Consider the following 52,955-nt stretch of genomic DNA (forward strand, 5'->3'; position numbering starts at 1 on the left):
CGAGCTGTTCGGGCGAGAGCACCGTGCCCGCGCCGACGAGGAACCCGTCGAGCTCCGCCACCGCCGCGACGGCCTCGACCGCGGCCGGCGTGCGCAGCGTGATCTCCGCGCACGGCACGCCGCCGTCGGCGAGGGCGCGGGCGAGCGGCACCGCGTGGCGCGGATCGTCGATCACGACGACCGGCAGGACCCGGATCCGCGCGAGCTCGGTGGTGATCATCGGCCCAGCCACCCACCGTCCACCGGCAGGACCGTGCCCGAGACGTAGTCCGACGCCGCCGAGGCGAGGAATACGGTGGCGCCGGCCAGGTCGTCGCCGCGGCCCCAGCGTCCGGCCGGGATCCGCTCGAGGATCGACCGGGACCGGTCGGGGTCGTCGCGCAGCGCCGCGGTGTTGTCGGTGGCGATGTAGCCGGGCGCGATCGCGTTGACGTTCACGCCCCGGGCGGCCCACTCGTTGGCCAGCGCCCGGGTGAGCCCGGCGACGCCGGACTTGGCCGCGGCGTAACCGGGGACGTTGATGCCGCCCTGGAAGCTCAGCAGGCTCGCGGTGAACACGATCTTGCCCCGGCCGCGGGCCAGCATCGGCGCGGCGACGAGCTGGGTGAGGACGAACTGGCTGGACAGGTCCACCTCGAGCACCCGGTCCCACCAGTCGAGGGGGTGCTCGATCGCGGGCGCCCGCTCGATCGTGCCGGCGTTGTTGATCAGGATGTCCGGTGCGCGCCCGGCGAGTTCGGTGCCGAGCGCGACGACGGCGTCCCGGTCGGCGAAGTCCACCGCACGCGCCTCGAACGACCGGCCCAGCCCTCGGATCGACGTGGCCACCTCGTCGTCGGGCCCCAGCTGCGCGCTGACCCCGATGACGTCGGCGCCGGCTCCGGCCAGGGCCTCGGCCATCGCACGCCCGATGCCGCGGCGCGCGCCGGTGACGACCGCGAGCTGCCCGGTGAGGTCGAAGAGACCACTCATGCGCCCACCTCGACCAGGATCTTCATGGCCCGGCCGGCGGCCAGGTCCTCCATCGCGGCCGCCGTCCCGTCGAGCGGGACGACGTTCGTGACGAGCTCCCCGGCCGGGATGACGCCCTGCCCGAGCAGTTCGATCGCCCGCTCGAAGTCCGAACGCTGGTACACCCGGGCGCCGAGCAGGCGCAGCTCGCGCCAGAAGACGCGCTGCAGGTCGATCTCGCGGGCGGCGCCGTGGATCGCGACGACCACGATCGTGCCCCGGACCTTCGCCAGCGCGGTGGTGGAGCGCACCGCGGCGGCGGCGCCGGACACCTCGAACACGACGTCGGCCCCGTTCCCGCCGGTCCACCGCTCGACCGCGGCGACGACGTCGTCGGTGGCCGTGTCCACGGTGTCGAAGCCGAGCGCGGCGACGCGGGCGCGGCGGCTCTCGTCGACCTCGGCGATGAGCACCTGGGCGCCGGCGTGGCGCGCCACGCAGCCGATGAGCACGCCGATCGGGCCGCCACCGAGCACCACGGCGCGGTCTCCGACCTGCAGCTCGGAGCGCCGGACGTCGTGGACGGCGACGGCCACCGGCTCGACCAGCGCGGCCGTGCGCAGGTCGAGGTCGGCCGGGAGCGGGACGGCGATCGAGGCCGGTACGTTCCACCGCTGCTGCAGCGCGCCCGGCGAGTCGATGCCGACGAACGTCAGGTTCTGGCAGATGTGCTGGTGACCGGCCAGGCACGCCGAACACGTGCCGTCCCAGAGCAGCGGCATCACGGTCAGCGGGTCACCGACGTTCCAGCCGGTCACCCCCGGGCCGACCGCGGCCACGGTGCCGGCGGCCTCGTGGCCGAAGACCAGCGGGGTCCGCACCCGGGCGTCCATGGTGCCGTGGGCGATGTGCAGATCGGTTCCGCAGAGGCCGCAGTACGCGACCGCGACCTGCAGCTCACCGGGGCCCGGCGGCTCGCTCTCCACCGCCGCGACGCGTAACGCCCCGCCACCCTCGTACGCCACACCGCGCATCAACAGCCTCCTCTTGCAAACATCATACGTGTGACCTTATGGTCTGGCCCCACGAAGTCGACGTCAAGGACGACGATCAGAAAAGGACAGGACATGGTTCGGTTCAGAGCCGCTCGACGGTCCCGGTTAGCGGCCCTCGCCGGCGCCGGAGCGCTCACCCTGGCGCTCGCCGCCTGCAACAGCGGTGGCGGTACCACCGCCGGGGAGTACGGGTTCCCCCAGGTCGAGCAGGACGACAAGGCCACGATCACGGTCTGGGTGGACGCCGACCGGACCAAGGCCGCGGACGCGTTCACGAAGGCCAACCCCGATACTCCGATCAAGGTCGTGACCTACGACGGCTCCGCTAACGGCTCGAACTCGTTCCGGACGAAGGTGCAGCTCTTCGACCGTGCCCAGAGCGGCTGGCCGGACGTGGTCTTCTCGTCGCAGAACAACGACGCCGCCTGGGCCAGCCAGAAGAGCAACGGCAAGCAGGCGTTCGCGGCCGTGCTCAACGACGGTCTGGTCGCCCAGGACACGCTCGATCAGTTCACCAGCGGCTCGCTCAACCCGTGCACGGTCGACGGCAAGGTCTACTGCCTGCGTAACGACCTCGCCCAGGCGGTGCTCTGGTACAACAAGACGCTGCTTGACCAGTTCGGGTACCAGGTCCCCAAGACCTGGGAGGAGTACCAGGCCCTGGGCGAGAAGGTGGGCCGGGAGCACCCCGGGTACATCGTCGGCACGGTCGGGGACGCCTGGACGCCCGAGGTCTTCTTCTGGGCCAGCAAGTGCCGGGCGAACGGCATCACCGGGCCCAAGTCGGTCACGGTCGACACCGGGAGCGCCGAGTGCAAGCGCGCGGCCACGATGCTCGACGCGCTGATCGCGAACGGCACGACGCCGAACGTCAGCGTGTTCACGCCCGAGTTCGTCAAGAAGTACTCCGGCAAGGTGCTCCTCATGCCGGGGCCGGCCTGGTACGCGGGCGCGATCTTCAACAACCCGGAGTCGCTCAACGTGCCGAAGGGCCAGCTCGGCGTCGCCCCGCCGCCCGCCTGGGGCAGTGACCAGGCGGTGACCGGCAACGTCGGCGGCGGCACCTGGTTCGTCAGCAGCCACTCGAAGAACCTCAAGGCCGCGGAGTCGTTCGTCCGGTTCGTCACGACGGCCGACGACTACCAGGTCGACGTCGCCCCCGGATACCCCGCCTACGCCCCGGCGGCGGAGAAGTGGGTGCAGAAGCAGGAGACGAGCGGCTACTACGCCACCGACCTGAAAGCCGTGGTCGAAGCGGGCACGTCGATCTGGGACGGTTGGGGCTCCGGCATCTTCAGCCAGGAGGCCGTCTGGGCCAAGACGATCACCCCGGCGATCGCGGACGGCAAGAGCCTGGTCTCGCTGCTGCCCGAGTGGGAGCAGGCGATCACGAACCAGGCCCAGGTGAACGGCTACACGGTCACATGACCGTCCTCGCCGAGGTGGCCCGGGCGACGGGGCGGGCGGCCGCCCCGCGGCGCGGCAGCCGGATGAGCTACGCCTTCATCTCGCTCTACGCGGCGCTCGCGCTCGCGTTCGGCGTCCTGCCCGCCCTCTACGCGGTCTACCTGGCCTTCACCGACGCCGAGGGCGGCTTCGCCGGGATCACCAACTTCTCCAAGGTCGTCGGCGACTTCCGGTTCCGGCCCGCCGTCACCCACGTGGCGATCTACCTGCTGATCTGGTTGGTCGCGCTGGTCGTGCTGGTCACCGTGCTGGCGATCGTGGTGCACGCGATCAAGGTCCGCTGGCTGAGCCGGACGCTCCGGCTCGTCTTCTACCTGCCCGGCGCACTGGCCGGTGCGTCGAGCGTGCTGCTGTGGCTGTTCGTGCTCGACCCGACCGCGAGCCCGGTCGGCGGTCTGCTGACGCTCTTCGGGTTCGACAGCTTCGTCCAGGTCATCGTTCCGGGCAACCTGCCGGTGATCTTCGCGATCATCGCGTTCTGGACCGGGGCCGGCGGCTGGATCGTGATCATGTACGGCGCGCTGAACAACATCAGCGACGAGGTGATGGAGGCCGCGCGGATGGACGGCGCGAGCCCGGTCCAGATCGCCTGGAACATCCAGCTGCCGATGCTGCGCAAGTGGATCTCGTACATGGGCATCATGTCGCTGGCCGCAGGCACCCAGCTGTTCGTCGAGCCGCAGCTGCTCTCCCAGGCCAGCAACGCGATCGTGCCGAACGACTACTCGCTCAACCAGCTCGCCTACCAGTACGCGTTCGGCCAGAACGACTTCAACGGAGCGGCCGCGATCTCGTTGCTGCTGCTCGTCATCGCCCTCGCGCTGTCGGCCGTCTTCGTGACGCGCGGCGGCCTGTTCGAGCGGGACTGATCCATGACCTCGGCGAAACTCAGCGGCTGGAGCGGCCGGACGATCGTCACCGTCGTGCTGACGGCGTTCGTGCTGTTCTTCGCCATCCCGATCGTCTGGCTGCTGCTGGCCACCACGAAGTCGGCCCGCGGCCTGATCGTCGGCAACCCGTTCGCCCCCGGTGGCCTCGGCGACCTGTCGGCGAACTGGAGCGCGCTGTTCTCGTTCCAGGACGGCGCGGTCACCGGCTGGATCGGCAACTCGGCGCTGTACGCGATCGGCGCGCTCGTCATCACGCTGATCGCGGGCATCCCGGCCGGCTACGCGCTGGCGCTGACCGAGTTCCGGGGCCGGCGGCTGCTGCTGGTGCTGACCCTGATCGTCATGCTGATCCCGAACACCGCGCTCGTCCTGCCGATCTTCCTCGAGCTGAACGTGGTCGGGCTGATCGGCAGCCCGCTGTCGGTGATCCTGCCGATGTCGTTCTTCCCGTTCGGCGTGTACCTCACCTACATCTACTTCTCGACGAGCATCCCGCGTGATCTGCTCGCCGCGGCACGCATCGACGGCTGCCGGGAGTACCAGGTCTTCACCAAGGTGGCGTTGCCGCTGGCCGCGCCGATCGTGGCGCTCGTCGCGTTCTTCAGCTTCGTGCAGAACTGGAACAACTTCTTCCTGCCGTTCGTGATGCTGCCCACGAGCGACGGTTACCCCGCGCAGGTGGGGCTGACCTCGCTGCTCGCCTCGACCCCGGCGTTCAACCCCAGCTCGGCCGGTGCGCAGTCCGTCCAGCTCCCGACGCTCGCGCTGGCCACCGTCGTCTCGGTGCTCCCGGTGCTGATCGTCTTCCTCGTCTCACAACGTTTCCTGGTCGCCGGCATGACCGCGGGCGGGACCAAGGAGTGAGTCCCGTCCGCCCGAAGAAGGAGTTCCGATGAAGGTCACCGGCTATCGCAGTCTGCTGACCACGCACGAGTGGGGCCGGCTGACCGGTGATGCCAACGGTGTGATGCCCGGTCCGCGGACCGACGTGCACGTGCTGATCCTCGAGACCGACGACGGGCTCGAGGGTGTCGGCGTCGGAGCGCACGGCGACATCGACCGGGTCTTCGACGCCGTCGTCGGCGAGGATCCCCGGGCCGTCACCGCCCTCTACGACCGGATGCTCAACCGGGTCTTCAAGACCGGCCACGCGGGCGCCACGTTCGGCGCGATCGGCGCGATCGACATGGCGCTCTGGGACCTCAAGGCGAAGTACGCCGACGAACCACTGTGGCGAACTCTGGGAGCCTTGAACCGGTTCGTCCCGGGGTACGCCTCGGGTCTGGACATCGCGCTGGACGACGAGGAGCTCGTGGAGCTCTACCGGCGCTACGCCGATCGGGGGTTCAGCGCGGCCAAGCTCAAAGGCGGCCACGACGTCGAGCACGACCGGCGCCGGCTGCTGGCCGTCCGGGACGTGCTCGCCCGCAACTCCGACCGACCGGCCCTGATGCTCGACGCGAACGAGTCCTGGAACCGTACCCAGGCCGTCCGCTACCTGACCGAACTGGAGCGCGCCATCGACCTCGCCTGGATCGAGGAACCGTTGCGCCGGTGGGACGCCGCCGGTCACGCCTCCGTGCGCCAGCACGTGCGCACGGCCGTGGCCACCGGCGAGAACCTCACCGGCCTGGAGCAGTACCGGCCGCTGCTCGACGCCGACGCGGTCGACGTCGTCCAGGTCGGCAACGTCTGGGGCATCACGCACTTCCTGCGGGTCGCCGCGGTCGCGCACAGCCGTGACCTGCCGGTGAGCCCGGTGTCGTACCACGCGAACCCGCTGGCCCACGCGGCCGCCGCGATCCCCAACCACCTGTCGTTCGAGATCCAGCACCTGCACTCGCCGATCGGGCTCGACATCGACCAGGAGTTCACCGACGGCGGCATCGTGCTCGGCGACGAGCCGGGGCTCGGCATCCGGGTCGACGAGACACGCATCCGGGCGGCGGCACCGGCCACTCCCCTGGCCGGCACCGCCGGGCCGCACGTCCGTCCCGACCGGGCCGGGCTGCGGCTGGTGCCCGATCCGGACCGGATGACACCCGCCCCGGCGGCGCTGGGGACCTCGGCGTGAGCGCCGCCGAGCCGCAGCGGCACGCGTTCGTCGTCGGGCTCCGGCCCGAGAAGCGGGAGGAGTACCTCCGCCTGCACCGGGAGGTCTGGCCCCAGGTCGAGCAGACGCTGCGCGACGCGAACGTCACCAACTACTCGATCTTCCTGACCGGCGACACGCTGTTCGCCTACTACGAGTACGTCGGCGACGACCACGACGCCGACCTGGCCCGGGTCGCCGAGGACCCGGTCACGCGCGAGTGGTGGACGCACACCGACCCGTGCCAGGTCCGCATCGTCGACGAGCGGGTGCCGGGTGCGCTCTGGCAGCCGCTCGACGAGATCTGGCACCTGTCGTGACCGGCCGGATCGACGCGCACGTGCACCTCTGGCGGCGCGCCACCGACCCGCAGCCCTGGATCGACCCGGTCACCATGGCGGTGATCGACCGCGACTTCGCCGCCGACGACCTCGCGCGGATGCTCGCCGCCACCGGCGTCGACACGGCGGTGGTCGTGCAGTCGGTCAACGACCTGGGTGAGACCCAGCGGCTGCTGGGCGGGCCGTCGCCGGTCGTCGGCTGGATCGACCTGACCGCCGACGTCGCCGCGCAACTGGAGAAGCTCGGCACCGAGGGGCGGCTGGTCGGGGTCCGCCACCTCGTCCACGTGGACTCCGATCCGCGCTGGCTCGGCCGGCCCGACGTGGGCGCGTCCCTCGACACGCTGGCGGCCCACGGCCTCGGGTTCGACCTGGTCGTGCGGTGGTGGCAGCTGGAGCTGGCGGCGGGCGTCGCGGCCGCCCGGCCCGGTACCCGGTTCGTGCTCGACCATCTCGGCGGCGTCGCCGAGTGCGACGACGACGACGGCTGGGAGCGTGGGCTCCGTGCGCTCGCGGCCCTGCCGAACGTGGCCGCGAAGATCTCCGGCCTGGCCGCGCTGGTGCCCGACACCGCCCGGCTGCGCCGGGTGACCGAGGTCGCGCTCGACGCGTTCGGTCCGCACCGGCTGATGTACGGATCGGACTGGCCGCTGGCGCTGCTCGGCGTCGGACCGGTGGCCTGGCGCGCGGCGGTGGACGAGCTGACCGGCGACCTGAGCGCCGACGAGCGCCGGGCGGTCGACGGCGGCACCGCCGCGGCGTGGTACGGACTCGAGCCGTGATCCCCGGAGCCCTCGGCCTGGGCGGCGCGCCGTTCGGCAACTTCGCCGCCGCGATGGACGACGAGACGGCCCGCCGCACGCTGGACCGGGCCTGGGACCGCGGTATCCGCTACTTCGACACCGCGCCGCACTACGGCCTGGGCCTGTCCGAACGTCGTCTCGGCGCCGCGCTGCGACGTCGTCCGCGGGACGAGTTCGTGGTCTCCACGAAGGTCGGCCGGCTGCTCGTGCCGCGGGTACCGCCGCGCGCGTCCGACGACGACGGCTTCCTGGTGCCGGGTGACCTGGAGCGGCGCTGGGACTTCACCGCCGAGGGCGTCGAGCGGTCGCTCGGTGAGAGCCTCGAACGGCTCGGCCTCGACGCGGTCGACGTCCTCTACGCCCACGACCCGGATCAGGCCTGGGCGTCCGCGGCCCGGGAGGCGCTGGCGTCGCTGGCCCGGTTGAAGCGGGCCGGTCTCGTCTCGGCGATCGGCATCGGCACGAACTCCACCGCCGGTCTGGCCACGCTCGTCGACGAGGGTCTGGTCGACGTGATCATGCTCGCCAACCGCTACTCGCTGCTCGACCACAGCGCGCTGGAGACCGTGCTCGAGCCCGCGCGGAAGGCCGGCGTCACGGTCGTGGCCGTGGGGGTGTTCGCCACCGGGTTGCTCTCGACGGCCCGGCCCGCCGCCGGGGCGACGTTCGACTACCGCCCCGCCGACGCCGCGGTGCTGGCCCGCACCCGGCGGATCGCGGAGATCTGCGCGGACCACCTCGTCGAGCTGCCGGTCGCGGCGCTCGCGTTCCCGCTGCTGCACCCGGCCGTCACGGCGGTCGCGGTCGGCATGCGGTCCCCCGAGGAGGTCGACGAGAACGTCGAGCGGTTCGCCGTCGACGTGCCGCCCGGGCTGTGGCGCGACCTGGTCTCGGCCGGGTTCCTGCCGGCCGGCGCGGTGCCTACGCGCTCTCCGCGGGACCGGCCAGGCGACGCCGCCGCCACGAGCTGAGGATGTGCTCGCGCATCGCCCGCTCGGCGCCCTCGACGTCGTTGCGGGCGATCGCGTCGACCACCCGGCCGTGCTCGGAGATCGTGGACTCGAACGCGCCCTCGTAGTCGGCGCCCTGGTAGCGGGTGCTCTCCAGCGCGCGCCGGTACAGCCGCTTGGCGATGTTCTCCGCCAGCCGGTTGCGTGAGATCTCCATGATCGTCAGGTGGAAGACGACGTCCTCCTGCCGGGACGCGTCGCTCTCCTGCTGCATCCCGCGCATGGTCTCGTGCACCTGCCGGATGCGGTCGAGTTCCTCCGGCGTGTTCCGCGCCGCGACCGCACCGGCCATCGCCGACTCCAGGTGGCCGCGCACGACCGTCAGCTCGTCGAGAATGCCCAGCGACTCGTCGTTGTCGATCAGCGCCGACAGGATCGTCGGGTCCAGCATGTTCCAGGCCCCGGACCGGTTGACCTGGGTTCCGCGGCCCTGTGCGACGACGACCAGGCCCTTCTCCTCGAGCCGCTTGATCGACTCCCGGATCACCGTGCGGCTCACGCCGAAGTGTTCGCTGAGCGGCGCCTCGGGCGGCAGCAACTCTCCCTCGGCCACCTCGCCGGTGACGATCATCTCGACGAGTTCACTGGTCACCGCGGTTCCCAGCCGCTCCGCTCGGCCGCGTGGAGGAAGAGCGAACGCGTCGGGTCGGGCAACCATGGGTGCAATATACGGGCCGGACCGCGCCCGGCTCCCGGTCAGGGCCGGTCGTCGACGAGGGCGATCGCCCTGGCCCTGGGAACGCCCAGCGTCAGCAGGCTGGTGATCGTCGCGGCGCGGGCGCCGAGGGTGCCGGTCGAGCGCTCGACGTCGGCGACGGCGAACACGACGCCGTACGCCACCTGGCTCAGGACGTCCGCCGGGAGGTCCCGCGCGAACACGTCGTCGTCCTGCCCGCGTTCGACGAGGTCGGCGAGGAGCTCGTCGACCGGCCCGAGCAGGCCGTGGATCGCCTCGCCGAACTCGCCCCGGCGCAGCGCGAGCAGCACCCGGTACCGGTGGGTCACCGGCCAGACGCTGGCGACGAACGCGGCCCAGGTGGCGTCGGCCTCCGGGTGGGTGGCGCCGGCTTTGGTGAGCACGAGCGTCATCTCGGTGACGGCCCGTTCGGTGAGCGTCCGCACCAGGTCGAGGCGCGACGGGAAGTGGCCGTAGACGGTGCGGCGCACGACACCGGCGGCGACGGCGATCTCGCCCATGCCGGCGTCGGGGTTCTCTCCGAGCACCTCGAGGGCGACCTCGAGGATGCGTTCGCGGTTCTCCTTCATCGGCACGACTTCAGTGTTGCACACCGGTGTGCAAATTCCTACGCTGCACACCGGTGTGCAATTTCGTCTGGAGGTACCGATGACCATCCGCCCGTTCACCGTCACGATCCCGGAGGCCGAGATCGCGGATCTGAAGCAGCGTCTGGCCCGCACCCGCTGGCCCGCCACCGAGACCGTGCCCGACTGGTCGCAGGGCGTCCGCGTGGAGAACGCCCGGTCGCTCGTCGACTACTGGCAGCACGGCTACGACTGGCGCCGGCTGGAGTCCGATCTCAACCGCCACCCCCAGTTCCTGACCGAGCTCGACGGGCTGGACATCCACTTCGTCCACGTCCGGTCACGCAACCCGGGCACGCTGCCGCTGCTGCTCACCCACGGCTGGCCGGGCTCCAACCTCGATTTCCTCGGGCTGATCGGCCCGCTCACCGATCCGGTGTCGTTCGGCGGCGACGCCGCGGATTCGTTCGACGTCGTGATCCCGTCGCTGCCGGGGTTCGGGTTCTCCCAGAAGCCGCGCGCGACCGGCTGGACGGCCGCCCGCACCGCCGCCGCCTGGGCCGAACTGATGACCCGCCTCGGGTACACCCAGTGGGCCGCGCACGGCGGCGACTGGGGCGCCGCCGTCACCACCGCGCTCGGCGCCGCGCGCCCGCCGGGCTGCTCGGCATCCACCTGACCTCCACGCTCGCGTTCCCCGCGTCGCCGCCCGCCGCGCCGTCGCCGGAGGAGCGCGCGGCGATGGAGACGCTCGCCTACTACACCGGCGAGCTCGGCGGGTCGAACCACCTCCAGGGCACGAAGCCGGAGACGGTCGGCTTCGCGCTGGCCGACTCCCCCGCGGGCCAGGCCGCCTGGATCTACGAGAAGTACCAGTCCAAGACCGACAACCGCGGGCTCGCCGAGGACGCCCTGAGCCGCGACGCCATGCTCGACTCGATCTCGCTCTCCTGGTTCACCAACAGCGCGGCGTCGTCCGGGCGCATCTACTGGGAGAACCGGGCCGGGTCCTTCGCCGGCCCGCGGCTGACGCTGCCGGTCGCGGTCACCGTCTTCCCGAAAGACGTCCCCCGGGCGGCCCGCAGCTGGATCGACGACACCTACCCCACCCTGATCCACTACGGCGAAGCCGCCCGCGGCGGGCACTTCGCGGCCCTGGAACAGCCCGAGATCCTGGTCGACGAAGTGCGCACCGGCCTGCGCGCGCTCCGCTCCTGACCGCCCCGGCGGCGGTCCACCGCTCCACTGACGTCCGTCCGAAGTAAGGTAGGAGTCCTACCTACTTGACGAGGCGATGATGCAGAACACGGCACCGAAAGCTGTTCCGGGCGCGTTACCGCTGCTCGGTCACGTCGTACCGCTGCTCCGGCGCCCGCTGGAGTTCATGGATGAACTGCGGCACCACGGCCCGGTCGTCCGTCTCGGTCTCGGCCGCGTACCGGTCTACGTGGTCACCGACGCGCAGCTGACGTACTCGATGCTCACCGCCGAGTCCGCCTCCTTCCGCAAAGGCGGCCGGCTGATCGAGGCGCTGAGCCGGTTCGCCGGGAACGGCCTCGCGACCGTGCCCGACGGGGACCGGCACCGGCGTCAGCGCCGGCTGATGCAGCCGATGTTCAGCCGGTCGTTCATCGCCGGGCGGGCCGGGGTGATGATCGAGACGGCCCGCTCGGTGGTGGGCGGCTGGGCGGCCGGTGAGCCCCGACGCACCGACGACGACATGCAGGAGCTGACGCTGTCGGTGTTCCTCGCCGCGCTGCTGGGGACGCAGCCGCCCACCGACGTCCGGCAGGAGTTCCAGCGGGTGCTGCCCGACGTCATGGCGGGCACGATCCGGGCCACGATCCTGCCGCGCGCGCTCGGGGCGATCCCGACCCCGACCCAGCGCCGCTACCGGGCCAGCCTCCGCGACCTGCGGACGGCGATCGGCGCCCTGATCGACGCGCACGGTGGGCGTCCGGCCGACCCCGACCGGGCCGGCCTGCTCGACCTGCTGCTCGACGCCGAGGACCCGGACAGCGGTCAGCGGATGAGCCGCACGCAGCTCGAGGACGAGGTGATCACGTTCGTCACGACGAACGGCCAGGCGTCCACCGCGAGCATCCTGTGGGCGCTGTACGAGGTCGGCCGCGCCCCCGACGTCGAGCGGGCCGTGCACGCGGAGCTCGACGCGGTGTGCGGCGACCGAGCGCTGCGGCCCGACGACCTCGCGTCGCTGACCTACCTGCGCCAGATCATCCACGAGACGATGCGGCTCTACGGCCCGGCCTGGCTGCTGACCCGCAAGGTCAGCGCTCCGGGCCGGCTGGGGGACTTCGAGCTCCCGGTGGGCGCCGACGTCGTGTTCAGCCCGTACGTCATCCACCGTGATCCGGTCGTCTACCCCGACCCGGCGCGGTTCGACCCCGGCCGCTGGTCGCCGGAGCGGGCCCGGTCGATCCCGCGCACCGCGTTCCTGCCGTTCGGCGCCGGCACCCGGCAGTGCATCGGGGACAACTTCGCCTGGGACGAGATGACGATCATCCTGGCCGAGACGTTCCGGCAGTGGCGGATGGCGCCCACCGGGCGCGTCCCGAAGGCGGTGCCGCGGGTGACGATCCACCCCGACCGGCTGGTGATGACGCCGGAGGACGTCCGTGCCGCCTGAGCCGGTTCCTCCGCTGTACTGCCCGTTGCCGACGCGGATGCATCCGGAGTCCGGGGCGATCGGTCGCCGCAGCGTCGCCTGGCTGGAACAGTTCGGACTGCTCGACGACGAGCGGATGCGCGACCGGATCCGGGCCACCCGGCCGGCCGAGTGGGCGTGCCGGATCGCGCCCGCCGGTGCCGGGCCCGGTCTGCAGCTCGTCTCGGACTGGACGCACCTCGGGTTCGTGATCGACGACAGCCGGTTCGACGCCGGACCGATCGCCGACCGGCCCGGCCGGCTGATCCCGCTGATGATGCGGTTGATGCACGCGCTCGACCACCCGGAGGCACCCGCGGACGACGATCCGTTCGCGGCCGCGTTCCGGAACCTGTCGGCCCGTGCGCGGGCCTGCGCTCCGGCGGCGGTGGTGCGGCGCTGGGCCGACGGCAACCTGGAGTGGTTCTTCTCGGTGGCCTGCCTGACCGCGTACCGGGTGGCCGGCACCATGCCCACGCTCACCGAGTACCTGAACCTCGGGCCGCGCGACCGGGCGATGCGGCTCACCGGCTCGCTGATCGAGCTGGCGGAGGGCAGCGTCCTGACCGACGCCGACCGGGAGGAGCCCGCCGTCCGCGCGGTCACGCAGGCCGCCAACCTGCTCGTCACGATCGGGAACGACCTGTTCTCGTTCCGCAAGGAGGCCGACGACGACGTGCTGGAGTCCAACATCGTCGGCGTGATCCAGCACCGGGACGCGTGCCCGGCGGAGGAGGCGCTGGCCCGCACGGTCGAGCTCCACGACCGGGTGATGTGCCTCTACCTGGGCCTGCGTGCCCAGCTCGACGCGGACGGCGCGCCCACCGTGCGCCGGCACCTGACCCAGCTCGACCACCTGATCCGCGGCAATCTGGAGTGGAGCGTCCGGGTGCCGCGCTACGGCACCGCCTCGGCGTCACCGTGGGCCGACACGCCCGCGGACGGTCGCCCGGCCGCCCCGCACCTCGCGCCGATCGACTGGTGGTGGGAGCAGGTACGCACCGCGTGAGAGCGCGGTGAGAGCCCGGTGACAGCCGTCCACCGCAGTCTTCGCACGGTTCGTTACTCCGACTCCGTGCGGGAGACATCATGCACACTCCGGTCGACAGCATCATCGGGCAACGCGCGCTGGACGCCGTGGTGAACAGGCGGGCGGCGGCGGCACTCGTCGCCGCCAGTGCGGTGTTCTTCACCGCCGAGTTCGTCACCGCGGCGGCGTGGTCGGACCCGCCGTACAGCTACACGCATCACTTCGTCAGCGACCTCGGGGTGCACGGCCCGGCCACCGCGTTCGGGCAGTTCATGTACTCGCCGCTGGCCTGGGTCATGAACACCGGCTTCGTCCTGTTCGGGCTGGCCGCGCTGGCCGGCGTGGTGCTGCTGCGGGGGCTGCCGGCCCGGCGCCGCCGGATGGTGGTCGCGCTCGGGGCGGCGCTCGGCGCGGGCGGCGTCCTGGTGGGGCTGTTCCCGGGCTCCGGCGACGACGGCACGACCGACTACCACGGGCTGGGCGCGCTGCTGGCGTTCGTCGCCGGCAACGTGCTCTCGATCCTGCTCGGGCGCTCGTACCGTTCCCTCGGCGTCTCCCGCCGGCTGGGCCGGACCCTGGTGACGTTCGGCGCGGCCGGCCTGGTCTCGCTGGTCGCGTTCGGGGTGGTCCTCGGCTCCGGCGCCGGCATCCTGATCGGCCTGGTCGAACGCGGAATCCTCTACCCGTTCCTGGTCGGCTTCGTCCTGCTGGGCCGGGCCCTGTGGCGCGCCCGTCCCTGACCGACCGGGCCGCCGGGCGCTACCGCGCTTCGGCCGCGTCCACCAGAAACCCCGTCCAGCGGGCGAGTCCCTCGTCGAGCGCGGCCCGGACCTGGTCCACGGCCGCGTCGACGGGCGGACCGGCGAGGAACTCCGCGGCCGACACGGTCAGACCGTCGCCGCCGGTCGCGAGGGTCCACGCGGACACGCCGGAGATCCCGCCGGCGCCGTTGGCCTGGCCCGACCAGACCAGACGCTCGAGCGGGCGTACCAGCACGACCCGCGAGCGGTGCGGCGGTGCCGCGTCGCCTCGGCGAAAACCACCTATCTTCCCGGCGCCAACGCCGCCTTTCGTTGCCTGGCGTCGGCAACGAAGGGCGGCGAAGGTTGGCCGGTGGCTGCCCTACTCCCCCGCTCGCTCCTGACGGAGGCTGGGGGTGTCCCGGCCGACCGGGGCCGCCCGAACCCAGGAGGAGGTGATCCGGTGATGTCCGCACCGTTCGCGTCGTGCACGGTGGCTGCCGGAACGCCCCGCCGGGCGGTGCGCGGCGTGCCGGGCACGACGACGCTCCGCCCGTACGCCGGGGAGCACCGGAAGAGCTCGGCGCCGCCGGGTCCGGGCTGATCGTCGCGTTTCCCCGATCCGCCACCGCGCCCCGGCCTCGCCCGGGGCGTTTCTTCGTCCGCCCAAGGAGTCCCTGATGTCGATCGTCGCCGCGTCCACGGATCACCAGACGTTCCGCGCGCTGCTGGTGGTCCACCGCGAGGAGTGCGTGCGTCAGCGGCAGGTGATCGCCGCCGAGGAGTTCGCGTCGCCCGGCGACCCGGTGATCGCCGGCCGGGCCGCGGAGCTGCTGCGCACGGTCGAGGAGATCGACGCCGCGCTCGAACGGGTCGAGGCGGGCACCTACGGGCGGTGCGTGCGCTGCGGGGCCGCGATCGCGGGCGAGCGGCTGGAGGTCCGCCCGCACGCCGCCGCGTGCGTCAGCTGCGCCCGGTCCGGACGCTGAGGGGCCGGGATGTCCTCCGCACCCCAGGACGTCGCGGTCGTCGGAGCGGGACTGGTCGGCCTGGCCACCGCCTGGTTCCTGCAGGAGGCCGGCGTCACCGTCACCGTCTACGAGCGACGCCACGTCGCCGCGGGCGCCTCGTGGGGTAACGCCGGCTGGCTGACGCCCGGCCTGACCGTGCCGCTGCCCGAGCCCGCGGTGCTCCGCTACGGGCTGCGGGCGCTGCTCAGCCCCGCGTCGCCGGTGTACCTGCCGCTGCGTGCCGACCCGGCGCTGTGGCGCTTCCTGCGGGGCTTCGTCGCGCACAGCACCCACCGCCGGTGGCGGCGCGGCCTCGCCGCCTACGTCCCGGTCAACCAGCGGGCGCTCGAGGCGTTCGACGTCCTGGCCGCGGGCGGGGTGAGCGTGCCGACCCGCGCCGCGACCCCGTTCCTGGCCGGTTTCCGCACCGGACGCGAGGCCCGCGGGATGCTCACCGAGCTGACGGCGATCCGCGACGCCGGCCAGGACGTGCGGTTCCGGCCGGTGCTCAACTGGCGGGCCCAGGCGCTCGAGCCGGCCCTGTCCGACCGCGTGCGTGCCGCGATCGTCGTCGAGGGCCAGCGCTACCTGGATCCGCCGGAGTACCTGCGTTCGCTGGGCATGGCGGTCCGGGCGCGACACGGCCGGATCGTCGAGAACGTCGACGTGACCGCGGTACGACCGGGGGCGACGAGCGCGACCGTGGTGCGCTCCACCGGGCAGCAGTACCGGCACGACGCGGTCGTGCTCGCGACCGGCGCGGAGCTCACCCGGCTGGCCGGCGCGCTCGGCGTGCGTCAGCCGGTGCAGGCCGGTCGCGGTTACAGCTTCAGCGTGCCCGCCGATCCGCTACCGGCCGGGCCGCTGTACTTCCCCGGGCAGCGGGTGGCCTGCACGCCGCTGCGTGGCCGGCTCCGGATCGCCGGGATGATGGAGTTCCGCCGTCCGGACGACCCGCTCGACCCCCGCCGGATCGCCGCGATCGTCGAGGCCGTCCGGCCCCTCCTGACCGGGGTGGACCTCGAGGACCGGGCGGACGAGTGGGTGGGGTCGCGGCCCTGCACCGCCGACGGGCTCCCGCTGATCGGCCCGACCGCCGCACCGCGGGTGTTCGTCGCCGGTGGTCACGGCATGTGGGGCATCGCGCTCGGCCCGATCACCGGTCAGTTGCTGGCCGAGACCGTACTCAAGGGTGAGGCCCCGCCGGAGCTCGCCCCGTTCGACCCGCTCCGGTGAGCACGACGACGTCGCTCTGGCTGTCGTTCTCCGCCGGGAACGTCCCGGCGGCCCGGCTCACCGGACGGTTCCCGGCACCGGCCGTCGACGCGATCACCCGGCTCGTCGACGACGTCCTGGCCCGCAACCCGGGCGGCGGCGAGCTCGTCGTGAGCCGGCGCGAGGACACGGTGCTGATCGAGGTGCTCTCCCGGCATCCGGGCGGGGCAGACAGCCCCGGTACGTCGGCGGACCGCGGCTCGTTTCCGGTGGACGGCGGCACCGTGACGTGGATCGAGCTACCGCTGCCCTGACCGGCGCGTGACCGGATCCGGGCGGTACCGGCATCTAGAATCGCCGGGATCCGGCAACGACGAAGCCCGGCGAGGAGGACACGATGGCCCGGCCCCGCCGCCCGGCCGACGACTGGCTGGCCGCCGTCGGCACGGCGACCGCCGCGGCCTGCCAGGCCCCGGCCGAGCTGCTCGGCGAGTACCTGGCGATGCTCGCCGACGCGGCGATCCACGGTCGCCGCCCGGAGCCGTGGCAGCGCGACGCGGTCCGCGAACTGGGCCGCCGCGCCGCCGAGCAGGGCGTCGACGCCGGCCGGGCGGTCGACCTCTACCTCTCGGCGGCCTGGCGCCTCTGGCGCGAGCTGCCGGAGGTGTCCCGCTCGTCCGATCCGGAGCGGGTGCGCGCCGCGGCCGAGGCGGTGCTCCGTGTCCTCGACGACGCGGTCGGTGTCCTCGTCGACGGGCACCAGTCGCAGCGCCGCGACCTGATCCGGCGCGAGGAGGCGCTGCGTGCCGCGTTCGTCGACGACCTGCTGCGCGGTGACGCCGACGTGTCCGCGCTGGTGGAGCGGGCGGCGCCGTTCGGGATCGACCTGGGCACCGCGCACGCGGTCGCGCTCGTCGCACCGCACCGGGCCGACCACTCGCTCGACGCGGCCGCGACCGCCCTCGAACGCGTGGTGGTGGAGCGGTTCGGCGACCGCGAGGTCCTCGTCGCCGCCAAGGACGGCCGGGTCGTCGCGGTGGTGCCCGCGGCCGGCGACGTCGACACCGGGACCGCGTTGCACGAGGGGTTGCGGCGTCGCCGGGTACCGGGGCGCTGGCGGATCGCGACCGGCCGCGCGTTCACCGGCGCGTACGGCGTCGCGCGCTCCTACGAGGAGGCGCGTGACGCGTTGGAGTACGCCGACCGGCTCGACCTCGACCGGGACGTCGTCAATGCGCGTGACCTGCTGGTCTACCGGGTGCTCGGACGCGACCAGGCCGCGATCGTGGACCTGGTCCGCGACGTGCTGGGGCCGCTCGCCCAGGCCCGCGGCGGAGCGGAGGTCGCGCTGGAGACCCTGCACGAGTACTTCGCGGCCGGGGGCGTGGCCATGGAGGCGGCCCGGCGGCTGCACGTGTCGGTCCGCACGGTCACCTACCGGCTCAGCCGGATCGCGCAGCTGACCGGTTTCCGCGTGTCCGACCCCGACCAGCGGTTCGTCCTGCACACCGCGGTGCTGGGCGCACGCCTGCTCGAATGGCCGGCCACCCCGCTGCCGTCCGACCCGTAGTTCCCGAGCGCGGTCGGGAGTGGACTGTCCCCGGATCGCTACCCTTTCTCCCGGCGGGACGCCCCGCCGGGGAGGGTGAGGGTGTGCGCAGGCGCAGCTGGCCGTCCGTCGTGCACGTGCTGACCGGCCTGCCGGTCGCGCTGCTCGGCGTCGCGGTGATCCTGCCCGCGCTCGGCGTCGCGGTGGTCTCGGCCCGGCCGGTGCGCGCGGTCGTGGCCGGGCGCACCGCGGCACAGCGACGGCGGTTCGCCGCGCTGCTCGACGTCGAGATCGCCGAGGTCACGGCGGTGCGGCGGCAGACCGGCTACCACCTGCTGGCCCTGCCGCTCGGTGCGCTCGGGTTCGCCGCGGTGGCCGGCACCGCCTCGTACGGGCTGGCGCTGCTGGTGACCGCCCGGCCGGTGGGGGCGGTCGCGGTGGTCGTCGCGGTCGGCGCCGCGCACGCGCTCGCCCGGCTCGACGCCGTCCTGGCCCGGCGGTTGCTCGGTCCCACCGCGGCCGAGGCGCTGGACGCCCGCCTGGCCGAGCTGGCACGCACCCGGGCGCAGACGATCGCGGCGGCCGACGCCGAACGCCGCCGGATCGAACGGGACCTGCACGACGGCACCCAGCAGCGTCTCGTCGCCCTGGCCATGACGCTGGGCGCCGCACGCACCGCGCTGGCCGACGGACCGGGCCGCGACGCGGTGGAGTCGGCGCACCAAGAGGCCAAGGCGGTGCTCGCGGAGCTGCGTGGCTTCGTCCGGGGCCTGCACCCGGCCGTGCTCGACGACCGCGGGCTGGACGCCGCGCTCTCCGGCCTGGTCGCCGGGCTGCCGCAGCCGGTCGAGCTGCACGTCGAGGTCGGCGGGCGGTGTCCGCAGGCCATCGAGGCGATCGCCTACTTCGTGGTGTCGGAGGCGCTGACGAACGTGACCCGCCACGCGCGGGCCTCGCGCGTGGCGGTGACGGTGGTCCGCCGGGACGGCCGGCTGCGCCTCACCGTCGACGACGACGGCGTCGGCGGGGCCACCGGCCGCCCCGGCGGCGGGCTGGAAGGGCTGGCCCAGCGGGTGGCCTCGGTGGACGGGACGTTCCGGATCGGGAGTCCGCCCGGCGGACCGACGCGAGTGGAGGCGGAGTTGCCGTGCGGATCGTGATCGCCGAGGATTCGGTGCTGCTGCGCGCCGGGCTGGTCAAGCTGCTGGGCGGCGCCGGCATCGAGGTGGTGGCCGAGGTCGGCGACGACGCGGGGTTGCTGCGCGCGGTCGAGCGGCACCGCCCCGACCTCGCGCTGATCGACGTCCGGATGCCGCCCACCCACACCGACGAGGGCGTGCGTGCCGCCCTGGAGCTCAAGGCGCGCCGGCCGGAGGTCGCCGTGCTGCTGCTCTCGCAGTACGTCGAGGAGCGGTACGCCGCCGACCTGCTGGCCGGCCACACCGGCGGGCTCGGGTACCTGCTCAAGGACCGGGTCGCCGACGTCGACGAGTTCGTCGAAGCGATCCGCCGGGTCGCGGCCGGAGGCACCGCGCTGGACCCGGAGGTCGTGGCCCAACTGCTGGTGCGGCGGCGGACGAGCCCGCTGCGTCAGCTCACCCCGCGCGAGACCGACGTGCTGGCGACGATGGCGGAGGGCCGGTCCAACTCGGCGATCGCCGCCGCGCTGGGCATCGGCGGCCACGCCGTCGAGAAGCACGTCAACAACATCTTCGCCAAGCTCGGCCTGGTGCCGGCCGACACCGATCATCGGCGGGTGCTGGCCGTGCTGCAGTACCTCGAGCGCCGATGAGCCGCGCACGATGGCGCGTGGGTGGGTCGGCGTTCGCGGTGGCGGTCCTGCTCGTCGGCACGCTGGTGGCGGTGGGGTCGACGTCCCACCGCAGCGCCGAGTCCACGCTCACCTACGCCGGGGTGCGCCGGCTGGTCGTCGACAACACCGGCGGCAGCGGCACGCTCCGGGTGCGCGGCGGCGGCACCACGGTCACGGTGCACCGGCGGGCGTCCTGGTCGCTGTCCCGGCCCCGGCTCGCCGAGCGCCGCACCGGCGACACGCTCACGCTCACCGGCGACTGCCACGGCGACCGGGTGATCAACGTCCGGGTCAACTGCGCCGTCGACTACGACATCGACCTGCCCCCGCGGACGCGGCTCGTCGCGACCACCGCCGGTCGCGTCGACGTCACCGGCGTGACCGGGCCGATCGACCTCACCGCGCCGGGACCGATCACCGTCACCGGCGCGCACGGTCCGGTCTCGACCCGCACCCGACGGTAGGGCAGGCCTCACCACCGCGGGGCCCGCTGACCGGGTTCCGCCGGCGCCGGTCGTTCTTGATCCTCGAGGCCATGATTCGCTCAGCGAAGACGCTCATCGTGGCCGCGCTCGCCGGTGCACTCGCGGCGACCGGCGGGCTCGCCCACGCCGCCGACCCGGATCCCTGGCAGCCGTGCCCCGCCGGTGACGTCCCGCTGGAGTGCGCCCGGGTGACGGTGCCGGTCGACTGGTCGAAGCCGACCGGCGACACCCTCGTGCTCAAGGTCGCCCGGCTGCGCGCGACCGGCACGCGCCTCGGCTCGGTGGTGGTCGACCCCGGCGGCCCCGGCATCCCGGGAACGCAGTTCCTGGCCGCGGCCGGGACGAGGTTCGCGGCCCTCCGGTCGTCCTACGACGTGGTCGCCTGGGATCCGCGCGGGGTCGGCGGGTCCGCGCCGATCAGCTGCCCCGGCCCGCGCCCCGACTCGGGCGTGCCGGTCACCGTCGTCGAACGGGAGCGGTTCGAGCGGGAGACCGCCGCGTGGGCCGGCCGGTGCCGGCGGGCCGTCGGGCCGCTCTTCGACCACGTCGACACGATCAGCAACGCCCGCGACCTCGACCGCCTGCGGCAGGTGCTGGGCGAGCCCCGGCTGACGTACTACGGCGGTTTCTACGGCACCCGGATCGGACAGTTCTACGCCGACGTGTTCCCGCGGCGCACCGGGCGGATGGTCCTGGACGCGGTGGTCGACACGACCAGCGAGAACGGCCCGTTCGTCGACGGCGCCACCCGGGCCAAGGAGGACGCGTTCACCGGGTACCTGCACACCTGCGCCGCCCGCCCCGCCTGCCCGCTGAAGGGCATGTCCCTGGCCCAGGTGCGTGCCTGGCTGATCCCGCGCATCGCCGCCGAGCCCGCGGTCGGCGGCGAGATCGTCGGTAACCTCACCTCGCCCGCCGACTGGCCGGCGATCGACGCCCACCTCAGCAAGGTCCGCGCCGGCACGTACCGGCCGCCGGCCGACGACAACTCCGGTGACGTGCTCAACACCGACGTCAACTGCCTGGACCTCCCCGACCACCGCACCGCCGCCCAGGTGGTCGCGGACAGCCGCCGGGCCGCCGCCCGCTACCCGCTGTTCGGCCGCCTGATGACCGCCACCACGGTCTGCAACCGGTGGCCGGCGCCGGCGACGTACCACCCGCACCGGATCACCGCACCCACCCCGATCCTGCTGGTCGGCACCCGGCACGACACCGCGACGCCCTACGACTGGGCCGTACGCACCGCCGCGAACCTCGGACAGGGCCGGCTGCTGACCCGCGACGGCACCGGCCACGGCGCCTACGGCACCAGCCCCTGCGTCACCGACGCGGTGAACCGCTTCCTCGTCACCGGCGCACTCCCGCGGCCGGGGACGGTGTGCACCGGGTGACCGATGGATAGGTAGGAGTCCTATCGAGTGTGTGCCATGATGGTCCGAGCTCCCCAGGGAAGGAACAGACATGACCACACCGGGCTACGACTACGACGACCCGTCGCTCAAGCCTTCGCCCGTCACGCCGGCCGACCTCGAGAAGCTGAAGGCCACCGTGCTCTTCGGCCCGGACGACGAGGCCGCGCTGAAGACCGCCGGTGACGTGCTCTCCGGCCAGCTCGACCAGATCCTCGACGTCTGGTACGGCTTCGTGGGCGCCAACCCGCACCTGATCGCGTACTTCTCCACGCCGTCCGGTACTCCGCTGCCCGACTACCTGGCCCGCGTCCGGGCCCGTTTCGCGCACTGGATCCTCGACACGTGCAACCGTCCCTACGACGAGCAGTGGCTGGCGTACCACCAGGAGATCGCGATCCGGCACACCGCCGAGAAGAAGAACGAGACCGACCACGCCGACTCCGTTCCCTACATCCCGCTGCGCTACATGATCGGGTTCATCTACCCGATCACCGCCACGATCCGGCCGTTCCTGGCCGCGGGCGGGCACCGCGAGGACGAGGTCGAGGCGATGTTCAACGCCTGGTTCAAGTCCGTGACGATGCAGGTGACGCTGTGGTCGTACCCGTACGCGAAGTCGGTCTGGTAGAGCCGGCGCGACCGGCTCCGCCGTGGGCTTCAACGAGACGATCGACGTAGCCGGGAAGTGCATCGAGGTCGCCGGCGCCGGCGTGATGGTCGTCGGCGCCCTCGGGGCGGCGCTCGTCGCGCTCCGCGGTCTCCGGCGGAGGGAACCGGACACCTACCGCCGGTTCCGGCAGCAACTGGGACGCTCGATCCTGCTCGGGCTCGAGCTCCTGGTGGCCGCCGACATCATCCGGACGGTCGCGATCACCCCGACCCTGGAGAGCGTCGGCGTGCTCGCGGGGATCGTCGTCATCCGGACGTTCCTCAGCTTCTCGCTCGAGCTGGAGATCACCGGGGCGTGGCCCTGGCAGGCCCACGCCCTCTCCAGCCGGTCCCCCCGCTCGCGTTCACGTCCGGATCCGTAGGCTCCCGCCGACGACGCCGGAGGCCGGTCTGGTCACGGCGACGTCGGGGGTTTGGCTTTCTGGGGGTAGACGGTTTCGTGGCGGGCCAGCATCGCGACGAATTCGACGATCTTGCGTTCCCGCGTCTCGGCCCGTTTGACGCTGTTGACGCGGTAGATGAGCGCGAAGCGGTTGGCCTTGGTGAGCACGTCGAACATGGCCTGGGCGGCCGGTACCTCGGCGATCGCGGCGAGCAGGTCGGGCGGCGCCTCGGCCTCCGACGGCGGGGCGTAGGCCGCCGCCCACCGCCCGTCGGCTTTCGCGGCGTCCACCGCGGCGCGACCGGACGGCGTCATCCGCCCCTCGGCCTCGAGCCGGGCCACGTGCCCGACGTTGCGCTGCGACCACGAGCTGCGGGCCCGGCGCGGGGTGAACCGGATCCAGGAGCTCTCCGCGTCCCGTTTCCTCGCCTGCCCGTCGATCCAGCCGAAGCACAGCGCCTCGTCGACGGCCTGCTGCCAGGTCAGCGTGGTGACGGTGCCGCCCTTTTTGGTCAGCGCCAACCAGACGCCGGGGGACGTGGCGCTGTTCGCCGTCAACCAGTTGCGCAGCGCCCCGGCGTCCGCGACGACCAACTCCTCCAGCTCCGCGCTCCCCATGACGGCAGGCTAGCCGACCCGGCCGAGCGTGGATCGGGGTAGAGCCGGCTCGGCCACGCGCACTGCGCCCGCTGGATCTGGCACGAATCCGGGAGACACCCGGCGGCACGGACCGTCCAGACTGGACGCCCGCCGGTTCCGGTCCCGGCGGTCCGGACGGGGAGGACGCCGTGAGCACGCCATCTGCGAGCCGATCCGAGCCGGGTGGCACGGCTGACTCCGGGGCACCACCGGCGTACACCCATCCCGACGCGGCCCTCTCCCGGCGTCCGCCGGCCGCAGCGCCCGACGCGCCGGTCCCGGCGCCGCGTTCCCGGCCCGGCTACACCTCGCCGGCCGCCGCGCTGGGCGAGCGTCCACCGCCGGTGCCCGGCCCGCGGACCCCGCGCGCGACCAGGCCCGTGCCCCGCCCCGCCCCCCGTCGACGCCCCGCGCCGGGTCGGCTACCCGCGCCGCGTCGACTTCCCGTGCCGGGACCTCGTCCCGCGCCGACCGGCCCGGCCCGCCCGTCGGCGTCGCGGCGGTTGCTCCTGGTGTTCGGGCTGGCCGCGGTCGTCATCGTGGCGGCGTTCCTGGTGACTCTCGGCGTCGTGGAGTCCGGCGACCCTGCGCCCGCCGCTCGGACGAGCACCGAACCCCGGCCGACGGACCCGCCCCCGACCCCGGAGAACGACGACTACCGCTCGAACCCGTTCACCAAACAGTTCTGACCCGCCGTCGCTACCGGGCGCGCTCCGCCGCCCGCCCGAACCGCGACACGCGCGGACCGATTAGGTTTCCGCGGCGCGCCCGTCGGTACCGGTGAGAGCACCTCACGGAAGGCTGGCACGATGCGGAAACTGATCTTCGGCATGAACCTGAGCCTGGACGGCTACGTCGCCGCGCCCGGCGACGACCTGGGCTGGAGCGTACCGAGCGACGAGCTGTTCCAGTGGTGGTCGGACCGGGTGGCCACCACCGAACTCGCGCTGTACGGGCGCAGGGTGTGGGAGGGGATGAGCTCGCACTGGCCGACCGCCGACCAGCAGCCCGGCGTCCTTCCGGCGCACGCCGAGTACGCCCGCCGCTGGCGGGCCATGCCGAAGGTGGTGTTCTCGTCGACGATCAGCCACGTCGACGGGAACACCCGCCTGGTCACCGGCGACGCGGTCGCCGAGATCACCCGGCTCAAGGCCGGCGACGGCGGTCCGATGGACCTCGTCGGCGCCACCCTGGCCGCGGCGGCCATGCGTGCCGGGCTGATCGACGAGTACGTGCTGGTCACCGCGCCGGTCCTGGTGGGCGGCGGGGTGCGCTTCTTCGCCGCGCTGGACAGCTGGGTGAACCTGACGCTGGTCGAGACCCGGACGTTCCCCGGGGGCGTCGTGCTGACCCGCTACGAGACGCGGCGCTGATCACCACGTCGGGGGCAGGGCCAGCCAGGGTTTGTCGCCGGCGTCGAATCCGGTGAGCTCGGCGATCGTCCCGTCGACGACACGCAGCACCGCGACGGCGAACAGCCGGAACTCCGCGTCGCCGGGGGCGCGGAGGTACAGCCCGGCGGCCGGCATGCGGTTGACCGTGGTGACGGCACCGCGCCAGTCGTCGTGGCCGGGCCGGAACAGCCCGTTCGCCACCCAGCCGTCCACCGCGTCGCGGGCCGTGACGGACACGGTGCCCGGGTCGGGCAGCATCGTGAAGCGCAGGTCGTCGCGGAGCAGAGCGGTCAGCGCGTCGACGTCGTTGCGCTGATGGGCGTCGATGTACGCGGTGACCACGGCACGCTCGTCGTCGGACAGCTCGTACGTGGCCGGCCGCCGCCAGTCCAGGCGGCGGCCGGGCAGCTGCTCACGCACCGTCACCCGCGCGCGCTGCAGTGCGCTGGTCACCGACGCGACGGTCAGGCCGAGCGTCCCGGCGGTCGGCGACGCCGGCCAACCCAGGACGTCGCGCAGGATGAACACCGCCCGCTGCCGCGGCGGAAGGTGCTGCACGGCGACGACGAACGCCAGCTCGATCGTCTCCCGCGCCACCGCCGACTCCTGCGGGTCCGCCGGGAGCGCCACGTCCGGATAGGGCTGCAGGTAGTGCAGCTCCGAGCCCGCGCCGGGCAGCCCGGCCGGCACGGGCACGCGGTGGGTGCGCCGGTCCAGGAAGTCCAGGCAGACGTTCGTCGCGATCCGGTACAGCCAGGTGCGCGGTGCGGCGTCTCCTCGGAACGACTCCCGCTTGTGCCACGCCCGCAGGAACGTCTCCTGGGTCATGTCCAGGGCGTCGTCGTAGTTCGCGAGCATCCGGTAGCAGTGCACCTGCAGCTCACGCCGGTAACGTTCGGTGACCAGCGCGAACCGCGCCGGATCGTCCGCGCGGAACGTGGTCTCGTCGGTCATCGACGCCGATCCTCTCACCGGCCGGTGAGCGCCTCCCGGCGGATCCGGTGGAGCGGGGAGTCGGCCGGGCGTCACGCCAGGCGGGCGTCGGTCATCAGGTAGAACGTCACGAGCCACTCGCCGATGCGGCCGAGCGCCTCCCCGGTGGGTGAGCCGTTCGCGAGCAGCGGTTCCAGCAGGTCGTGGCCGCGGCGCAGGTGCTCGGAGGCGCTGGCGCCGATCCAGGCGGCGTCGGCGCCGAGCAGCACGGCGTCGACGCTGCCGGGTTCGGTCCGCTCGCGGTCGGCCATCAGCAGGTCGTTGGCCAGCCGGACGGCGAGCTCGATCTCGTCGAGGGCGGCGAGCAGGACGTCGAGCGCGTCCGGCAGGTCGTCGCCGCCGGCCGTGACCCACCAGGCCAGGACGATCGGTCGCAGGCCGAAGCTGTGGTGCTGGGCGAGGTACGCGTCGAGGCCCGGCGCGGGTTCGCCCCGGGCCAGGCGGGTGGCCGTCGTCTGCTCGAAGACCCAGGCGTCGAGCATGCGCCCGAAGCTCCGGCGCCACAGCGGGAACAGCGACGGGTACCGGGGCGAGGTGCGCAGCCGACGCACCAGGTCGGCCAGCGCGGCCTCCAGCGGGTCGCCGGGCGTCGGCCCGGCTCCGGCCGCGACGCTGCGCCAGCGCCGGATCACCGCGTCGAACTCCGGCTGGTCGTGCGTGACCCGGTCGACGTGGTCGTCGGCCACCTGCATCCACACCGCGGTCATGGCCGGCGCGAGCAGTTCACCGGTGAGGGCGCGCGGCCCGGCCTCGACGAGCACCATGGCCGAGACCTCGTCGATCTCGACCGCGGCCGCGAAGCGGGGATCGATCCCCGCGGCCCACCGGCGCAACGCACGCAGCAGGCGCACCACCCGGACCGCGGTGCGGGCGGAGTCGGCGGTGGTGGCCAGGCTGGTGGTGGTCACGACGGCACCCCGTCCCGGGCGACGACCGACATCGGCATCCGGTCCGGGTGCAGCACGCCCAGCGGGATCTCCTCGTCCGGGTCGAGCCGCAGTCGCCAGCGCGCGGTGATGGTGGCCACCACCACCTCGATCTCGCTCCGCGCGAACCGGTGCCCCAGGCATTTGTGCGCGCCCCCGCCGAACGGCAGGAAGTGCCGGGGCGGCGGGCCCGCCGACGTCCAGCGGTCCGGGTCGAACACGTGCGGGTCGGGGAAGGCCGCGGCGTCCCGGTGGATCGCCGCGTTGCTCCAGAGCACGTCGGCACCGGCGGGGAGCTCGTAGGGCCCCAGCCGCACCGGGCGCAGGGTCCGGCGCATCACGAAGTAGATCGGGTGACGCAGGCGGAGCACCTCCGTGATCACCCGGCCCAGGTAGGCCGGGTCGGCGTGCGCCCGCGCCTCGACGGCCGGGTCCCTGGCGAGGTGGTAGAACGTCCAGGCGATCACGGTGGCGGCCGGTTCGATCGCGGTGACCAGGATCGTCGCGACCTCGTCGGCGAGGCGCCGGTCGTCGGCGCCGACGTCCCGGCCGCGGTGCGCGCGGCGCAGGGTGGACACGATGTCGTCCCCGTCGCCGTGGTTCCGGCTCACCACGCCGTCGACGATGGAGCGCAGACGTCGGCGCACGTCGGCGTAGCGTCGGTTGGTCGCCGTCGGCAGGTGCTCGAGCAGGTCCGACGGTGACAACGTCTGGAGGGCGAAGATCCCGAAGAGGAACGGGATGTTGTCGGCCAGCCAGTTCGTGTCGGCGTCGTCGAGGTCGCCGCCGAGCAGCGCCCGCGCCGTCGTCCTGGTGGTGAGCCGGTACAGGTCCCGGAGCAGGTCCACCGGCTGCCCCGGGCGCCAGGAGCGGCTCAGGGCGAGGGCCTCCTCCCGGACGACGCCGGCGAACTGCTCGGTGCGTGCCGGTCGGAACGCGGGCAGCAGGGCCCGCCGCTGGTCCAGGTGCCCCGGGCCGTCGGTGCAGGCGACCCCGTCCCCGGCGACCCGGGCGAGTTTGTCGTAGAGCCTGCCCTGCACGACGTCGTCGGGCCCGGCGCCCATCGCCCGGTGCACCAGCTCGGCGTCGGTGATCACGTGGACCGGTCTGCGTCCGAACCGGATCTCGACGACGTCGCCCACGTCGCGCAGCGACTCGAAGAAGCCCACCACGTCTCTGGCCAGCACCGGCATGTGTCCCACCAGCGGCTGACGCCCTGGCGCCATCGGTACTCGCTCTCCCATGACCCGATCTTAAATAGGACTCCTATCTATATGGTGTCCGAAACGCGACAGCCGGGTGTGCGGTCGTTCTACTGTGGCGTCGCGTCCGCGTCCATCCGGTCGACGACTCAGGCCGCCCACTCGCGCTGAACGGTGTACCACCGCAGCCCGAACTCGGCCGCGTACCGGGCGAACCCGAACTGGCCGCCGTCGTCGGCGGCCTCCATGCGCGCGATCACCCCGCGCAGGTCGGCGCTCTCCCGCTCGCTCTCCTCGGTGATGCGCTCGACCAGCACCCGGGCGTCCGCCGGCTCGAGCGCGGTCAGCATGAACAGACGCAGCAGGAATTCGTTGCGCGCGGGTGCGTCACCGGCCGGCGTGAGCATCCACTCGCGCAGCCGCTCCCGCCCCGCCTCGGTGATCGCGTACCGGCGGCTGCCCCGGGCGCCCTCGCCGACGACCGCGGCCAGCTCCTCCTCGGTCATCCGGCGCAGCTCCCCGACCCTCACCCCCGTCCCCGACGAGCTCGAGGCGCACGACCTGCCCGTCGAGGGCACGCTCCCGCCCGAGCTGGACGGTCGCTACCTGCGCAACGGCCCCAACCCCCGGCCCGGAGAGGCCGCACCGCCACACTGGTTCCTGGGCCGGGGCATGCTGCACGGCGTCCGGCTGAAGGAGGGGCGCGCGCTCTGGTACCGCAACCGCTGGGTGCGGTCGGAGACCAGCGCGGCCAACACCGCGGTGCTGCACCACTCGGGCCGGCTCTTCGCCCTGATCGAGAACACGCCTCCGGTCGAGATCGACGACGAGCTCGGCACGATCGGCACGTACGACTTCGGCGGCCGGCTCACCACCGCGATGACCGCCCACCCCAAGGTCGACTCCGAGACCGGTGAGCTGCACTTCTTCGGCTACGGGCCGCGTCCGCCGCACCTGACCTACCACCGCCTGGACCCGGCGGGGAACCTGGTGCACAGCGAGCCGGTCGCGGTGCCGGCGGCGACGATGATGCACGACTTCGCGATCACCCGGAACCACGTCGTCTGGCTCGACCTGCCGGTGGTCTTCGACCGCGAACTGGTCGGCCGCACGCTGCCGTACTCCTGGTCCGACTCGTACGGCGTGCGGCTCGGCGTGATGCCCAAGTCCGGCGGGCCGGTGCAGTGGTTCGACGTCGAACCCGGGTACGTCTTCCACGTCGGCCACGCCAGCGAGGACGCCGCGGGCCGCGTCGTGCTCACCGCGGTGCGCTGGGGCCGCGAGGGCTTCACCGCCGACTGGCCGACGCTGGGCGTACGCGACGAGTCGCCGGCTCACCTGCACGAGTGGACGCTGGACCCGGCGACGGGCACGGTCACCGAGCGCGCACTCGACGACCGCGGCGTCGAGTTCTACGCGGTCGGGGCCAACGAGATCATCAAGTACGACGCGACGTCCGGCGCCGCCCGCACCGACTACCTCGGGGCGGGCTGGCGCGCCGGCGAGGCGGTCTTCGTGCCCGGCGCGGAGGCCACCGGCGAGGACGAGGGCTGGCTGATCTCGATCGCGGGGCACACCGACCCGGCCGTGCCCGCGCGCCTGCTGGTGCACGACGCGACCGCGGTCGAGAAGAGCCCGGTGGCCACCGTCACGCTGCCCCGCCGGGTGCCGCTCGGCTTCCACGGCACCTGGGTCGACGCCGGCTGAGCCCCGGACGGCCTCGTCGTGGGACCGGGCGGTCCCACGACGAGGCCTTCGGTGTTCGCTCGCTCACCCCGGCTGTCATGAAAATTTCAGAAACCGCGGGCGATGGTGGGCCGATGAACGCCACCCGCGCCCGCCGAGGCCTCCTGCTCCTGGCGGCGACCGGCGCGGCGGTCCTCGCCCTGCGGCACCTGGCCGTTCTCGGCGCCTCGTGGTCGGCCGCACTGCACCTGATCACCGGCCTGCCCTGGCAGTGGCCGCTCCTGCTCGGCGCGGTGTGGATCCTCGGGCTCAGCGCGCACACCTGGGTGCTCACCGCGTCGCTGCCCGGGCTCACCCACCGGCGCGCGCTCACGCTGAACCTGGCCGGCAGCGCGGTCTCCAACGTCTTCCCGCTCGGCGGGGTCGCGGGGACCGCGCTCAACCTCGGCATGGTGCGCGGCTGGGGCCACAGCGGGCGCGACTTCGCCCGCTTCACGATCGTCAGCAAGGCCTGGGACGTCGCGGCCAAGCTGGTCATGCCGTTGCTGGCGCTCGTCGCGCTGATCGGCCTCGACCAGCTGGAACCCACGGTGCGGACAGCCGGCTGGCTCGGCGTCACGGCGCTCAGCGCCGTCGGCGGGGCCCTGGTCGTGACCGCACTGCTCGGCCGGGCGACGCCGCTGCTCGCCGTGGTGCGGTTCGCCGAACGGTTCCGGCGGGGCCGCCCGGGGTCGTGGACCGCGTCGGTCGAGGCGCTGCTGGCCGACACCGACCGGCTGGTCCGCCGGCGGTGGGCCGGGCTGAGCGGCGGGATGGCCGCCTACCTGCTCCTGCAGGGCGTCCTGTTCTGGCTCTGCCTGCACGCGGTCGGTGTCCACCTCCCGGTCGCCGTCGTGCTGGCCGGGCTGGTCGCCGAACGCGCGCTCACGCTGCTCGCCCTCACCCCGGGCGGAAGCGGGTTCGTCGAGGCCGGCACGGTCGCGCTCCTGGTCGCACTGGGCGCGGCCCCGACCGGCGTGCTGGCCGGTGTGCTGCTCTACCGGGCCTTCGTCTTCGCGGCCGAGATCCCCGTCGGCGGTGTCGCCACCGCGTTCTGGGCCCTCGGCCGCCGTGCCACCGCCTGACGTCCTCGAAGGAGCCCCCGTGCGCATCGCCCACGTCACCGACGTCTACCTGCCCCGGCTCGGCGGCGTCGAGCTGCAGGTCCACGACCTGGCCGTCCGCCAGCGGGCCGCCGGGCACGACACCGTCGTGGTCACCACCACCGCGCCGCCTCCCGGCCTGGAACCGAGCGGCGGGGTCACCGACCGCCTCGCCGACGTCGACGTGCTGCGCCTGGGCCACGGCCGGATCGGCGCCGGCCCGTACCGCGGCGTCCGGGACGACGAACTCGTCGCCACGCTGGCGGCCCTCGGGATCGACGCGGTCCACGTCCACCTGTCGGCGTTCTCGCCGCTGGCCTGGACCGCCGCCCGGCTGGCCGGGCGCACCGGCCTGCCCACCGTCGTGTCGGTGCATTCGATGTGGCACGACATCGCTCCGCTGGTGCGCGGGTACACCCGCTGGCAGCGCGCGAGCCGGTGGCCGGTGGCATGGGCCGCGGTCAGCAGCGCCGCCGCCGCGGGGGTGCGCGACGCGCTCGACGGCCGGCCGGTCGACGTGCTCCCGAACGGCATCGACCCCGGCGCCTGGTTACTGCCGGGAGCGCCGGACCCGACCCGGGTCCCCACGCTGATCAGCGTCGGCCGGATGGTGCGGCGCAAGCGACCGCGTCACCTGCTGCGGACGCTGCTCGCGCTACGCGTCACCCACCCCGGGGCGTTCCGCGCGGTGCTGGTGGGCGACGGGCCGCTGCTGCCCGCGCTGCGCCGCGAGGTGCAGCAGGCCGGTGCGGCGGACGACATCACGCTGACCGGCGCGCTGGACCGCACCGCGATCCGGGCCCGGCTCGCGGCCGCGGACCTGTACCTGGCCCCGGCCCAGCGCGAGTCGTTCGGCATCGCCGCGCTGGAGGCACGCAGCGCCGGGCTGCCGGTGATCGCCCGCACCGGCAGCGGCGTCGCCGACTTCGTCCGCGACGGCGTCGACGGCTGGCTCGTGGGCTCCGAGGCGCAGCTGCTCGCCACCGTGGGCGGTCTGCTCGACGACCCCGGCCGGCTCGCCGGGGTCGGCCGGCACAACCGGGCCGTGCCGCCCGCCGTGAACTGGGACGTCGTCCTCGACCGGGCGTCGGCGCTCTACGACCGCGCGGCCGGCGCCCAGGGCCGGGTGGGCGTCCGATGATCCTGGTGTCCTTCCACGCCCATCCCGACGACGAGGCGCTGCTCACCGGAGGCACCCTGGCGCGTGCCGCGGCCGAGGGGCACCGCGTCGTCCTGGTCGTCGCCACGCTGGGCGGGGCGGGCCTGGCCGCCGGTCCCCGCGGCGAGGCGCTGGCCGCGCGGCGGCACCGGGAGCTGCTGGCGTCGGCCGACGCACTCGGCTGCGCCCGGGTGGCCGTGCTCGGCTACGACGACTCCGGCCTGGACGGCTCCCACCCGGCCGCCGAGCGCTTCGCCGACGCCCCGGTCGAGCAAGCCGCCCACCGGCTCGCCGCGATCCTGCGCGAGGAGCACGCGGACGTGCTCACCAGCTACGACGTCAACGGCGGCTACGGGCACCCGGACCACCTGGCCGTCCACCGGGTCGGTGCCAGGGCGGCGGAACTGGCCGGTGTGCCGGTGGTGCTGGAGGCGACGGTCGACCGGGATTCGCTCCGGCTGCTCCTGCGTGTGCTCGGGCTGGCGCGGCGGTGGCTGCCTGCGCTTCCGCTGGGCGACACCGTCTTCACCCCGCGCGCCCGGATCACCCACTCCGTCGACGTCCGGCGCTACCTCCCCCAGAAGCGCGCCGCACTGCGTGCCCACGTCAGCCAGGCCGAAGGCGGACGTGGGCCACGCACGGTCGCGACGCTCCTGCGGCTGCCCGGGCCGCTGTTCGCCCGGGTCGCCGGCCGGGAGTGGTTCGTGCAGCGGGGCGCACCCGCGGGCGCTCGCGACGACGTCTTCGCGACGGTGCGCCGTGGGGGCTCTCAGTAGTCGAACCGGTGCCGGTCGAACGTCCGCAGCGCCGCCGCGACGGCGCGTGTTCCGACATCCGCGTGCCTCCCCGGGCCCGAGCTGGTGAGCCCAGCGTAAGACGCGGACGTCGCCGACCTCTGCACCCGACGAATCGGGGTAATTCCTCGGTGTGACCGACAGAGCGCAGGAACTCCTGGACCGCGCGCACACGCTCGCGCTCACCTACCCACGGTCGAGCGGCGGGTCGCCTCCGCGCGGCTACCGCGCGTTCCGCCGTTCCCTGCGGGTCAGCGCCGACGCCGCCGACTTCGACCGCGCCGTGGAGATGCTGCGCACCTGGGAGGTGCACCGCGGCGCGGGCCTGACCGTCGTCGCCGACGGCCCGGCCCGGGCCGGTTCCCACGTCGTCGTCGGCATCGGCCCGCGCCCGTTCACGCTCCTGGCCCCCTGCCGGGTCGTGGAGGACGTCGACGACCCGACCCGCAACGGGTTCGCCTACGGCACCCTGCCCGGACATCCCGAGCGCGGCGAGGAACGCTTCGTGGTGGAGAAACGCCCGGGCGAGGGCGTGTTCTTCGAGATCACCGCGTTCTCGAGACCGGCCACGGCCCCGGCCCGCCTCGGCGGCCCGCTCACCCGCCTCGTCCAGGACCGCGTCACCACCCGCTACCTCCACGCGCTACGAGCCGCCGTCTCCGGCTCGTAGCCGCGTGGTCGGTCAGTCGCCGCCGTCGGGGATCGGGCGGTTGCGGTCGGCCTTCGTCGTCCAGAGGAACCACAGCCCGGGGCGCGCCGCGGAGGTCTCGGTGCATCGGGGGCAGCTCGACGAAAGTGCTGTGAGCGGGCGCACACCAGTGCTTCACTGTGACGCCCGACTCTTCGCCGCCCGCCACGGGAGAGCCGATGAACGACTTCGCCCTGATCACCGTCGGCCTGCCGATCGCGCTCGCGGTCATCATGTTCGGGCTGGGGCTCTCGCTCACCCCCGACGACTTCCGCCGGGTCGCCGCGGCGCCGAGAGCGGTGGCCGTCGCGCTCTTCCTGCAGGTCGTGGTGCTGCCCCTGGTCGCGTTCGGGCTGGTCGTCCTGTTCGACCTCGAGCCGTTGCTCGCGGTCGGCGTGATGCTGCTGGCCGCGTCGCCCGGGGGCACGACGGCCAACCTGTTCAGTCACCTGTTCCGCGGCGACGTGGCGCTCAACGTCTCGCTCACCGCGATCAACTCCGTTCTCGCCGCGGTGACGCTGCCGGTGATCACCAACCTGGCCATCGACTACTTCGACGCCGACGGCAGTCTCGGGCTGCAGTGGGCGAAGGTTCTCCAGGTCATCGCGATCGTGCTGGTTCCGGTGGCGATCGGGATGGTCGTCCGGCACCGCTCCGAAGCGTTCGCCGCCCGGTCGGACAAGCCGGTCCGGATCTTCTCCATCGTGGTCCTCACGCTGGTGGCACTGGGCGCGTTGTTCGGCGAGCGGGAGAACCTCGTCGGGTACGCCCGTGACGTCGGCCTGGTCACCGGTCTGTTCTGCGCTGCGAGCCTGACGCTCGGCTACGTCGGCGCCCGCCTGCTCCGGCTCTCCGAACCGCAGGCGATCGCCTGCTCGATGGAGGTCGGGATCCACAACACGACGATCGCGCTGACGATCGCGCTGAGCGTGCTGGACAACACCGAGGTCGCGATCCCGGCCGCGGTCTACTCGGTGACGATGTACGTGCTGGCGCCGGCCTTCGGGTTCGCGATCACCCGACGTCGCCACACCGGCACCACGACCACCTCCCGCCTGGCGGAACGGGACTAGAGCGGGCCCCCGGTCGCGCCGGAGGCCCGCTCGCTCAGTCGAGTCGTAGCAGGCCGAGCTGGTAGGCGCGGACCAACCGGCGGGGCACCGACCCGGTCCGGCCGTCGACGGTGATCGGCACCAGTTGCACCGGCCGTGCCTTCCAGTTGGCCCGGCGCGAGCGGGTGTTGCTCCGTGACGTCTTGCGTTTGGGAACAGCCATCGAGGGATCCTTCCGGGGCCGGTTACCAGCTGGACTTGCTGATGCCGGGCAGTTCGCCGGCGTGGGCCATCTGCCGGAAACGGACCCGGGAGAGCCCGAACGCACGCAGATGTCCGCGTGGTCGCCCGTCGACCAGGTCGCGGTTACGCAGGCGCGTGCGGCTGGCGTCCCGGGGCTGACGGGCGAGTTCGGCCATCGCCGCGGTCCGCTCGTCGTCGGTGCTCCGCGGGCTGCTGATCACGCGTTTGAGTTCGGCCCGGCGCCGGGCGTACCGGGCGACGACGACGCGTCGCTGGGCGTCGCGGGCGATCTTGCTCTTCTTCGCCATCAGCGCTCCTCGGGGACGTCGGGGGCCATCAGACCTTCTCCCCGCGTGCCCGCAGCTCCGCGACCACCGACTCGATCCCGCGGCGGTCGACCGTCTTGATGCCCTTCGCGCTCACCCGCAGCGAGACGAAGCGGTTCTCCGACGCCAGCCAGAACCGTTTGCGCTGCAGGTTCGGCTCCCATCGCCGCTTGGTGCGCCGGTGCGAGTGCGACACCGCGTTACCGAACCCGGGGGTGCGCCCGGTCACCTGGCACCGGGCACTCATCGGCGCTCGCTCTCGAAAATGATTTTCATGTGCTCTACGGTAGGGCATGCGCCGGACGACCCCCGACGCGGCCCGATCGAGAGGAGCACCGATGCCTGATCCGGTGGTGGTCACCTGCGGTGGCCGTCGTTGCGTGGCGCTGCGACCCGACGCGTCGGGCGAGACCCTGCGCGCGGCGGTGCGGGAGACGTCCGGTGCGGTGCTGATCCGCAGCCAGGGCTGCCTCGGCCCGTGCGTGTGGGCCCCGGTCGCGCTCGTCGCGCCCCGGTCGGAGCCCGGCGGCGGCCCGCTGGCCGCCACCGTGCTCGGCCCCCTGCACCGCCAGGCCGACCTGCACTCGCTCGCCGACTGGGTCCGCGACGGCGGACCGGCCGCGGCCCCGTTGCCCGCCCCGCTGCGCGACCTCCAGCGCCGCGACCTCACCTGACCCACAGGAAGCATCCATGACCGACACCCCACGCCCCGCCGTCACCGTGCTGAGCGGCTTCTCCCCCGCCGCGACCGGCGCGGTCGCCCGCCGCCTGCTCGTCGACGACCCGAACCTGCTGCTGGTGGTCCACTCGATCGACGGCCTCGCCGACGGCACGGTCCGGCGACTGGTCCGCACCGCCGCCGGCATCGTCGAGGACGTCACCGTCGAGCTCGTCCACGGCTGCGTCTCCTGCACCCTGCGCGAGGACGTCCTCCCGACGCTGGAGCGGCTCGCCCGCGAGCACCCCGGCCGTGACCAGCTGCTCGCGCTCCCCCGCGCGATCGAGCCGGAGGCCGTCGCGTCGGCGTGCGCGCACCTGCCGTCGGTCACCGACGCGGTGCGGTTCGACTCCTACGTCACCGTGGTCGACGCCGCCCACGTCCTCAACGACCTGGACACCACCGACGACCTGCGCGACCGCGGCCTGCACGCCGCACCGGACGACCATCGCGCGGTCGCCGACGTCGTCGCCCGCCAGCTCGAGTTCGCCGACACGATCCTCACCTGGACCTCCCCCGACACCGACCCGCTCGACCGGGTCCGCACCGCCACCCTGCTCCGGCGCCTCGTCCCGTGGGCCGTCCTGATCGACGCCGACACCGACGACCTCCCGGCCGCGGTGCGCAACACGCACCGGCACGATCCGCGGCTACCCGCGACCCAGGGCCGGGCACTGGAGGGCTACCCGATCGGCGACCACGCGCCGACCGGCGACTGGGGCGTCGCCTCGCTGGTCTTCGAATCCCGGCGCCCGTTCCATCCGCAGCGCCTGCACGACGCCCTCGAGGACCTCGCCGGGATGACCCTGCGGGCCCGCGGGCACCTCTGGATCGCCAGCCAGGCCGACGCCGTGCTCGGCTTCGAGGCCGCGGGTGGCGGCATCGGCCTGGGCAGCCTCGGCTACTGGCTCGCCGCGTTGCCCCCGGCCCGGTGGAGCGAGGCGTCCGTCGACCGCCGGCTCACCGCCGACGCCACCTGGGACCCCTACTACGGCGACCGCCGCACCGTGCTCGCGTTCGTCGGCCTCGGCCTGGCCGCCGATGCGCTCACCACGCTGCTGACGCACTGCCTGCTCACCGACGAGGAACTCGCCGACGGCCAGGACACCTGGGCGGACCTGCCCGACCCGTTCGCGGGCTGCTTCACCCACTCCGAGACCTCGGCGTGAGCGCGGTGCCGGTCAGCGCGCGGCCCTCGTCCCAGAGCGCGGCGAAGCGGGGGCTGCGTGCCCGCAGGTCCGCGACGAAGGTCCGGAAGCCGACGTCGTCCCGGTAGTCGGCCGCCGAGCGCCGGACGTCGCTGACCAGCGCGCGCTCGAACGCGTCGGCACCGCCGTGAGCGGTCGCGATCTTGCTGACGCCGTCGTCGACGAAGACCTGGACCAGCAGGTTCTGGTTCGGGTCGGCGGCGACGGACGGGGCCTCGAACAGCGCCTGCCAGACCGGCGTCGAGCCGAGAAGCGTCCAGTCGGCGGCGAACACGGCCAGCGGCAGGTCCGACATCCGGCTGAGCATGCGCCGCACCCCGGCCGGGACGTGGGTCGAGACGACCCCGGAGCCCGGCGGGGTCAGACCGGCCGCCCGGTGCAGCAGGTCCGTTTCGGTGCGGCTCAGCCGCAGCGCGCGGGCCAGCGCGGCGACGACCTGCCGGGACGGGGTGCGGGAGCGGCCCTGCTCCAGGCGGGTGAGGTAGTCGACGCTCACCCCGGCCAGCTGGGCGAGCTCCTCCCGCCGCAGCCCGGCCGTGCGGCGCCGGCCGAAGGACTCCAGCCCGACGTCGTCGGGGGTGAGGTGCTCGCGCCGGCTGCGCAGCAGCTCGCCGAGGGAGAGCGGTTCGGACGTCATCGCTCACCAGTGTGCCCGGGTAGCACCGTTGTTACCTGGCTACCCGTGCCCGCGCGCCGCAGGCTCGGAGCATGACCGCAGCATCCGACGAATACGTGACCGTGATCTGGCGGACTCGGGCCAAGCCCGGGCGGGAAGCCGACCTGAAAGCCTTCATCACCGCCGCGGTGACTCCGTCCCGCCACGACGCGGGCAACATCGACTACGAGGCCCACGAGGTGGAGGGGCAGCCGGGCTCGTTCGTCATCTACGAACGCTGGGTGAGCCGCGAGCACCTCGACGCGCACCTCGGCGCCCCCCGGATGACCGACCTCGTTCCCCGGATGCTCGAGCTGATCGAGGGCTCCATCGAGGACGGCATCACGCTCCTCCGCCCGTTCCGGCCGGCCCGATGACCGTCACCCTCGTCACCGGATCCCGATCGCGCGGCACGGTGTTTGGCGCGGAAGTCCACGTGCAACCGGAGGACGGTGAAGCACACCACCGCCGGTCGTCCGTAGTGGACGCGCCAGGACCGGCGAATCGTGCCCTGGTGAACGCGAGTGACACGGCCGGAGGACACCGATGCCCTGGGTGATGTTCTTCTTCGCGGGCGTGGCCTTCGGGCTCGCCGGCCTCTACGCCTGGGCGGCGGCGACGAAGCGCGCGCCACGGACGGAGCCCGGCCGGGAGGAGCATCGGGATCCGTCGTGGCGGCGGGAGCTCGCGTGGAAATGGAGCATCGTCCGCGCCCGGCCCCCGGCGGACTTCTGGTGGTTGTCCGCGCACGCCGCGTTCCTCGGGACCGGCGCGGCGGCCAACGGCGTCGCCGGTCTGCTCTGGGCCGACTGGCTCGGCTGGTCACTCCCGGCCCTGTCGGTGCTGCTGATGGCGTGGGGGGTGTTCGGCGCCGTCGTGCTCCAGAAGCGCTTCGGAGACCGACGCCCGACCTAGCGACCAGCGGCGGCGTACACCCGTGGTGCCGGGGACCTGGGGGCACGGACCCGACGCCACCCGGCGACCCCGGCCGCGGCGGCCAACAGCGTCGCGCCGAAGATCGCGTAGGAGTCCGGCGTCGGGCTGACCCAGCCACCGAGGACGTAGACGCTCGTGTGGAATCCGCCGTGCACCGCGACCGCGGGCCAGAGCGAGCCGGACGCCAGGCGCAGAACCGTCGCGAGGGCACCGAACCCGAGCGGGATCAGCAGGAACAGCAGCCGCTCGGTGAACGTCGTCGCGTCCGAGCCGGACACGATGTGCAGCGCGGCGAAGAGCAGCGTCGAGAGCAGGAACACGCCCCGGACGCCGAGCCGCCCGGTCGCGGTCGACACCAGGTACCCGCGGAACAGCAGCTCCTCGGGGAAGGCCTGCAGCACGAACGCCTGGACCAGCGCGAGCGGGAGGACCGTCTCCGGCGACCACCCGGCCCCGGCCGAACGCGGTTCGGTGAAGCCGAGCAGCGCGGCCGGACCGGTCGCGCCGGCGACGGCCACCGCCACGACCACCAGGCCCACGGCGGCCCAGCGCCGCCCGGAGCGGCCGGCCCGCAGGCCCAGCGCGGCGACCGGCCGGCGGTCGACGACACGCACCAGCACCACGGCGAGGCCGAACGCGATCACCGCGACCCCGGCCGAGGAGACGATCAACCGGGTGCCGTCGGAGGCACCGCCGAACGGCAGCGCGGTGAGCGCGCCGCCGACCTCGGCGACGAGCAACGCCACCACGACGAGGGCGCAACGGACGGACAGGGGGAATCGGGGCCGGGCCCCGTCGGACGAGGTCGTTGTCATGGCGGCGACGCTAGGCGCGGCCGCGGTGTGTCCACATCGGGCCGGAGTCATGGGTGCGGCACCCGGCCGACCATGACTCCGGTCATGCCGGCCTCGTCCTGCGGCAGGTCGCCGGGGCCCCGCCGGGCGCCCTACGCTCGCCGGGTGACTCCTCGACGCGACGGCCGGTGGCGTCTGCTCGTCGACCCGGAACGGCCGACGTTGCTGACCGTGCTGTTCTGGGCCGACCTGGCGGTCGTGGTCGTGACCCACCTGCTCTATCCGGGGCGGTCGGTCGCGGGTTTCGCCCCGCTCGTCCTGCTGCTCGGGGCCACCGTGCTGCTCTGGCCGACGCTGCGGTGGCGCCGGGGCAGCACGCGCTGGGCGGCGTCGGCGGCGTTCGTGGTGGTCGTCGGGGCGGTCACGGTGGCGGACGGGTCCGGGAGCAGCGTCTTCCTGGTGCTCATCGCGCTGGCCAACGTCGCGCTGGCGTTCGGGCTGCGGCCCGCGCTCCTCGCCACCGCCGGGCTGAGCGCCTGGCTGGGGATCGCGGAGGTCGTCGTCGTGCACAAACCCGTCGACGACGCGGTGTACCAGAGCGTCGGCGTGATGCTGTTCGCGGCGTTCGTGCTGGGGCTGGGCCTGGCCCTCACCCAGGCACGCGAGGCGCGTGACCGCGCCGACCGCCTCGTCACGGAGCTGGCCGCCGCCCACGAGGAGCTGCGTGCCTACGCCGGACGCGTCCACACGCTGGCGGTGGCCGAGGAACGCGCCCGGATGGCCCGCGAGCTGCACGACTCGGTGGGCCACTACCTGACCGTGATCAAGGTCGGCCTGGAGAACGCCGAGCGTTACCGCGAGCGTGACCCGGACGCCGCGTGGACCGACGTCCGGCAGGCGAAGACGCTGACCGCCGACGCGCTCCAGGAGGTGCGTCGCGGCGTGCGGGCGATGCGGCCGCCGATGCTCGACGGCCGCCGGGGCAGCGACGCGCTCCGGGAGCTGGCCCGGTCCTTCGACGGCACCGGGCTGCAGGTCGACGTCCGGGTCGACGGCGACGAGCGGGAGCTCGACGAGACCAGGGAACTCGTGCTGTTCCGGGCCCTGCAGGAGGCGTTGACGAACGCGCTGCGCCACTCGGGCGGCTCCAGCGTGTCGGTCCGCCTGGGCTTCGTCCCCGGCGCGGTGCACCTGGCGGTGTCCGACGACGGCCACGGCGACGGCTCGCGGCCCCGCGGGTTCGGCCTGACCTCGCTGGCCGAACGGGTCCGTGCGGTCGGGGGCGCGCTGCACACCGGCAACGAGCCCGGCGGCGGTTTCCTGGTCCGCGTCGACCTGCCCGAACCGGCATGACCACGATCCGCGTCCTGCTCGTCGACGACCAGGACCTGATGCGCCGGGGCCTGCAACGGCTGCTGGAGCTCGAGCCCGGCCTCACCGTCGTCGGCCAGGCCGCCGACGGCGAGAGCGCGTTGCGCGAGCTGGCGCACCTCGCCGTCGACGTCGCGCTGGTCGACGCGCGCATGCCCGGCCTGTCCGGCGTCGAGCTGATCGCGCGGATCGGGCGCGACCACCCGGGCGTGCGCTGCCTGCTGCTCACGACGTTCGACGAGGACGAGTTCCTGTTCGGCGCGCTCCGGGCCGGCGCCAGCGGGTTCCTGCTCAAGGACGCGTCGCCGGAGACGCTCGTCGCCGCGATCCGGGTCGCCGCCGAGGGCGGAACCGTGATCGACAGCCACGTCTCGGCGCGGGTGGTGGCCCGGATCGACGGTGGCGCCCCGCCACCGTCCGCCGAACCGTCCGCGGTGCTGTCCCCGCGTGAGGACGAGGTGGCGCGGCTGGTGGCGACCGGGGCGTCGAACACCGAGATCGCGGGCTCGCTCTTCCTGAGCGAGGGAACGGTCAAGAACCACGTGTCCGCCGCCCTGCGCAAGCTGGGCCTGCGTGACCGCACCCAGCTCGCGTTGGTCTACGCCCGCGGGCCGGAGTGAGCGCGACGCCCCGGTTTCCACCTGGTTAAGCATTCGACTGATCCGGCCGCGAGGCGGTACCGTCGAGGACGAGAGCGTCGGGTTGACCCCCGGCGACGTCCTCGTTGCGCGAGATGCCGGCCTACCTGCGCCGGTATGCCCGAGGCCGGATCGATCCCGATCCCCATCGCACTCTGACGGCTGCCTGCGCGGCGCCTTCGTCTCGTACCTTCGTTCGACGCCCCGGGAGGGCTCCGATGTCTTCGTCCACGCTCCTGTCGACGCCACGCGCCACCGGTTCCGGCTCACGCACCCTGAACCGGCCGGCCCGCGCGACGGCCCGCCTGACCACCCCCGCCGCGGGACACGACGGCCGCACCTCGGCGGACTGCCCGCCCAACTGCGACTACTGCTCGGGGCCGGAGACCGACTGAGCCGACCACCGCGGCGCGGGTGCGGTCGTCCGAGCGCCCCGCGCCGCACTCGGTGGTCGTCCTACGCGGGTGGGTACTGGCTCGCCCGGAGAAGCCGCGCGAGGTGCGCCGCGTTCGCGGCCAGCGTCTTGGTGGCCGCGCCGGTGGTGTCGGGTTTGGGCCCGGCCTGGTCGTAGTCGACCGTCTGCATCGCCTCGCCCACCCAGTACGTGGCGCCGTTCGCCGGAATCGTGAACCCCACGTCGTTCAGGGCCTGGAACACCTCGGCCGTGACGTGGTGCGCCCCGTCCTCGTTGCCCACGACGCCGAGCACCGCGACCTTGCCGTACGTCGACAACCGCCCCTCGTCGTCGGTCTCCGACAGTTCGGCGTCCAGGCGCTCGAGCACCACCTTGCTGACGCTGGCCGGCTGCCCCATCCAGATCGGGGTGGCGATCACCAGGATGTCCGCGGCGAGGATCTTCGCCCGGATACCGGGCCATTCGTCCCCGTCACCTTCGTCGGTCGACACCCCGAACCGCACGTCGTGATCGACGACCCGGACGACGTCACCCTCGACGTCGTGATCCGCGAGCGCGGTCAGGATCTCCCGGGCGATGAGCTCGGAACTGGACGGCGCCGGAGACTTCTTCAGCGAACAACAGAGGGCCACAGCCCGGAGCGATGACATCACCGCTCCGTATCCCGCCGTTCAGGACCTAAACCGACATCGCGCCTCGCCCGTTCCGGCGCACGGATGGCTACGTTCGGGGTCGAGCGGCCGGGACCGGCATCTCGACCCGGCGAGCGATCGGAGCGCGGATGTGATTGCCCGAACCTGGCGCGGCTGGGCCTCGACTGATCGATGACGAACTCTCCCGGCTGGAGCGACGAGGTCCTCGCCCAGGTGCGCCGCCTCTGGGGCGACCACCTGCGACCGCTCGATGCGGCCCGGATCCATCCCGCTCTCTCCGCCGCCACCCGCCACTACCTCACCGACGTCGGCTTGCCCGACTTCGAACCCCGCTGGGGGTTCGAATGCGTGCTGGACCGAACGGATCAGATCGTGTACCGGGGCGGCCACGGCTACGTGGACGTGGGCGGCATCCGGGGCACGACCCTGCGGTACGGCATCGACATCCGGAACGATCACGTGTTCTGCATCGACCCGCGGGGCGAACCCGTCCTCACCGCGATGGACCCGGTGGCGATGCGGCACGAGCGAGGCCGTAACTGGCACGGCTACCTGAACAGCTTCGAGCAGTAGCCGGAGACGGCGCGGTCGCCCCTCTGTAGAAAAGCGTCAGTACCCCTATGTAGGATCCCGCCCATGGACTCACCGCCCCGGTTGACGACCGGCATGGCCCGGGTGCTGGCCGCATTTCTCGACGACCCCGACGCCGAGCGCTACGGGCTGGACCTGATGCGCGCCACCGGCCAACCCAGCGGCACCCTCTACCCGATCCTGGTCCGGCTCCAGAAAGCCGGGTGGGTCACCGCCACCTGGGAGGACGTCGATCCGGCCGCGGCCGGGCGCCCCGCGCGGCGGTACTACCGGCTCACTCCGGAGGGTCTGACGACGGCGCGCGTCGAGCTGGCCGCGCTGCGCCAGCAGCTCGGTGGTTCCGGTGCCGCCGTCCGGCCGAATCCGAGGACGACATGAACTGGCTGCTGCGCCGGGCCGCCCAGCGGTGGCCGGCCGACCTCCGCGACGACATGGAGCGGGAGTGGCGGGGCGAGATGGGGGCGATCGACGGCCCGGCGGCCTGGTTACGCCGGCTGACGTTCGTCGCCAGCCTCGCGTTCTCACCGCCGGTTCCGGACGAGAACGGCGTGCCGCACGGGTGGCGCGAACACGTTCCCGGGCGGGCGGGCGCGCTGAGCCCGTTCGCGGCGCTCCTCCTCGCCGCGCTGGCGACCACCCTCGTGCGCAACCTGTCGAACGTGCTGTTCAGCCGGATCACGACGGCGTCCGGGCTCGATCTGGCCGCGTCCGACCGGTGGGCGCCGGTCGCCTACGTGGTGCCGTTCGGGTTCGCGGTGCTGGCCGGCTGGTGGCTGGCCCGGCGGATGTCGACGCCGGTCAACCGGGCCTACGCGGTCGGGCCGGCGTCGGCGTTGATCGTGCTCGCGGGTCTCGCGGCGACCGTTCCGGCCTGGGTTCCGGTCGTGACGGTGCTGGTGTGGGCACCGCTGATGATCTGGGTGACGCGCCGGGCCGCGGCCGAGCCGGGGCGTCGGGCGCTGGCCTACGCCGTGCCGGGTACCGCGGTGGCCGTCGTGCTCGCGGCCGCGGCCGTCGCCGTGCCGCTGGTCCTCACGACGGCCGTCGGGCCGGCCGCCGCGCTCCGGTATCTCGTCGGGGTGCTGCCGGGACAGGTGACGTTCGCCGCGCCGATGCCGCCCAACGCGGACGACCGCATGTACCAACTGGTGCACGTGTCCGGCACCCTGGTCGAGCTGACGACGTTCTCGCTGCTGGTGCTGAGCTTCGGGCTGACCAGGAGCCGGCGGGCCCCGGCCCCGGTGCCGGAGAAGACGCAGGCACCGATCCGGAGCGGCCGGCCGGCCGCCACCACCGGGCTCGCCGGGCTGGCGCTCGCGGTCGTGGCCTGGGCCTACACGCTCACGGTCCTCACCCCGGCGATGCCGCGCACGGCCGCGGTGGCGCCCATGCCGGGCGGCGACGGCGAGATCTATCTCTGGGTCGCCGAGCTGCGCTGGGCGTCGATCCTGCTGGCCGCGGTGTGCCTGTTCCTCGCCGCCGCCGACCGTCCGCGCGCGGTCGCGGCCACCGGTGTCCTGGTCGTCGCGCTGCTCGGCGCGGACGGGCTGGGCGAGCGGCTCGGCCGGGAAGGGCTCCCCGCGTTCGTGCTGGCGCTGGTGGTGGGCGGGGTCGTCGCGCTGTCGGCGTGGAAGATCGCCGGGCCGCCGTACCCCCACGCGGTCGTCCGGCAACGGCTCACCGCCGTGGCCGTGATCGCCGCGCTGTCCTGGCCGCTGCTCGGGGCGCAGGGCACGCCGTTGGTGAACCATCCGTTCCTGCCGCTCGGGCTGCCGATCCTCACCACCGCGGTGATGCTCGGGTTCGGGGTGTCCGCGGTGGTCGCGGCGCGGACCGCCCGCGGTCGGGCGTCCGGCCTCGGCACCGCGCTGCTCGCCCTGGTACCGGCGGCGCTGAGCGTCGGCTTCGGTGTCCTTCACCACGTCCTCGACGACCCGATGGCGAGCGCCCCGCTGCTGTTCGTGATCCTGTACCTGGTGGTCATCGCGTGGATGCTGCTGCATCGCGAGGGCAGTCCCCGGTCGGCGTCGGTGGTGCGGTGGACCGCGCTGACGTTCCTCACGCCGGTGCTCTACGCCGCGTTCGTGTACGGCGGTGTGTACGGGCCGGCCGAGGCGCTGTTCCGCTGGAACGGCACGAGCTACCCGGCCGACGGGATCTCGCTGGTGCCCGGCAGCGCGGTGCTGGCGACGGCGGTCGGGGCCGCCCTCGCGGGGCTGCTGGTCCGGCGGGCGCGCCCGCTGAACCCCCGGGTGCTCCGTCCGCGGAACGCCGTGCCGATGCGGCCCGGGCCGGAATCCCCCGGGCCGGAATCGCCGGGGCCGCTACCGAGCGCCGCCGGTTGAGCCGCCCCGGCCCTCCCGGCGGCTGACGCGAAATCAGGCGAGCCTCCACGTTGGCCGACGCGAAATCAGGCGAGGCTCCACGTTGGCCGACGTGAAATCACGCGAGGCTTCGCGTCGGCCGACGTGAAATCACGCGAGGCTTCGCGTCGGCCACCGCGCGAGGTCCGCCTCGATCAGCGCCGGGTCACGCCGGGGCGGCACCTCACGAAGGATCTCGAGCCGGGTGATCCGCTCGATGCGGAAACCGCGGATCGCGTTGCGGAGCCGGCACCACCCGGTCAGCAGCCACGCGTCGCCGGCGCGGAGAAGGCCCATCGTCTCGACGTCGCGCACGGTCGTGGTGGCGCGGTCCGGGCCGCCGTCCGGGCCTTCCCCCAGGTAGGTGAGCCGCACCACGCGCCGCGCGGCGATCACGTCCGCGAGCATCCCGAGCGGCACCACGTCGTCCGTGGCGGCGACGGCGTCGATGACTTTCATCAGGCCGAGCAGCTCCTGCACGGGCGCGCGATGCTCCTCCCCCATCACCGCCGCGATCTTGGCGCGGGCCCGGCGGGCGGCTCCCTGGTACGGCGAGGAATCGAGGAGCGCGAGCCCGGCGAGCACCGCCAGCGACTCGGTGGCCGACAGGTTCAGCGGCGGCAACGAGTACTCCCGCAGGATCGAGTAGCCGCCCGCTGCCCCGTGGTCGGCGTAGATGGGGACGCCGGCCGACTGGAGCGCGCCGATGTCGCGTTCGATGGTTCGCGAGGACACCCCGAACTCGTCGGCGAGCCGAGCGGCGGACCAGGGCCGGCGCGCTCCGCGGAGCAGGTCGACCAGGGCGTACTGCCGCTCGGCTCGCTTCATGCCTCGAGTCTCGCAGAGGCAACCGGGTGTCCTTCGTCAGCTGCGCATGCTCCGCTGCCCGCCGACGGACCAGACCCGTCGCACCCGCCCGTCCTGGTCGAAGTCGAACACGTCGACGCCGCCCGCGCGGTGGCCGTCCGCGTCCACGTCCCAGAGCAGCCGCCCGTGGTCTCCGTCGATGGCGTCGTCGATCCGGGTGAAGACGACGCCGGGGTTCTGCTCGTGCCACCAGTCGAGGTACCCGGCGAAGTCGTCCGCGGTGCGGATGTCGTCCGCCGGGGTCGATCCGTCACGTTCGGTCACCGCGAAGTGGATCCGGAAGTCGTCGGCGCAGATCTGCCGGGCGAGGGTGCCGTCGGTGTTCCACATCGTCAGCCACAGGTCGAGCGAGCGCCGTGCGGTGGAACTGGTCGTGGGGTTCGTGCTCTCGGTCATGCCCCCACCCTCCGAGGCCCACGCGACAACAGTATGTCGGTGTTCCCCGGGAAAAGCGTCGAGCCGGCGGGTGGCCGATCCGGTCACGGGCTGACGCGGTCGCGGATGGTGTCGAGCACCGCTTCCGCGGCCCACGCGGCGGCGTCGGCGATGTCGCGCCGGTCCATGCCGAACTCGCGGCGGAACGTCACCCAGGTGCCGACGGAGTCGAGGTGGGCCAGCGCCGCGACGACCGCACGGCGCTGGGCCGCGTCGAGGGAGGGCACCTCGGCGTCCAGCAGCCGTTCGAGCTGTGCCCGGCCGGGTGCGGGCGCCGCGCCGCTCACGCCGCGCATCGCGGTCTCGGCGACGACGTGCGCGAGCTCCGGCCGGGCGTCGTACCGCTGCATCGCGTCGCGGATCGCGAGGGGGATGTCGAAGATCGAGTCCAGCTCCTCGCGGGCGAACAGGGTCGCCTCGATCCACGCCGCGGTCGCCAGCAGCAGGTCGACGCGCGTCGGATAGTTGCGGAACACCGTGCGCTGGGCGATGCCGGCGCGGCGCGCGATGACCCGGAACGACACGTCGTCGCTGCCGAGTTCCTCGATCAGCTCGGCGTACGCGGAGAGGATCGCGGTCTGCGTGCCGCTCAGCGTGGTCACTGCTTCGCCCACGTCGCGTCGGGCAGCCTCCCCAGCACGGTGCCCACGGCGCGATCGAACGCGTCGCAGATCTCGGCCGCGTCCAAGTCGAAGCCGGTGCGCAACCGCGCCCAGAACATCGCCGACGAGAAGTAGCGCAGGGACGCCGCGACCCGGCGCCGGTCGCGCCGGTTGAGCGTCGGCGCCGCCACGTCGAGCAGCGCCTCGATCGCCCGCGTGAGGTAGGCCGGGCCGGCGGCGTCGAGCGTCGGTGAGATCGCGGACGCCCGCGCGCCGACGTACGCGTACGCGGGCGACGCGTCGAATGCGCGGAAGCGCTCGTGCACCGCGGAGCAGAACTCGGGCACGGTCACGAACGGCGGCAGCGGGAAGTAGGTCTGCTCGATCCAGTTCGAGAGCGCGGCGAGCAGGTGCGCGCGGGTGGGGTACTGGCGGTAGATCGTGCGCTCGGAGATGCCGACCTCGTCGGCGAGCGCGCGGTAGGAGATGTCGTCGAACGTCCGCTCACGCAGCAGGACCGCGGCGCTCGCGAGAATCGCGGTCGCGGTGTCGACCGGCTCCTCCATCACGCCTCCCTCTGCCGGGCGGCCGCCCAGCGCGGGGGCTCGGCGGCCTCGGGCGGGAGCACGTACCGATCGGAATCGTCGAGCGTGAGCGCCAGCGACGACACGTACTGCACCTCGCCGTGCGGCCCCCTCTCGGCCGAGGCCAGCATATCCGGCCGCTCGAACGTGTAGCCGGTGACGTGGCAGCGCAGCCGCTCACCCGAGGGGTTGCCGTCGGCGTCGAACCGGGGCGAGTCGATGCCGTCGGAGCGGCGGCGCAGGTAGTAGCGGCCCCGCGTGGCGAGGGCCATGGCCGGCGTGGTGACGAGCGCGACGCCGATCGCGATGAGCACCGAGAACGGCTTGACGTCCGCGCCGAGCACCCCGGCGAACGCGAGCAGCGACAGCCCGGAGGCGAGCCCCACCGACACCAGCCCGACGGGGTTCCAGTCGTGCAGCATGCCCCGGCGGAACTCGGGGAAGCGCGGCGAGATGCGCAGCACCCACTTGTTGACGGCGATGTCGGCGGCGATCGTCACGAGCCACGCCATGACGACGTTCGCGTAGAGGCTCAGCACGAACGAGATGAGCGTGAAGACGTCGAGCATCATCAGCGCGTAGGCGATCACCAGGTTGAACAGGACGAAGATCGTGCGACCCGGGTAGTGCTTCGCCAGCCGGGTGAACACGTTCGACCAGGCCAGCGACCCCGAGTAGGCGTTCGTCACGTTGATCTTCACCTGCGCCACGACGATGAGCATCAGCGCGAGCACGATCGCGAGCCAGTCGGGCACCAGGGTCTGGTACATCACGACGAACTGCTTGACCGGTTCGGTCGCGCGGTGCCCGAGCGTGGGCTCGACCTTCACCAGGAGGTAGACCGCGAGGAACACCCCGATCACCTGCTTGGTGCCGCTGAACACCACCCAGCCCGGGCCGGCGAACGCGAACGACGTCCACCACGAGCGCCGGTTCGACGCCGTGCGCGGCGGCATCGCGCGGAGGTAGTCGATCTGCTCGGCCAGCTGCGGGGTGAGCGCGAAGCACACGGCCGCGCTCGACACCACGGCACCGAACCGGACCGAGCCGTCGGAGTTGCCGGTGAACGACGTGAAGGCGCGCACCGCCTCGGGGTCGGAGACGAGGATCCACAGCAGCGGCAGCAGCGCGAGGGCCAGCCACAGCGGCGTGGTCCAGAACTGCAGGCGCTCCAGCGCACGCATGCCGTAGATGACGATCGGGATCACGACGACGGTGGAGAGCAGATACCCGAGCCACAGCGGCATCCCGGTCGCCACCTGCAGCCCCTGCGCCATGATGGCGCCCTCCAGCGCGAAGAAGATGCAGGTGAAACCGGCGAAGATCATCGTGGTGAGGATCGAGCCGTAGTAACCGAACCCCGAGCCACGGGCGATGAGGTCGAGGTCGAGGTTGTAGCGCGCGGCGTAGTAGGCGACCGGCACCCCGACGACGACGATGACGACCGACGCGAACAGGATGCCGAGCACGGCGTTGGCGGTGCCGTGGTCGATGCCGATGCTCGCGCCGATCGAGAAGTCGGCGAGGAACGCGATCGACCCCAGGGCGGTGGCGCCGACCGAGGCCGCGCTCCAGCGCCGGAAGGTGCGCGGAACGTAGCGGAAGGCGTAGTCCTCGAGGCTGTCCTCCGCGGCCGCGCGCGCGTTGTCCGTCGACACAATGGCGCCCCCTCGGGGGCATCCTCCCGGCCCGCTGTTACGGCCGCGTTGCGCGCAGGTCAGATCGCCATCGCGGCCCGTACGGTGGACGTGGCCGCCGCACCACCGTCACCGGTCTGGGTGACGCGCCCCGAGGCGAGCACGACGTACCGTTCGGCGGCCTCGAGCGCGAACCCGATGTGCTGCTCGACGAGGAGCACGTGCATGCCCTCGGCGGCCAGCTGGATGATCGTCTGCTCGATCTCGGCGACGATCGTGGGCTGGATTCCCTCGGTCGGTTCGTCGAGGATGAGCAGCTTCGGCGACGTGATGAGGGCGCGGGCGATCGCGAGCTGCTGGCGCTGCCCGCCCGAGAGCAGCCCGGCCTTGCGGGCGGCGAACTGCTCCAGCGCGGGGAAACGCGCCAGCTGCGCGTCGACGAGGGCCTTGCCGCCCCGGCGCCCGTCGGCGACGAGCTGCAGGTTCTCGAGCGTCGTGAGCTGACCGAAGGCCTGCTGCCCCTGCGGTACGTAGGCCATGCCGCGCGCGATGCGCTGGTTGGGGGCGAGCGACGTGACGTCCTCGCCGTCGAAGAGCACCCGGCCGTGCGAGGGCTTGATGAGGCCGATCGCCAGGCGCAGCAGCGTCGTCTTGCCGGCGCCGTTGTGGCCGAGCACGGCCACGACCTTGCCGGTCGGCACCGTCACGCCGTGCAGCACCCGCGTGCGCCCGTAGCCGGCTTCGACGTCGGTGAGCTCGAGCACGTCAGTCCTCCTCGCGGTTGGGCACCACCGACATGGCGGCGGTGGTGGCGGCTCCGGCGGTGCCGAGGTAGACCTCCTGCACCTTCGGGTCGGCCTGGACCTCGGCCACCGTGCCCTCCGAGAGCACCGTGCCCTGGTGCAGCACGGTCACGCGGGTGGCGTAGCGGCGCATGAAGTCCATGTCGTGCTCGACGACGAGCACGATGTGGTTCGCCGCGACGCGCTGCAGGAGCTCGCCGGTCGCGGTGCGCTCGTCCTGGCTCATGCCGGCGACGGGCTCGTCGAGCAACAACACCTGTGCGTCCTGCACGAGCAGCATCGCGATCTCCAGCCACTGCTTCTGTCCGTGCGACAGGATGCCGGCCGGCCGGGCGAGCTCGCCGGTGAGCCCGGTCTCCTCCAGCGCCCGCTCGATCGACGCGTCGACGCCGCGCCGGGCCCGCAGCAGCGAGGCCGAGCGGCGGTGGCGTCCGGCGGCGATGTCGAGGTTCTGCAGCACCGAGAGCTCGTCGAACACGCTCGCGGTCTGGAACGTGCGGCCCACGCCGAGGCGGACGATCTTGTGCACCGGCCGGCCGAGCAGCTCGGTGTCGCCGAGCCGCGCCGACCCGGTGGCCCTGGTCAGCCCGGTGACGGCGTCGATGCAGGTCGTCTTGCCGGCACCGTTCGGTCCGATCAGGAACCGGACCTCGCCGGGGTGGGCGTCGAACGAGACGCCGCCGACCGCGACGAACCCCGAGAACTCGACACGCAGGTCCGTGACGACGAGGCTCATGACCTCACCTCTTCCAGCTCGACGGCAGCGGGGGTGGGCGCCTCGACCGGCCGGCGACGCCGGACCCGCAGCGACGACAGGCCCTTCGGCAGGAAGAGGATGACGACGACGAACAGCAGGCCGAGGAGGTACGGCCAGCCGTCGGGCCAGGTCGAACCGAGGCTCGACTGCCCCCAGCCGACCGCCATCGCGCCGAGCGCGGGCCCGAACAGCGACGCGCGACCACCGAGGGCGACGCCCGCGATCATGACGATCGAGGCGGCGGCACCGATCTCGGCCGGCGTGATGATGCCGACGATGGGCACGAACATCGCGCCGCCCAGGCTGGCCATCAACGCGGAGACGACGAACGCGACGAGTTTGACGTTGCCCGGGTCGTAGCCGAGGAAGCGGACCCGTTCCTCGGCGTCCCGGGTGGCGACCAGGAGCTCACCGAAGCGGCTGCGGTAGAGCTGCCGCACCGCGAGCAGGCACACGATCAGGAGCGCGGCCGCGATGAGGTACACCATGACCTTGTTCGCCGGGTCGTTGAGCACGTAGCCGAAGAAGTACTTGAAGTCGCTGAGCCCGGTGTCGCCGCCGGTCTCGCGGATCGTCGAGCTGATCAGCGTGGCCAGCGCGACGGCGAGCGCCTGGGTCAGGATCGCGAAGTACGCGCCCTTCACGCCCCGCTTGAACAGCGCGTACCCGAGGAGGCCGGCCAGCACCACCGGGAGCACCACGATCGCCAGCAGCGTGAAGACCGCGCTGCGGAACGGCTCCCAGAACACCGGGAGCGGCGCGAGCGGGTCGTAGAGCACCATGAACCCCGGCACCCGGTCACCGGCGGTCTCCAGCGTGAGGTGCATGGCCATCGAGTAGGCGCCGAGGGCGAAGAACACCCCCTGTCCCATCACGAGCATCCCGCCCCGGCCCCAGGCCAGCCCGATGCCGACGGCGGCGATGGCCCAGCAGCAGTACTTGCCGAGGTTGTTGAGCCAGTGGTCGGTGAGCACGAGCGGGGCGACCACGAGGAGCAGGACCGCGAACACCCCGATACCGGCGAGGGAGAACCATTTGGTCATACCAAGCTCCTGGTTCGCACCGTGAACAGGCCCTGCGGGCGCACCTGCAGGAAGACGATCACGAGGATGAGGGCGAGCACCTGCGCCAAGCTGCCGGTCGTCCAGTCGGCGAAGTACGCGAGGGCGACGCCCACCGCCCACGCGGCGATGATCGTGCCCTTGAGCTGGCCGATGCCACCGGCGGCGACGACGAGGAAGGCCGGGATGATGTACTGGGTGCCCATCTGCGAGTTCGTGCCGCCGATGAGCGACGCGGCCACGCCGGCGATCCCGGCCAGGCCGGACCCGGCGAAGAACGTCAGCCGGTCGACGGTGCGGGTGGAGATGCCCGAGGTCTCGGCGAGGTCCCGGTTCTGCACGGTCGCCCGGATGCGTCGGCCGAACGAGGTGTACTTGAGCCAGGCCGCCAGTGCGGCGACGCAGACGGTCGCGAGCACGATCGTGAACACCTGCCGCAGCGGCCAGTCGTAGCCGAGGACGCCCAGCTGCCCGTCGAGCCAGCCGGGCTTCTCCACCGGCACGCCCTGGGACGGGAAGATCTGCAGCGCCGCCTGCTGCAGGATCAGGCTGACCCCGACCGTGACGAGCAAGGTGTCCAGCGGCCTGCGGTACATCCACTGGATGATCGTGACCTCCAGCAGGAGGCCGAACAGCCCGGCCACGACGAACGCGACCGGCAGCGCGACCGGGATCGACAGGTCGCTGGAGGAGATGACCTGCTGGACCAGGTAGGCGGTGAAGGCGCCGATCATGAGGAACTCGCCGTGGGCCATGTTGATCACGCCCATCTGACCGA

Annotated in this window: 65 protein-coding genes and 1 pseudogene (2 of these 66 cut by a window edge); 40 read left to right on the forward strand and 26 right to left on the reverse strand. The window is 73.1% G+C overall.

All coding sequences use genetic code 11. The features are described from left to right. The 3 genes in view from ABD437_RS14210 to ABD437_RS14220 are tightly spaced (each overlapping or abutting the next) and all read right to left on the reverse strand, a layout consistent with a single transcriptional unit that may run on beyond the window. On the reverse strand, positions 1-220 hold the start of the coding sequence (locus ABD437_RS14210; protein ID WP_344649276.1) for a bifunctional 4-hydroxy-2-oxoglutarate aldolase/2-dehydro-3-deoxy-phosphogluconate aldolase. It extends 398 nt beyond the left edge of the window; the window shows 220 of its 618 coding nt (coding positions 1-220); it begins with the start codon at positions 218-220; its stop codon lies off the left edge, out of view. After that, positions 217-972: an SDR family oxidoreductase gene (locus ABD437_RS14215; protein WP_344649277.1), complete on the reverse strand. Its 756-nt coding sequence runs from the start codon at positions 970-972 to the stop codon at positions 217-219. The genes ABD437_RS14210 and ABD437_RS14215 overlap by 4 nt, the downstream gene beginning before the upstream one ends. Beyond that, positions 969-1,985 carry a zinc-dependent alcohol dehydrogenase gene (locus tag ABD437_RS14220; RefSeq protein ID WP_344649278.1) on the reverse strand — a complete coding sequence of 339 codons (1,017 nt, stop codon included), beginning with the start codon at positions 1,983-1,985 and terminating at the stop codon, positions 969-971. The genes ABD437_RS14215 and ABD437_RS14220 overlap by 4 nt, the downstream gene beginning before the upstream one ends. 93 nt (positions 1,986-2,078) lie before the next feature. Here ABD437_RS14220 and ABD437_RS14225 point away from each other — a divergent pair, with 93 nt between their 5' ends. The 7 genes from ABD437_RS14225 to ABD437_RS14255 are packed head-to-tail and all read left to right on the forward strand — an operon-like array spanning position 2,079 to position 8,570. Next, positions 2,079-3,434, forward strand: a complete 1,356-nt coding sequence (locus ABD437_RS14225) for an ABC transporter substrate-binding protein (protein ID WP_344649279.1) — start codon at positions 2,079-2,081, stop codon at positions 3,432-3,434. Next, positions 3,431-4,342, forward strand: coding sequence for a carbohydrate ABC transporter permease (locus ABD437_RS14230; protein WP_344649280.1), 912 nt, complete (start codon positions 3,431-3,433; stop codon positions 4,340-4,342). Before ABD437_RS14225 ends, ABD437_RS14230 begins: the two co-directional genes overlap by 4 nt. A gap of 3 nt (positions 4,343-4,345) precedes the next feature. Further along, positions 4,346-5,227 carry a carbohydrate ABC transporter permease gene (locus ABD437_RS14235; protein WP_344649281.1) on the forward strand — a complete coding sequence of 294 codons (882 nt, stop codon included), beginning with the start codon at positions 4,346-4,348 and terminating at the stop codon, positions 5,225-5,227. A gap of 28 nt (positions 5,228-5,255) precedes the next feature. Then, complete coding sequence (locus tag ABD437_RS14240; protein WP_344649282.1) at positions 5,256-6,437, forward strand: mandelate racemase/muconate lactonizing enzyme family protein; 1,182 nt, start codon at positions 5,256-5,258, stop codon at positions 6,435-6,437. Next, positions 6,434-6,775 (forward strand): L-rhamnose mutarotase, encoded by a 342-nt coding sequence (locus ABD437_RS14245; protein ID WP_344649283.1) that lies wholly within the window; start codon positions 6,434-6,436, stop codon positions 6,773-6,775. The genes ABD437_RS14240 and ABD437_RS14245 overlap by 4 nt, the downstream gene beginning before the upstream one ends. Further along, entirely contained in the window at positions 6,772-7,578 is an 807-nt protein-coding gene (locus ABD437_RS14250; protein WP_344649284.1) for an amidohydrolase family protein, read from the forward strand. The genes ABD437_RS14245 and ABD437_RS14250 overlap by 4 nt, the downstream gene beginning before the upstream one ends. Then, positions 7,575-8,570 carry an aldo/keto reductase gene (locus ABD437_RS14255; protein WP_344649285.1) on the forward strand — a complete coding sequence of 332 codons (996 nt, stop codon included), beginning with the start codon at positions 7,575-7,577 and terminating at the stop codon, positions 8,568-8,570. Before ABD437_RS14250 ends, ABD437_RS14255 begins: the two co-directional genes overlap by 4 nt. On the opposite strand, the gene ABD437_RS14260 is transcribed toward ABD437_RS14255, so the two are convergent. Further along, positions 8,521-9,201, reverse strand: a complete 681-nt coding sequence (locus ABD437_RS14260; RefSeq protein WP_344649286.1) for a FadR/GntR family transcriptional regulator — start codon at positions 9,199-9,201, stop codon at positions 8,521-8,523. The two genes, ABD437_RS14255 and ABD437_RS14260, sit on opposite strands and share 50 nt — an antisense overlap. Before the next feature lie 104 nt (positions 9,202-9,305). Continuing rightward, positions 9,306-9,875: a TetR/AcrR family transcriptional regulator gene (locus ABD437_RS14265; protein WP_344649465.1), complete on the reverse strand. Its 570-nt coding sequence runs from the start codon at positions 9,873-9,875 to the stop codon at positions 9,306-9,308. Between the two features lie 79 nt (positions 9,876-9,954). On the opposite strand from ABD437_RS14265, the pseudogene ABD437_RS14270 reads away from it, so the two are divergent. The 4 genes and pseudogenes from ABD437_RS14270 (at position 9,955) to ABD437_RS14285 (ending at position 14,307) form a co-directional block, all read left to right on the forward strand. Further along, positions 9,955-11,090, forward strand: a pseudogene (locus ABD437_RS14270) (epoxide hydrolase family protein). 79 nt (positions 11,091-11,169) lie between these two features. Then, positions 11,170-12,519 carry a cytochrome P450 gene (locus ABD437_RS14275; protein WP_344649287.1) on the forward strand — a complete coding sequence of 450 codons (1,350 nt, stop codon included), beginning with the start codon at positions 11,170-11,172 and terminating at the stop codon, positions 12,517-12,519. Further along, positions 12,509-13,546, forward strand: coding sequence for a terpene synthase family protein (locus tag ABD437_RS14280; protein WP_344649288.1), 1,038 nt, complete (start codon positions 12,509-12,511; stop codon positions 13,544-13,546). Before ABD437_RS14275 ends, ABD437_RS14280 begins: the two co-directional genes overlap by 11 nt. 80 nt (positions 13,547-13,626) lie before the next feature. Next, positions 13,627-14,307 carry a DUF998 domain-containing protein gene (locus tag ABD437_RS14285; RefSeq protein WP_344649289.1) on the forward strand — a complete coding sequence of 227 codons (681 nt, stop codon included), beginning with the start codon at positions 13,627-13,629 and terminating at the stop codon, positions 14,305-14,307. Between the two features lie 19 nt (positions 14,308-14,326). Here ABD437_RS14285 and ABD437_RS14290 read toward each other — a convergent pair whose 3' ends face one another. Further along, positions 14,327-14,563 (reverse strand): SRPBCC family protein, encoded by a 237-nt coding sequence (locus ABD437_RS14290; RefSeq protein WP_344649290.1) that lies wholly within the window; start codon positions 14,561-14,563, stop codon positions 14,327-14,329. 210 nt (positions 14,564-14,773) lie between these two features. On the opposite strand from ABD437_RS14290, the gene ABD437_RS14295 reads away from it, so the two are divergent. The 11 genes from ABD437_RS14295 (at position 14,774) to ABD437_RS14345 (ending at position 22,825) form a co-directional block, all read left to right on the forward strand. Then, positions 14,774-14,911 (forward strand): hypothetical protein, encoded by a 138-nt coding sequence (locus ABD437_RS14295; protein WP_344649291.1) that lies wholly within the window; start codon positions 14,774-14,776, stop codon positions 14,909-14,911. Between the two features lie 76 nt (positions 14,912-14,987). Beyond that, positions 14,988-15,296: a TraR/DksA family transcriptional regulator gene (locus ABD437_RS14300; protein WP_344649292.1), complete on the forward strand. Its 309-nt coding sequence runs from the start codon at positions 14,988-14,990 to the stop codon at positions 15,294-15,296. Between the two features lie 9 nt (positions 15,297-15,305). Continuing rightward, positions 15,306-16,553 (forward strand): NAD(P)/FAD-dependent oxidoreductase, encoded by a 1,248-nt coding sequence (locus tag ABD437_RS14305; protein ID WP_344649293.1) that lies wholly within the window; start codon positions 15,306-15,308, stop codon positions 16,551-16,553. After that, entirely contained in the window at positions 16,550-16,846 is a 297-nt protein-coding gene (locus ABD437_RS14310; RefSeq protein ID WP_344649294.1) for a hypothetical protein, read from the forward strand. Before ABD437_RS14305 ends, ABD437_RS14310 begins: the two co-directional genes overlap by 4 nt. Before the next feature lie 83 nt (positions 16,847-16,929). After that, on the forward strand, positions 16,930-18,102 hold the full coding sequence (locus tag ABD437_RS14315) for a PucR family transcriptional regulator (RefSeq protein ID WP_344649295.1): 1,173 nt from the start codon (positions 16,930-16,932) through the stop codon (positions 18,100-18,102). Positions 18,103-18,185: 83 nt separating this feature from the next. Then, positions 18,186-19,241: a sensor histidine kinase gene (locus ABD437_RS14320; protein ID WP_344649296.1), complete on the forward strand. Its 1,056-nt coding sequence runs from the start codon at positions 18,186-18,188 to the stop codon at positions 19,239-19,241. Further along, complete coding sequence (locus tag ABD437_RS14325) at positions 19,229-19,873, forward strand: response regulator transcription factor (protein ID WP_344649297.1); 645 nt, start codon at positions 19,229-19,231, stop codon at positions 19,871-19,873. The genes ABD437_RS14320 and ABD437_RS14325 overlap by 13 nt, the downstream gene beginning before the upstream one ends. Next, positions 19,870-20,358 carry a hypothetical protein gene (locus tag ABD437_RS14330; RefSeq protein ID WP_344649298.1) on the forward strand — a complete coding sequence of 163 codons (489 nt, stop codon included), beginning with the start codon at positions 19,870-19,872 and terminating at the stop codon, positions 20,356-20,358. Before ABD437_RS14325 ends, ABD437_RS14330 begins: the two co-directional genes overlap by 4 nt. Positions 20,359-20,429: 71 nt before the next feature. Further along, positions 20,430-21,773: an alpha/beta hydrolase gene (locus ABD437_RS14335; RefSeq protein WP_344649299.1), complete on the forward strand. Its 1,344-nt coding sequence runs from the start codon at positions 20,430-20,432 to the stop codon at positions 21,771-21,773. 70 nt (positions 21,774-21,843) lie between these two features. Then, entirely contained in the window at positions 21,844-22,422 is a 579-nt protein-coding gene (locus ABD437_RS14340; protein WP_344649300.1) for a protoglobin domain-containing protein, read from the forward strand. Positions 22,423-22,444: 22 nt separating this feature from the next. Further along, positions 22,445-22,825 carry a DUF1622 domain-containing protein gene (locus tag ABD437_RS14345; protein WP_344649301.1) on the forward strand — a complete coding sequence of 127 codons (381 nt, stop codon included), beginning with the start codon at positions 22,445-22,447 and terminating at the stop codon, positions 22,823-22,825. Between the two features lie 32 nt (positions 22,826-22,857). Here ABD437_RS14345 and ABD437_RS14350 read toward each other — a convergent pair whose 3' ends face one another. Then, positions 22,858-23,463 carry a YdeI/OmpD-associated family protein gene (locus tag ABD437_RS14350; RefSeq protein WP_344649302.1) on the reverse strand — a complete coding sequence of 202 codons (606 nt, stop codon included), beginning with the start codon at positions 23,461-23,463 and terminating at the stop codon, positions 22,858-22,860. A gap of 467 nt (positions 23,464-23,930) precedes the next feature. On the opposite strand from ABD437_RS14350, the gene ABD437_RS14355 reads away from it, so the two are divergent. Both ABD437_RS14355 and ABD437_RS14360 read left to right on the forward strand, forming a co-directional pair. Then, positions 23,931-24,173, forward strand: coding sequence for a hypothetical protein (locus ABD437_RS14355; protein WP_344649303.1), 243 nt, complete (start codon positions 23,931-23,933; stop codon positions 24,171-24,173). Positions 24,174-24,293: 120 nt separating this feature from the next. Continuing rightward, a complete protein-coding gene (locus tag ABD437_RS14360; RefSeq protein ID WP_344649304.1) occupies positions 24,294-24,857 on the forward strand; it encodes a dihydrofolate reductase family protein in 564 nt (187 codons plus the stop codon). Here ABD437_RS14360 and ABD437_RS14365 read toward each other — a convergent pair whose 3' ends face one another. From ABD437_RS14365 to ABD437_RS14380, 4 genes are all read right to left on the reverse strand, one after another. Next, positions 24,858-25,832, reverse strand: coding sequence for an RNA polymerase subunit sigma-70 (locus ABD437_RS14365; RefSeq protein ID WP_344649305.1), 975 nt, complete (start codon positions 25,830-25,832; stop codon positions 24,858-24,860). A gap of 71 nt (positions 25,833-25,903) precedes the next feature. Beyond that, positions 25,904-26,779 carry a terpene synthase family protein gene (locus ABD437_RS14370; protein WP_344649306.1) on the reverse strand — a complete coding sequence of 292 codons (876 nt, stop codon included), beginning with the start codon at positions 26,777-26,779 and terminating at the stop codon, positions 25,904-25,906. After that, entirely contained in the window at positions 26,776-28,041 is a 1,266-nt protein-coding gene (locus ABD437_RS14375; protein WP_344649307.1) for a cytochrome P450, read from the reverse strand. Before ABD437_RS14375 ends, ABD437_RS14370 begins: the two co-directional genes overlap by 4 nt. Positions 28,042-28,148: 107 nt before the next feature. Then, entirely contained in the window at positions 28,149-28,505 is a 357-nt protein-coding gene (locus tag ABD437_RS14380; protein WP_344649308.1) for a virulence activator alpha C-terminal domain-containing protein, read from the reverse strand. Here ABD437_RS14380 and ABD437_RS14385 point away from each other — a divergent pair. From ABD437_RS14385 to ABD437_RS14410, 6 genes are all read left to right on the forward strand, one after another. Beyond that, positions 28,504-29,706, forward strand: coding sequence for a carotenoid oxygenase family protein (locus ABD437_RS14385; RefSeq protein WP_344649466.1), 1,203 nt, complete (start codon positions 28,504-28,506; stop codon positions 29,704-29,706). The two genes, ABD437_RS14380 and ABD437_RS14385, sit on opposite strands and share 2 nt — an antisense overlap. 113 nt (positions 29,707-29,819) lie before the next feature. Beyond that, positions 29,820-30,809 carry a lysylphosphatidylglycerol synthase transmembrane domain-containing protein gene (locus tag ABD437_RS14390; protein ID WP_344649309.1) on the forward strand — a complete coding sequence of 330 codons (990 nt, stop codon included), beginning with the start codon at positions 29,820-29,822 and terminating at the stop codon, positions 30,807-30,809. 19 nt (positions 30,810-30,828) lie between these two features. Then, positions 30,829-31,968 (forward strand): glycosyltransferase, encoded by a 1,140-nt coding sequence (locus ABD437_RS14395; protein ID WP_344649310.1) that lies wholly within the window; start codon positions 30,829-30,831, stop codon positions 31,966-31,968. Continuing rightward, a complete protein-coding gene (locus tag ABD437_RS14400) occupies positions 31,965-32,762 on the forward strand; it encodes a PIG-L deacetylase family protein (RefSeq protein ID WP_344649311.1) in 798 nt (265 codons plus the stop codon). Before ABD437_RS14395 ends, ABD437_RS14400 begins: the two co-directional genes overlap by 4 nt. Before the next feature lie 151 nt (positions 32,763-32,913). Beyond that, a complete protein-coding gene (locus tag ABD437_RS14405) occupies positions 32,914-33,450 on the forward strand; it encodes a DUF1990 domain-containing protein (RefSeq protein ID WP_344649312.1) in 537 nt (178 codons plus the stop codon). Between the two features lie 197 nt (positions 33,451-33,647). Then, positions 33,648-34,541, forward strand: coding sequence for a bile acid:sodium symporter family protein (locus ABD437_RS14410; protein ID WP_344649313.1), 894 nt, complete (start codon positions 33,648-33,650; stop codon positions 34,539-34,541). A gap of 34 nt (positions 34,542-34,575) precedes the next feature. Here ABD437_RS14410 and rpmF read toward each other — a convergent pair whose 3' ends face one another. Genes rpmF through rpmB form a run of 3 tightly spaced genes read right to left on the reverse strand, consistent with a single transcriptional unit; the run spans position 34,576 to position 35,336 of the window. Further along, positions 34,576-34,743 carry a 50S ribosomal protein L32 gene (rpmF, locus tag ABD437_RS14415; RefSeq protein ID WP_344649314.1) on the reverse strand — a complete coding sequence of 56 codons (168 nt, stop codon included), beginning with the start codon at positions 34,741-34,743 and terminating at the stop codon, positions 34,576-34,578. A 22-nt stretch (positions 34,744-34,765) separates the two neighbouring features. Then, positions 34,766-35,071 carry a 30S ribosomal protein S14 gene (gene rpsN, locus ABD437_RS14420; protein ID WP_344649315.1) on the reverse strand — a complete coding sequence of 102 codons (306 nt, stop codon included), beginning with the start codon at positions 35,069-35,071 and terminating at the stop codon, positions 34,766-34,768. A 28-nt stretch (positions 35,072-35,099) separates the two neighbouring features. Continuing rightward, positions 35,100-35,336 carry a 50S ribosomal protein L28 gene (gene rpmB, locus ABD437_RS14425; protein WP_344649316.1) on the reverse strand — a complete coding sequence of 79 codons (237 nt, stop codon included), beginning with the start codon at positions 35,334-35,336 and terminating at the stop codon, positions 35,100-35,102. Between the two features lie 91 nt (positions 35,337-35,427). On the opposite strand from rpmB, the gene ABD437_RS14430 reads away from it, so the two are divergent. Both ABD437_RS14430 and ABD437_RS14435 read left to right on the forward strand, forming a co-directional pair. Then, the gene (locus tag ABD437_RS14430; RefSeq protein WP_344649317.1) at positions 35,428-35,763 is read left to right on the forward strand and encodes a class III extradiol ring-cleavage dioxygenase family protein; all 336 of its coding nucleotides are present in this window, start codon (positions 35,428-35,430) and stop codon (positions 35,761-35,763) included. Positions 35,764-35,779: 16 nt separating this feature from the next. Further along, complete coding sequence (locus ABD437_RS14435) at positions 35,780-36,976, forward strand: CobW family GTP-binding protein (protein ID WP_344649318.1); 1,197 nt, start codon at positions 35,780-35,782, stop codon at positions 36,974-36,976. Here ABD437_RS14435 and ABD437_RS14440 read toward each other — a convergent pair. Beyond that, complete coding sequence (locus ABD437_RS14440) at positions 36,951-37,652, reverse strand: helix-turn-helix transcriptional regulator (protein WP_344649319.1); 702 nt, start codon at positions 37,650-37,652, stop codon at positions 36,951-36,953. The two genes, ABD437_RS14435 and ABD437_RS14440, sit on opposite strands and share 26 nt — an antisense overlap. A 71-nt stretch (positions 37,653-37,723) precedes the next feature. On the opposite strand from ABD437_RS14440, the gene ABD437_RS14445 reads away from it, so the two are divergent. Both ABD437_RS14445 and ABD437_RS14450 read left to right on the forward strand, forming a co-directional pair. Beyond that, positions 37,724-38,047: a putative quinol monooxygenase gene (locus ABD437_RS14445; protein WP_344649320.1), complete on the forward strand. Its 324-nt coding sequence runs from the start codon at positions 37,724-37,726 to the stop codon at positions 38,045-38,047. Between the two features lie 169 nt (positions 38,048-38,216). Then, entirely contained in the window at positions 38,217-38,585 is a 369-nt protein-coding gene (locus ABD437_RS14450; RefSeq protein ID WP_344649321.1) for a hypothetical protein, read from the forward strand. Here ABD437_RS14450 and ABD437_RS14455 read toward each other — a convergent pair. Beyond that, entirely contained in the window at positions 38,582-39,421 is an 840-nt protein-coding gene (locus tag ABD437_RS14455; protein ID WP_344649322.1) for a CPBP family intramembrane glutamic endopeptidase, read from the reverse strand. The genes ABD437_RS14450 and ABD437_RS14455 overlap by 4 nt on opposite strands. A 144-nt stretch (positions 39,422-39,565) precedes the next feature. Between ABD437_RS14455 and ABD437_RS14460 the strand changes: the two genes are divergently transcribed. The 3 genes from ABD437_RS14460 to ABD437_RS14470 all read left to right on the forward strand — a co-directional run bounded on the left by ABD437_RS14460 (position 39,566) and on the right by ABD437_RS14470 (position 41,804). Then, positions 39,566-40,753 (forward strand): sensor histidine kinase, encoded by a 1,188-nt coding sequence (locus ABD437_RS14460; RefSeq protein ID WP_344649323.1) that lies wholly within the window; start codon positions 39,566-39,568, stop codon positions 40,751-40,753. Then, a complete protein-coding gene (locus tag ABD437_RS14465) occupies positions 40,750-41,391 on the forward strand; it encodes a response regulator transcription factor (RefSeq protein ID WP_344649324.1) in 642 nt (213 codons plus the stop codon). Before ABD437_RS14460 ends, ABD437_RS14465 begins: the two co-directional genes overlap by 4 nt. 236 nt (positions 41,392-41,627) lie before the next feature. Further along, positions 41,628-41,804 carry a hypothetical protein gene (locus ABD437_RS14470; protein WP_344649325.1) on the forward strand — a complete coding sequence of 59 codons (177 nt, stop codon included), beginning with the start codon at positions 41,628-41,630 and terminating at the stop codon, positions 41,802-41,804. Between the two features lie 61 nt (positions 41,805-41,865). On the opposite strand, the gene ABD437_RS14475 is transcribed toward ABD437_RS14470, so the two are convergent. Continuing rightward, positions 41,866-42,474, reverse strand: a complete 609-nt coding sequence (locus tag ABD437_RS14475; protein WP_344649326.1) for a flavodoxin family protein — start codon at positions 42,472-42,474, stop codon at positions 41,866-41,868. A 174-nt stretch (positions 42,475-42,648) separates the two neighbouring features. Here ABD437_RS14475 and ABD437_RS14480 point away from each other — a divergent pair, with 174 nt between their 5' ends. From ABD437_RS14480 to ABD437_RS14490, 3 genes are all read left to right on the forward strand, one after another. Continuing rightward, positions 42,649-43,050: a hypothetical protein gene (locus ABD437_RS14480; protein WP_344649327.1), complete on the forward strand. Its 402-nt coding sequence runs from the start codon at positions 42,649-42,651 to the stop codon at positions 43,048-43,050. 63 nt (positions 43,051-43,113) lie between these two features. Continuing rightward, positions 43,114-43,446: a PadR family transcriptional regulator gene (locus ABD437_RS14485; protein ID WP_344649328.1), complete on the forward strand. Its 333-nt coding sequence runs from the start codon at positions 43,114-43,116 to the stop codon at positions 43,444-43,446. Further along, positions 43,443-45,413, forward strand: coding sequence for a hypothetical protein (locus ABD437_RS14490; protein WP_344649329.1), 1,971 nt, complete (start codon positions 43,443-43,445; stop codon positions 45,411-45,413). The genes ABD437_RS14485 and ABD437_RS14490 overlap by 4 nt, the downstream gene beginning before the upstream one ends. Positions 45,414-45,542: 129 nt before the next feature. On the opposite strand, the gene ABD437_RS14495 is transcribed toward ABD437_RS14490, so the two are convergent. From ABD437_RS14495 to urtB, 9 genes are all read right to left on the reverse strand, one after another. After that, entirely contained in the window at positions 45,543-46,259 is a 717-nt protein-coding gene (locus ABD437_RS14495) for a helix-turn-helix transcriptional regulator (protein WP_344649330.1), read from the reverse strand. 36 nt (positions 46,260-46,295) lie between these two features. Next, complete coding sequence (locus ABD437_RS14500; protein WP_344649331.1) at positions 46,296-46,694, reverse strand: nuclear transport factor 2 family protein; 399 nt, start codon at positions 46,692-46,694, stop codon at positions 46,296-46,298. Positions 46,695-46,777: 83 nt separating this feature from the next. Further along, positions 46,778-47,347, reverse strand: coding sequence for a TetR/AcrR family transcriptional regulator (locus tag ABD437_RS14505; RefSeq protein ID WP_344649332.1), 570 nt, complete (start codon positions 47,345-47,347; stop codon positions 46,778-46,780). After that, a complete protein-coding gene (locus ABD437_RS14510) occupies positions 47,332-47,901 on the reverse strand; it encodes a TetR/AcrR family transcriptional regulator (protein WP_344649333.1) in 570 nt (189 codons plus the stop codon). The genes ABD437_RS14505 and ABD437_RS14510 overlap by 16 nt, the downstream gene beginning before the upstream one ends. Further along, entirely contained in the window at positions 47,901-49,577 is a 1,677-nt protein-coding gene (locus ABD437_RS14515) for a purine-cytosine permease family protein (RefSeq protein ID WP_344649334.1), read from the reverse strand. The genes ABD437_RS14510 and ABD437_RS14515 overlap by 1 nt, the downstream gene beginning before the upstream one ends. Before the next feature lie 59 nt (positions 49,578-49,636). Then, positions 49,637-50,320, reverse strand: coding sequence for an ATP-binding cassette domain-containing protein (locus ABD437_RS14520; protein ID WP_344649335.1), 684 nt, complete (start codon positions 50,318-50,320; stop codon positions 49,637-49,639). A 1-nt stretch (position 50,321) separates the two neighbouring features. Beyond that, positions 50,322-51,095, reverse strand: coding sequence for an urea ABC transporter ATP-binding protein UrtD (gene urtD / locus ABD437_RS14525; protein ID WP_344649336.1), 774 nt, complete (start codon positions 51,093-51,095; stop codon positions 50,322-50,324). Beyond that, entirely contained in the window at positions 51,092-52,159 is a 1,068-nt protein-coding gene (gene urtC, locus ABD437_RS14530) for an urea ABC transporter permease subunit UrtC (RefSeq protein WP_344649337.1), read from the reverse strand. The genes urtD and urtC overlap by 4 nt, the downstream gene beginning before the upstream one ends. Beyond that, positions 52,156-52,955, reverse strand: the 3' portion of a protein-coding gene (gene urtB / locus ABD437_RS14535) for an urea ABC transporter permease subunit UrtB (RefSeq protein WP_344649338.1). 85 nt of this gene lie beyond the right edge of the window; the window shows 800 of its 885 coding nt (coding positions 86-885); its start codon lies off the right edge, out of view; it ends in the stop codon at positions 52,156-52,158. The genes urtC and urtB overlap by 4 nt, the downstream gene beginning before the upstream one ends.

It is taken from the genome of Cryptosporangium japonicum (genome assembly GCF_039524755.1).
GTDB classification, from domain to species: Bacteria; Actinomycetota; Actinomycetes; order Mycobacteriales; family Cryptosporangiaceae; genus Cryptosporangium; species Cryptosporangium japonicum.

Excerpts from the sequence above, each read along its gene's own strand:
- ABD437_RS14315 (WP_344649295.1), top strand. The coding sequence starts at position 16,930 with ATGGCCCGGCCCCGCCGCCCGGCCGACGACTGGCTGGCCGCCGTCGGC.
- ABD437_RS14495 (WP_344649330.1), bottom strand. The coding sequence starts at position 46,259 with ATGAAGCGAGCCGAGCGGCAGTACGCCCTGGTCGACCTGCTCCGCGGA.
- ABD437_RS14435 (WP_344649318.1), top strand. The coding sequence starts at position 35,780 with ATGACCGACACCCCACGCCCCGCCGTCACCGTGCTGAGCGGCTTCTCC.
- ABD437_RS14350 (WP_344649302.1), bottom strand. The coding sequence starts at position 23,463 with ATGGGGAGCGCGGAGCTGGAGGAGTTGGTCGTCGCGGACGCCGGGGCG.
- ABD437_RS14240 (WP_344649282.1), top strand. The coding sequence starts at position 5,256 with ATGAAGGTCACCGGCTATCGCAGTCTGCTGACCACGCACGAGTGGGGC.
- ABD437_RS14430 (WP_344649317.1), top strand. The coding sequence starts at position 35,428 with ATGCCTGATCCGGTGGTGGTCACCTGCGGTGGCCGTCGTTGCGTGGCG.
- ABD437_RS14445 (WP_344649320.1), top strand. The coding sequence starts at position 37,724 with ATGACCGCAGCATCCGACGAATACGTGACCGTGATCTGGCGGACTCGG.
- ABD437_RS14375 (WP_344649307.1), bottom strand. The coding sequence starts at position 28,041 with ATGGGAGAGCGAGTACCGATGGCGCCAGGGCGTCAGCCGCTGGTGGGA.
- ABD437_RS14340 (WP_344649300.1), top strand. The coding sequence starts at position 21,844 with ATGACCACACCGGGCTACGACTACGACGACCCGTCGCTCAAGCCTTCG.
- ABD437_RS14335 (WP_344649299.1), top strand. The coding sequence starts at position 20,430 with ATGATTCGCTCAGCGAAGACGCTCATCGTGGCCGCGCTCGCCGGTGCA.
- ABD437_RS14465 (WP_344649324.1), top strand. The coding sequence starts at position 40,750 with ATGACCACGATCCGCGTCCTGCTCGTCGACGACCAGGACCTGATGCGC.
- ABD437_RS14365 (WP_344649305.1), bottom strand. The coding sequence starts at position 25,832 with ATGACCGACGAGACCACGTTCCGCGCGGACGATCCGGCGCGGTTCGCG.
- rpsN (WP_344649315.1), bottom strand. The coding sequence starts at position 35,071 with ATGGCGAAGAAGAGCAAGATCGCCCGCGACGCCCAGCGACGCGTCGTC.
- ABD437_RS14470 (WP_344649325.1), top strand. The coding sequence starts at position 41,628 with ATGTCTTCGTCCACGCTCCTGTCGACGCCACGCGCCACCGGTTCCGGC.
- ABD437_RS14500 (WP_344649331.1), bottom strand. The coding sequence starts at position 46,694 with ATGACCGAGAGCACGAACCCCACGACCAGTTCCACCGCACGGCGCTCG.
- ABD437_RS14480 (WP_344649327.1), top strand. The coding sequence starts at position 42,649 with ATGACGAACTCTCCCGGCTGGAGCGACGAGGTCCTCGCCCAGGTGCGC.
- ABD437_RS14230 (WP_344649280.1), top strand. The coding sequence starts at position 3,431 with ATGACCGTCCTCGCCGAGGTGGCCCGGGCGACGGGGCGGGCGGCCGCC.
- ABD437_RS14235 (WP_344649281.1), top strand. The coding sequence starts at position 4,346 with ATGACCTCGGCGAAACTCAGCGGCTGGAGCGGCCGGACGATCGTCACC.
- ABD437_RS14220 (WP_344649278.1), bottom strand. The coding sequence starts at position 1,985 with ATGCGCGGTGTGGCGTACGAGGGTGGCGGGGCGTTACGCGTCGCGGCG.
- ABD437_RS14400 (WP_344649311.1), top strand. The coding sequence starts at position 31,965 with ATGATCCTGGTGTCCTTCCACGCCCATCCCGACGACGAGGCGCTGCTC.
- ABD437_RS14440 (WP_344649319.1), bottom strand. The coding sequence starts at position 37,652 with ATGACGTCCGAACCGCTCTCCCTCGGCGAGCTGCTGCGCAGCCGGCGC.
- ABD437_RS14285 (WP_344649289.1), top strand. The coding sequence starts at position 13,627 with ATGCACACTCCGGTCGACAGCATCATCGGGCAACGCGCGCTGGACGCC.
- ABD437_RS14510 (WP_344649333.1), bottom strand. The coding sequence starts at position 47,901 with ATGGAGGAGCCGGTCGACACCGCGACCGCGATTCTCGCGAGCGCCGCG.
- ABD437_RS14450 (WP_344649321.1), top strand. The coding sequence starts at position 38,217 with ATGCCCTGGGTGATGTTCTTCTTCGCGGGCGTGGCCTTCGGGCTCGCC.
- ABD437_RS14475 (WP_344649326.1), bottom strand. The coding sequence starts at position 42,474 with ATGTCATCGCTCCGGGCTGTGGCCCTCTGTTGTTCGCTGAAGAAGTCT.
- ABD437_RS14265 (WP_344649465.1), bottom strand. The coding sequence starts at position 9,875 with ATGAAGGAGAACCGCGAACGCATCCTCGAGGTCGCCCTCGAGGTGCTC.
- ABD437_RS14305 (WP_344649293.1), top strand. The coding sequence starts at position 15,306 with ATGTCCTCCGCACCCCAGGACGTCGCGGTCGTCGGAGCGGGACTGGTC.
- ABD437_RS14410 (WP_344649313.1), top strand. The coding sequence starts at position 33,648 with ATGAACGACTTCGCCCTGATCACCGTCGGCCTGCCGATCGCGCTCGCG.
- ABD437_RS14455 (WP_344649322.1), bottom strand. The coding sequence starts at position 39,421 with ATGACAACGACCTCGTCCGACGGGGCCCGGCCCCGATTCCCCCTGTCC.
- ABD437_RS14215 (WP_344649277.1), bottom strand. The coding sequence starts at position 972 with ATGAGTGGTCTCTTCGACCTCACCGGGCAGCTCGCGGTCGTCACCGGC.
- ABD437_RS14485 (WP_344649328.1), top strand. The coding sequence starts at position 43,114 with ATGGACTCACCGCCCCGGTTGACGACCGGCATGGCCCGGGTGCTGGCC.
- ABD437_RS14490 (WP_344649329.1), top strand. The coding sequence starts at position 43,443 with ATGAACTGGCTGCTGCGCCGGGCCGCCCAGCGGTGGCCGGCCGACCTC.
- ABD437_RS14360 (WP_344649304.1), top strand. The coding sequence starts at position 24,294 with ATGCGGAAACTGATCTTCGGCATGAACCTGAGCCTGGACGGCTACGTC.
- urtD (WP_344649336.1), bottom strand. The coding sequence starts at position 51,095 with ATGAGCCTCGTCGTCACGGACCTGCGTGTCGAGTTCTCGGGGTTCGTC.
- ABD437_RS14225 (WP_344649279.1), top strand. The coding sequence starts at position 2,079 with ATGGTTCGGTTCAGAGCCGCTCGACGGTCCCGGTTAGCGGCCCTCGCC.
- ABD437_RS14390 (WP_344649309.1), top strand. The coding sequence starts at position 29,820 with ATGAACGCCACCCGCGCCCGCCGAGGCCTCCTGCTCCTGGCGGCGACC.
- ABD437_RS14295 (WP_344649291.1), top strand. The coding sequence starts at position 14,774 with ATGTCCGCACCGTTCGCGTCGTGCACGGTGGCTGCCGGAACGCCCCGC.
- ABD437_RS14380 (WP_344649308.1), bottom strand. The coding sequence starts at position 28,505 with ATGACCGAGGAGGAGCTGGCCGCGGTCGTCGGCGAGGGCGCCCGGGGC.
- rpmF (WP_344649314.1), bottom strand. The coding sequence starts at position 34,743 with ATGGCTGTTCCCAAACGCAAGACGTCACGGAGCAACACCCGCTCGCGC.
- ABD437_RS14275 (WP_344649287.1), top strand. The coding sequence starts at position 11,170 with ATGCAGAACACGGCACCGAAAGCTGTTCCGGGCGCGTTACCGCTGCTC.
- urtC (WP_344649337.1), bottom strand. The coding sequence starts at position 52,159 with ATGACCAAATGGTTCTCCCTCGCCGGTATCGGGGTGTTCGCGGTCCTG.
- ABD437_RS14330 (WP_344649298.1), top strand. The coding sequence starts at position 19,870 with ATGAGCCGCGCACGATGGCGCGTGGGTGGGTCGGCGTTCGCGGTGGCG.
- rpmB (WP_344649316.1), bottom strand. The coding sequence starts at position 35,336 with ATGAGTGCCCGGTGCCAGGTGACCGGGCGCACCCCCGGGTTCGGTAAC.
- ABD437_RS14300 (WP_344649292.1), top strand. The coding sequence starts at position 14,988 with ATGTCGATCGTCGCCGCGTCCACGGATCACCAGACGTTCCGCGCGCTG.